Here is a 41,810-nt window from a genome sequence, read left to right as displayed (position 1 = left end):
GGAGGCGTCGCCTTAACCGGCTGGTGCGGATCGAGGCAATAGTCTATCGGCATGACTGACGATGCGTCCGCCCGATACAAACGCCACCGCTTTCCAGCCGAGATCATCGCGCATGCGGTATGGCTCTATTACCGGTTCCCGCTGAGCCTGCGCGATWTCGAAGACCTGCTTGCCGAGCGCGGCATTGCCGTCTCGTTTCAGACCGTCTCAGAATGGACGACTAAGTTTGGCCTGAAATTCGCCCACCAACTCAAGCGGCGGTCGATCGGCAACTTCGCAGACAAATGGCATCTCGATGAGATGGTCGTATCGATCAAGGGCAAGAAATACTGGCTGTGGCGCGCCGTCGATGCCAACGGCTACGTTCTCGATGCTCTGCTGCAAAGCCGCAGAAACAAGGGAGCCGCTCTTCGGCTGATGCGCAAATTGTTGAAGAGCCAAGGTGTTGCGCCGCGCGTGATGGTGACAGACAAGCTGCGTTCTTATTCCGCCGCAAAGCGAGAGATCATGCTGGGGATCGAACACCGTTCGCACAAAGGGCTCAACAACCTCGCAGAAAATTCTCACCTTCCCGTTCGACGACGAGAGCGACGCATGATGCGGTTCAAGTCGGCAGGTCAATGCCAACGTTTCGTCTCAACCCACGGCCAAATTGCCAATCTTTTCCAACTTCATCGAAAACACCTGAATGCCGCTGATCATCGCCCACTCCGCGCCCTCGCCAGCGCCACCTGGCGTGAGATCGCGTTGCCGATCCAAGCCTGAAATTCAGGACAAAGAAATGATTGCGTCCTACGTCAGGTTAAGGCGACGCCACCNGCCAGCGCCACCTGGCGTGAGATCGCGTTGCCGATCCAAGCCTGAAATTCAGGACAAAGAAATGATTGCGTCCTACGTCAGGTTAAGGCGACGCCACCAGGGCTACTGTTCATTTGCTTTGCGTCAATGTTCCGGGAGCCGAATTGGAAGAAAATGACATCAATCCGCGCACGGATCGAAGGAGGAACTGCCGATGATGATCCGCGAAATGACCCATAACGAATGCGCAGCGACGATTGCGGCTCAGCGGCTGGCGCGACTGGCTTGCGCCGAAAACGACAGTCCTTACGTCGTCCCGATTTGCTATGCCTATTCGGCAAGCCGGCTTTTTGCATTCTCGACGCCCGGCAAGAAGCTTGACATCCTGCGCGCCAATCCTCGCGCATGTCTGCTCGTCGACGCTTTGGAAACGCGGCATAAATGGAAGAGTGTCATCGTTGACGCACTGTTTCATGAGCTTGCCGATACCGAAGAACTGCACGAGGAGCGCCTAAAAGCCTGGGCTCTCCTCGCAAAGGATTTCGACTGGTGGGAGCCAGGCGCACTCAAGCCTCAGCCGCAACCCGTCGTGACCACCTCGCCCCACGTCTTCTTCGAACTCGAAATCCTCGCGATGAGCGGGCGGGACGCGGTGAGCGAAACAAGTGAAATGTCGCACTGAGAACTCCAGCGGGGTTTTCAGCCTCACATCATCGAAGAGCCCTGAGAGCATTGAGGATCACGGCCACGTCGATTGCCTCCTGGAGGATCGCACCTTCGACAGGCTGGAGATATCCGCATGCCGCGGCAACCATCGCCCCGACCGAAAGCGTCAGTCCCACCGACACACTCTGCAACGCGATCCGACGGCTTCGGCGTGCAATCGCAATTGCCTTGGCCAGCGGCGCAAGCTCGTCGACAAGGAGCACGACACCAGCGGCCTCCGACGATGAGGCCGTGCCACGCGCGCCCATGGCGACACCGATATCGGCCGCCGCGAGTGCGGGCGCATCGTTGACGCCATCGCCCACCATCATCACCGGGCCATTGCCGGTCTCCTTCCTGACGGCCGCGACCTTGGCTTCCGGCGTCAGGTCGCCGAGGACGCTGTCCATGCCAAGCACCCGACCCACGGACTCGGCGATCTCCTTGCGATCGCCGGAAGCCAGCACGAGCTTTCGAACACCGGCGGCGCGGAGTTCATCGAGAACCGGCAGCGCATCCATGCGGACCTGATCCTTCAGAACGATCATCCCCGCGAGCACTCCATCGATGGCGACGGCCACAGTCATCGAGGCGCGCATTTCGGGTGCGATCAATTCATGCGGATCGTCGCAGCCCGACGTGCGCTGCACGAAAGCGCTCCCGCCGACAACAATCCGGCTTCCATCGACATAGCCTTCGATGCCAGTGCCGGGCACTTCCCGCACAGCCTCTGGCCTCGAAAGAGACAGGCCCCTTTCGGCGGCCGCACGGACCAGCGCAGCGGCGACGACATGGCCGGAAGCCTGATCGAGGCTTGCTGCCGCCTTCAGCACGGCCTCCGACGTAAAGGGCGGCATCGTCCTGATATCGACCACCGCCGCCTGGCCATGGGTGAGCGTGCCGGTTTTGTCGAGAACCGCCGTCTGCACGCGCGCCAGCATTTCAAGCATGCCGCCGTTCTTCACGAGAACGCCGATACCCGCGGCCTTCGACATGCCGGAAATGATGGCGACGGGTACGGCAAGGATCAGGGGACAGGGCGTCGCGACAACAAGGACGGCGAGCGCGCGGATCGGATCCTGCGAAAAGTACCAGGCGGCGCCCGCAATGATAAGGGTCAGGACCAGGAAGCCCATCGCGAAACGGTCGGCCATGCGCACCATGGGCGCCTTGCTCGCCTGCGCGGCCTCGACCAGCCGGACGATCCCGGCATAAGTGCTTTCGGCCGCCGTCCGGTTGGCGACCAGATCGAAGGCCGCGCCCACGCAGGTCGAGCCGCTGAGCACCTCGGTTCCAGGTGGAGCGGGCTGCGGCAAAGGCTCTCCCGTCAAGGCCGCCATGTCCAGTGCGGCGCCGTCGCCGGAAACGATCCCGTCCACCGGCAGCACCTCGCCCTGTCGGATCAGCAGCCGGTCGCCTGACTGTACCTGAGAGATCGCGACCTCCTCGAGCCCGGAAGGACCGTATCGCATCGCAAAATGCGAGACACGCCCCATCAGGGCCGTCATCTCCCGACGCGCGCGCCCTTCCGCAAACGATTCCAGCAACTGGCCGCCCGCATACATCAAGCCGACGACGTTCCCGGCAAGCGGCTCGCCGAATACGATTGCCGCAGACATGGAAAGCGCCGCAACGATATCGAGCCCGACATCGCCCCGGCGCAATGCACTGAAAACCTGGAGGAGCAGACTCGTAAGGACGGCCAGCGTCGCGGCGCTCCAGACAAGATGCGCGTAGCGAGCGGCCTGCCACGACAAGACCAACCCGATCGCCAACCCACCGGCGGCGATGGCGACAAGGATCATGCTCGAATGTCGTTGCCAGAGGCCGTTGTCGGTTTGGGACACGTTCACTGCTCCTGTCCGCAGAATGCAAAGAGAGTAAGCCCAACCATGGGTGCTGTCGCCTTGCGCAAGATCAATTCCGGCAACGGCGATTTCTCTACAATGCAATAAGCGACCACCGCGACTTGGCCGGCTGGTTCATTCTCGGTGGCTCTGCAAATGGATGCGCTCATAGCCAGATTGGGTCTTGCGCTGTCGATCGGTCTTCTGGTCGGGCTCGAACGGGGCTGGCAGGAGCGGGAGGCTCCCGAGGGCAGCAGAACCGCCGGCATGCGCACGCTCGGGATATCGGGACTGCTTGGCGGCGTGCTGGCGGCCCTCGCCCAGACCCTGAACTCTCCGATGGTGTTTGCAATCGGCTTCCTGGGCCTCGCCGTGACGCTGGGCGTGTTCAAGCTGCGCGAGGCGCGTTCAGATTCGGATTATAGTGTTACCACCGTCATGGCGGGCCTGGGCGTTCTGTCGCTCGGCGGCCTGGCGGTTACCGGCGATGCGCAAGCAGCAGCAGCAGGCGGCGCCGCCCTTGCGGCCACGCTTGCAAGTCGGAACGTCCTGCATGGCTTCCTGAAGCGCCTGACCTGGATGGAACTGCGCTCTGCGTTGATGCTTGCCGTCATGACGGCGGTGATCCTGCCGATCCTGCCGGACGAGACCATCGACCCATGGGGAGGGCTTAATCCTTGGAAGGTGTGGTTCTTCACCGTTCTAACCGCAAGCCTTTCGTTCCTCGGCTACATTGCCGTCAGGATCTTCGGAGCGAGCAAGGGCGTCGTGCTAAGCGCGATTGCCGGCTCCCTCGTCTCGTCCACCGCCGTCACCATGGTTCTGGCGCGCACCGCGAAACGCTCCGCCGACCCGCTTCCGCTTGCCGGCGCTGCGGCGCTTGGCGCAGCGGTGTCCATCCTGCGCGTGATGGGCCTGATCCTGCTGATCGATCCGGCAGCGATTGTTGCCATCGGCCCGGCCGCAGCCACGGCGGCGAGCGTATTCGCCGGGTCTGCGCTCGCAATTTTCTATTGGCGGCAGGCCAAGCCCTTCGCGGACGTACCGGCCAGCAATCCCTTCGAGATCGGTCCGCTTCTGATCTTCGCGACGATTTTCGCGGCAGCTGCCATCGCAAGCGCTCTTCTCGTCTCGCGCTTCGGCAGTTCCGGGCTTTTGGCCACAAGCGCATTGACAGGCACGGTTGATGTCGATGTCGCCGTGCTGGCTGCTCTGCAAGTGGGCCGGAACATGCCGCTCAACGTAATTGGAGAGGCAATCCTTATCGCCATGGCAACGAATGCCCTATGCCGTGCAGGCATCGCAACCGTCCTCGGACCATCGACCTTCAGCAAACCGTTTGCCGCCCTCACGATCACCGCCGGCGCGGCAGCGTTCGCCGCTCACACCATCATCGCCGGCATGTAACAAACGCGCTTCACGCCGTCGCCGCCGAACACAGGAAAGGACGATCAGCCAATCGTCATCCGCCGAAGCACATTCGTTTTCCAATAGAACTGATGCGCCAGCGCGCCGAGGACATGAAGGCCGACAACAGCCCACAGAGCGGCCTTGAGAACATCGGCATGAAGGTCGCCCGCGCCCTCGAATCCGAGGTAGTAGGCAGCGGCGCCGGTAACCGGCATTGCGATCAGAAGAAGGTAAAGGGTCCATTCGGAAACCTTCGCAACCAACTTGAACATCTGTGGTTCCTCGGATGGCGCAATCGGTACGCCCTGGATCTGCCGGAGCAAAAGGCGAGCCGCCACGAGAACGAGCATCGCAATGCCGGCATAGGCATGGATGTTGGCGCTTGCCACCTGTTCGGCGCTCGCCGCACCGGTTTGTTTGATGCTCCGGTTCCACGCATTCATGCCGTCCGGGAATAGAAGGTTGAAGAAGACGAGCCCCGCTGTGAGCCAGTGCAAGACGCGCTGCGGAAGGGAAAACGAGAGCGATGCGGCCTTAGCCATGGACGTGGTTCGCCTTCTTTCGTGTGATGGAATCCAGGAGGATGCGGTTACTTCGTTACCGTCAGCATGGCGTGCATTCCCGCCTCGTAGTGACCCTTGATGTTGCAGAGCAGGAGATAGGAACCCGGGGCGAGTTTCGCCTTCAGCTGCCCGTCCGCGCCGGGCTTCAGGTCCGATACTTCGCCGAGACTTTTCAATTGCTTCTCATCCACCCGATGTTTGGAGGCAATCACATCGATCTTCTGATCGGCCGACTTCAGCTTGACCAGGACCATTTCGTGCTCCTCGGTCACCGCCTCGTTGTGCACCACGAACGTCGTTTCTCCAGCCGTTATCGTGGAGTGGTCGAGTGTGAGCGTCATCGGACCGCCGCCTTCGCCACCTTCTATGACCTTGACGGTGTTCGCGGCCCATGCAGGCGAGGTGATTGCGACGACAGCGAGCGCGGTGAGGATATTGCGACGGATATTCATGTCAGCTTCCTTTTGGCTGGAACTCCATCGGGGATTAGGAAGTCATGCTGACAGGCGCCTGAACGATAACGGGAGACGCTAGTGAACCGGGATGAGCGTCCCATTGCAAAATGATCATTGGGACGCTCAGTCTCTTACCGCACCATGAAGACCGGCACGTCGCACGTCTCCAGGATCGACGCGGTGACGCCCCCGAAAACGCGCTCGCGCAGCCGCGAATGGCCATAGGCCCCCATGACGATCATGTCGCAGCCGAGTTCGAGCGCATGCTGGCGAATGACGTCTTCCGTCGGCCGCTGGCCGCTCGCGATCTGCTCAACCACGACCTTTGCGCCATGGCGCGACAGGAAGGCCGCCATGTCGGCGCCCGGCTCTCCACCATTCTCGAAGTACGACGAATCCGGATCGACGACGACGAGGCGGACAGTATCGGCGCCTTTCAGCATCTCGATAGCCGCCTTTGCGGCGCTGGCCGCTTGGGGACGCGAATTCCAAGCCAGAAGGACATTTTTCGGCTTCAAGGTGGCACGACCTGTTTTCGGCACCAAGAGCAGAGGCGTGCCGGCATTGAACGCTGTCGCCGCGATCGCAGCCTTGCGAAGCTCGGTGTCTGAGCGGACACCTTCACCGGCGACGACCACGTCGGCATACATCGCGCGGGCGCCGATGTTGCTTTCGATGATGAAGCGGTCATCGTAGATATGGTCGACATCGAACGATACGCCACCTTTCCTGCACCGCTCGTCGGCGATGCGCCGGGCATCGACCACCTCGTCGATTTCCCGTTGGCGCTCATTCAGCCAGGCGGCCGCGGCCGGGTAGTCGGCCCCGAACGGCGATATCGCGGTTCTCAGCGCGATAACGGAAAGATGCGCGTCGATTTCTGCTGCCAGTGCTACGGCCTTGTCGATATCTGCCTCGGTGTTTGTCGTGCCGATGAGCGAGAGTATGGTCTTGAACGACATTTCTGAGCTCCTTCATGAGAGTGGTCATGCGTTGAAGGAAAGCTTGCTCCCGGCACCTGCATGCCGCGATGATCTGCGTCAAAAGAGGATCCTGAACTGGCCCGTTTGACTGGTGTCAACGCGCATTGCCCACCGGACATTAGTCTCATGGTATTCCAACCGTCCGCGGAGGTGAGAGCCGTGAGCTATCGTACCATTCTCCTGAACCTGGACATCGATCGACCAGTCAAGCCGATCACAAATGCTGCGGTCGACCTGGCATCGCAAGTAGGTGCGCGGGTGATTGGTCTGTGTGCCGCCCAGCCCCTCCTTTCTCCGTTCGCCATGCAAGCGACTAGCTCCGCGGCAACGATCGCCATGCAGCAAATGTACAGGGAGCTTGAAGACCGCCTGGAGCAGGTCCATCAAGAGTTACGTGCCACGGCGGCCGGTAGGGTCGAACTCGAATGGCGTGCGGAGATGAGCGCGCCCACCGAGGCAATTGTTGAAGCTGCCCGCGCCGCCGACCTGATTTTCATGACTGCAGCTGAAGGTGCGCATTCAGGGGATTCATATAGAACTGCTGACCCAGCCGGTGTCACATTGCGCGCTGGCCGTCCTGTACTCGTAGCGGGTAGCGCCGCAGAACCGATAGCGTCAGGCAAGATTGTGGTCTGCTGGAAGGACACACGCGAGGCGCGGCGTGCCGTTGCTGATGCCATTCCTTTGCTGTCCTTGGCCAAGGACGTGACCGTCGTTTCGGTCAGCTCCGAACCTGACACTTTGCTGCGAAAGAGCAATGCGGACGTTGTCTCGTACCTCACCTACCACAACGTGAGAGCCAGATCCCATATCTCCAAAAGCGCGGATGAGACGATTGGCCTGTTGCAGTTTATCGATCAGAGCAGTGCGGATCTCATAGTGTCGGGCGCATATGGACATAGTCGCCTGAGAGAGTTGGTATTTGGCGGGATCACCCGCTTTCTTCTCGATGAAAGCCGGCGGAATCGATTCATGTCGAGCTAGAAGGCTGTTCCGGATCAGCGCCTTTGAGACAGAAGTGGCTTAATCGAGAAGAGAGGATTTTCGGCTCATCGTAGCTCATTCAAAGGAAGCGAAGATGAGACAAAAATCCGGGCCGCAGAAGCCGGCGGCCGAACAGGTCATCAAGGACATCCGCCGCGCCACGCGCAAGCACCACTCGGCAGAGGATAAAATCCGCATCGTGCTGGACGGTCTGCGCGGTGAGGACAGCATTGCCGCGATCTGCCGCCGCGAGGGGATCGCCGAGAGCCTCTACTATAGCTGGTCGAAGGAATTTCTCGAAGCGGGCAAGAAGCGGCTCGCAGGGGACACCGCCCGCTCGGCGACCAGCGACGAGGTGAAGGCACTGCGCCGGGAGAGCCGCGACCTGAAGGAGGCGCTGGCCGATCTCACCCTGGAAAACCGCATGCTCAAAAAAAGCATGATCGGGGATGGGGGCGACGAAGAATGAGATATCCCGCCGCCGAGAAGCTTGAGATCATCCGGCTCGTCGAGCAGTCGCATCTGCCCGCCAGGCAGACCCTCGACAAGCTGTGCATTCCACGGCCGACCTTCTACCGTTGGTATGATCGTTTCGTGACCCACGGCGTCGAAGGCCTGGAGGACCGGACGTCCGCACCGTCACGGGTCTGGAATCGCATTCCCGATGACATCCGGGACCGCATCATCACCATGGCGCTGGACCATGCCGATCTGTCGCCGCGCGAGCTGGCGGTGAAGTTCACCGACACGGAAAGCTATTTCGTGTCAGAGGCTTCGGTCTATCGCCTGCTCAAGACGCATGACCTGATCACGTCGCCAGCCTACATCGTCATCAAGGCCAGCGACGAATTCAAGGACAAGACCACCCGCCCGAACGAGATGTGGCAGACCGACTTCACCTATCTGAAGGTCATCGGCTGGTGCAATCTCGCACCTTCCTTACACGCTCGTCGTCGTCATCTTCGTCCAGCAGAACGAGCTCCAGACCAGGAGGCAGCAAGTGCCGCATGAGGTGATAGATCGCTGACGTGCCCCGACTATTGTAAAAGACTTTGATTGCCGAGAGGGTCATATCGATCCGCTTCCGATGGAACTACGGCGGCCAGCGACCCCGCAATCGGTGTTGTCACCGCCCCCGTGAGCCTCCCTGCAGACGGCGAGAAAGTTCTTTGTGAACAGCATCTCGGAACCCATTTCCTCCAGGCTGCGCAGACCAAGCATGCCTAGATCCGCCCGAAGCTGGCCGCGGAGAAGATCAATGACGTGGTCAACTCCTGCCTCACCTGCCAGAGCCGAAGCATAGTTGAAGGGGCGGCCGATGAACGCGAACTGCGCCCCAAGGCCAAATGCCTTTAATATGTCGGTGCCCCTGCGAAAGCCACTGTCGATCATCACTGCCATTTCGCCAGCCTGTTCAACCGCCGCTTGAAGCGCTCGCATTGGGGAAACAGCGCCGTCCAACTGGCGGCCACCGTGATTAGACACGATCACTCCGTCCGCCCCTATCTCGCGGGCAATCCTTACATCGTCGGCCCGGAGCAGTCCCTTGATGACCAGCCGGCCCTTCCATCGGGAGCGCACGAAACGCACATTTTCCCAGCTTAGGAACTCTCGGCCGGAGAAATCGCGGACGGCGCGGCGCGACAGGAGGGGGGCACCGCGATCCGGCCCGGCATTCTCAAAATGAGGAATTCCGTGCCGTAGAAATGTGCGAAGGAAGGTTCCAAGTGACCATGATGGATGGGTGAGGCCGTCCCAAATCAATTTGAGATCCGGCCTTATTGGAGATCTGTAGCCGTTGCGAAGATTATTTTCGCGGCTCGGTACAACGGCGCTATCAACCGTGATTACAAATGTGTCGATACCTGCCTGCTTTACACGATCCATCATCGCGGCGGTCTCAGGTCGATCAGCAGAGAGATAGGCTTGGTACCAAACTCCGCGGCCAGCAGTCGCGATTTCCTCTAGCCTGATCAGGGACGCAGCGCTGATAATCATCGGGATTCCGGCTTTGGCGGCGCTTCGTGCGAGAACGAGATCTCCGCGATAACCGGTGAGACCGCACACCCCCATCGGGGCGATGCCGAACGGTAGCGAATGGCTGCTTCCCATCAAGTTGCAGTCCAGGGTACGCTCCGAAACATCGACCAAGGCACGCGGGAGAAACTGGATCTCGTCAAAAACACGTCGGTTGTCGGACAGTGACGCATTGGTCTCCGAGGCGCCGGCGACATATCCGAAGATCGGCCGCGGGAGCAGACGGCGAGCTTCCGGTTCCAGGTCCTCGAGGGCGAAGATCCTTCGCAGGCGCCTGGGGAGGCGTTGCTCTTCAGCTGCTGGACGGCTTGCGAGGGTTGCTCCCTTTTTTTGGTCCAGATTTTCACCCATTCTGCTTTTCCTGTGCACTCTCGGCAGCGGCCGCGTAGTCAAAAGACCCGGCGCAGTCTGCGTCCAACTGGTAGTCGGCCCTTCAGTAGCTTTCGCATCAACCGAAGGGCCGCCTTCTTGTTCCGGCGGCTCTGGATCAGGGCATCGAGAACATAACCATCGGCATCGACGGCGNGGCCCTTCAGTAGCTTTCGCATCAACCGAAGGGCCGCCTTCTTGTTCCGGCGGCTCTGGATCAGGGCATCGAGAACATAACCATCGGCATCGACGGCGCGCCACAGCCAGTATTTCTTGCCCTTGATAGCAACGATCATTTCGTCGAGATGCCATTTGTCGGCAAAACTTCCCCTGGAACGCACCCGGATGGAACGGGCATATTCTCGGCCGAATTTGGCAGCCCATTCCGCGACAGTCTGGAACGAAACTTCAATGCCGCGCTCGGCCAGCAAATCTTCTACATGACGCAGGCTCAGCGGAAAGCGGAAGTAGAGCCACACCGCATGCGCTATGATCTCAGCGGGAAAACGATGACGCTTATAGCGGGGCGTCGTAACATCGGGCGGCGGGTTCGGGCTCATGCCGCTAAATACCGCCGCACATGTTAAGGCGACGCTACCCTACAGAGTGCGGGCTGATCTGGCAATCCAAGNGGAAAACGATGACGCTTATAGCGGGGCGTCGTAACATCGGGCGGCGGGTTCGGGCTCATGCCGCTAAATACCGCCGCACATGTTAAGGCGACGCTACCCCCGGATCGCCCCGCAGCCGGAGATGGAAACCTATGCCGAAATCATCGCGGCCCTGAAGATCAGAACGGCGAACCGGAAGGGGCGGCATATCTCCACGGCGCGCGCCATCAAGCTGCTTGAGGAAGACGGCGTGGTGACGCCCGATGGCCTGGTCCGTGCACCGCCCGGCATCTTGAAACGCGCAACGGTCGATCGGCTGCTGCGTGTTTCCGGCCTGGATTATGCGCGCGTCACCCGCCCGGTGGCTGCCGTCCGATTCCAGGCGCGGCGTTCCAACGAACTCTGGCACTTCGACATGAGCCCGTCCGACCTGAAGCAGGTGGAAGCGCCGCTTTGGGTCGAGGAAGGGCGCGGCCGGCCGACGCTGATGCTGTTCTCCGTGGTCGATGATCGCTCCGGCGCGAGCTATCAGGAATACCGCTCCGTCTACGGCGAGGACGCGGAGTCCGCCTTGCGCTTTCTCTACAATGCCTTCGCCGCCAAGCCTGAACCGGAACTGCCGCTTCAGGGGATTCCAACGACCATCCATATGGATAACGGGCCGGTGAGCCGCTCGCGCGTTTTCCAGTCCGTCATGGGTAGCCTTGGTGTCCGGGTTCTCACGCATATGCCCCCGTCGGACAGCGAGCGGCGCACGCCGGCGCGAGCGAAAGGCAAGGTCGAGCGGCCGTTTCGCACGATCAAGGAAGTGCACGAGACCCTCTATCATTTCCACAAGCCGAAGGACGAAGAGGAAGCCAACCTTTGGCTCAGGCGCGCCTTGGTCACCTACAATAACGGCGACCATCGCACAGAGTCTCATGCACGCATCGAGGATTGGCTGCGGCATCTTCCTCCTGACGGGGTGCGGGCGATGTGCTCCTGGGAGCGGTTCTGCGCCTTTGCGCGCGAACCGGAACGACGGACGGTTGCTGGAGACGCGACCGTATCGGTCGAAGGCGCATCCTATGAGGTCGAGCCCGAACTTGCCGGCGAAACGGTGACCTTGCTCTGGGGCCTGTTCGATCAGGAACTGTTCGTCGAGCATGAGGGCAAGCGCTTCGGTCCATTCCAACCTTCGCGCGGGGCGGTTCCCCTCTTTCGCTATCGCAAATACCAGAAGAGCAAGCTCGAAGAGCGGCTCGACAAGGTGGTGCGCCTGGCAGACCAACTTGGGCTCCCCCGCGCCGCGGTCACCGGCGGGGATCGTCCATTGCCTTCGCTGCCCCCGACCACGGCTGGGCTGAGTGTACGGCGGACACCGTTTCCGGAACCCGCAATAGAGACCGCTTATCCAAATGGCCTCGCAGCCCGTGGGGCCATCGCCGACCAGCTCGGCCGGCCGATCGGCGCGATGAATGCCGGTGACCGCGCCTTCATCAATGAACTGCTTGGAGAAACACTCGACAAAAAGATGATCGCGGCCCGTATCCGCGAACGCTTCCAGGCGCGAAGAAAGGAAGAATGATGCTCGCTGACGTTCAATCCAGTTACGGCCTCGACCGGCCTTTCCAAGGGGCCGGCAACTTTGAGACCGAGCATCAGCGCACGATCATCCGCGAGGTGTGTGCGGCCGTCCAGACCGGTCGGCTTGTCGTGGTCTCCGGCCTGGTCGGTTCGGGGAAAACCCACCTTTTGCGCCGCATCGAGGCCGAACTCACCAAAGCCGGCAAGGTCGCACTCGCCAAATCGCTGGCGGTCGACAAGCGGCGCACTTCGCTGCCATCGCTCATTGAAGCCCTGTTCTACGACTTGTCTCCCGGCGATCGTGCGCAGGTCAAGATCCCCAAGCAGGCCGAGCGCCGGGAGCGCGACCTGCGCGACATCATGAAAAAAGGCAAACGGCCGATCGTCCTCGTGGTCGACGAGGCCCATGACCTGCACCACAAGACCTTAACCGGCCTGAAGCGACTGATGGAGGTGGTCGCCGACGCCGGCGTGCTCCTTTCCGTACTTCTTGTCGGGCATCCCCGGTTGCGCAATGATCTGCGCCGGCCGCAAATGGAGGAGATTGGCTACCGCACGACCATTTTTGACTACGAGGGGATCGGCTCCGCGCGCCGCGACTATGTTGCCTGGCTGCTTGGCGCCTGTGCGGCCGAAGGCGTAAAGGTTGGCGAACTCCTCGAGGAAGAAGCCATCGACCTCATCGCCGAACGTTTGCGCACGCCGCTTCAGATCGAGATGCATCTCACCCTCGCATTCGAGCAGGGCTTTCGCCTCGGCGCCAAGCCGGTTACCGCCGAAATCGTCGAGCAGGTCCTGTCCCGCGCCATCGACGATCTCGAACCGACGTTGACCCGAAATGGTTACGATGCGACGGCTCTGGTCACGCACCTCAATGCTCGGCCGTCGGATATCCGCGCCTTCCTGGCGGGCACCCTTGATCCCGAATATTCCCGTCAGCTGACCGAGCAACTACGACAGGCAGGCGTCCCGGTTTGACCATGCCGTNNAAAGAGCGTGAGCACGACGCCCGCTCCATTGTCAGATAATTCGAGCAGAAAATGCCGATGTTTGCGAGCAGAGGCGCTTATGTTGGCAAGCCGCTACAACTAGCTGTAAGCGCATTTGGTGGGCATGACGCACTGCCATGGCCGCTCCACTGACCTTAAGCCGCGCCAGCTACTCGATCACATAGCCGAGCGCCCGATAACCCACGCGTCGTTTCGCTGCCATCCGAGCCAGAACCGGAACGGTGTTATCGACATAGTCGACCACCAAAACGTCCCGCTTGCCATCATGCTGACGATGCAGACGGCCGACATACTGCGCCAGAGTTCCCTTCCAGGCGATCGGCATGGTCAGGAACAACGTGTCGAGCCGGGCGTCATCGAAGCCTTCCCCGATGTAGCGGCCTATCGCAAGTATCAGGCGCTCATCATCATCCGCGACATTCAAGGCCGTGTTGGCCTGCTTGCGATCCTTCGCCGACATGCCGCCGCGTAGCACCACCAGATTTTTCACGAACGGCGAGAACTTCTGCTGCAGATAGTCGAGGTGATCCTTACGCTCCGTCAGCAGGATGGGCGAACGTTTGGCCTCGAGGGATTTCAACACGTCATCGAATATCAGGTCATTTCGGCCTTGGTCCTGCGCAAGGGCCGCATAGATCGCTGGCATTGACGGGCGCTCTGCCGAGACGAGTGACGCTGGCAACTCAAACTTCGTCGAACGGTCGCGGGCACGGTGGCGAATACCACGCTCGGCAGCTTGAACTCTTGCATCGACCCGATGGCGAACGGGGCCGCATTGCATGAAGATGATCGGATGATGACCGTCCTTTCGGGCAACGGTGGCAGATAAGCCGACGACATATCGCGCCTTGGATCTGCGAGCGACAAGTTCAAAACTTGCAGCGGACAGATGGTGGCACTCGTCGACAATCAGATGACCGTAATTTCCCACGATGTCATCGACCTCGCCATTGCGAACCAGGCTTTGGATCAGCGCCACATCAACGATCCCTGTCGGCTTCCTTTTCCCGCCACCGATGATGCCGATCTGCTTTGGGTCGATGCTCAGGAAGGAACTCAGACGCTCTACCCATTGGGTGAGAAGCTCTCTGCGGTGAACAAGAACCAGCGTGTTGCGGCTCCGATGCGCTATGAGTGCAGCTGCGACAACTGTCTTACCGAAGGCAGTCGTGGCTGCGAGCACGCCGTTATCGTTGGCGACAAGGGCCTCAAAGGCTCGCGATTGTGGCCGTCGCAGTTCCCCTTGGAACGAGACGCCGGCGGGTAGAGCCTCTCCATCTTCGCGGAGATCCTCCAGAATGGCGCTCGCGCCATGGCTCCTGATCAGCTCTACAATTTCGTCGAAGCAGCCTCGTGGCAGCGCGACATGGCGTGGGTGAAGCTCGGCACAGGAGATGATCCGAGGCTTGCCGAATGTCGGCAATCGCATTGCTTGTGCACGATAGAATTCCGGGTTCTGGAATGCTGCCAGGCGCACGAACTGCGCAATCAGCGCGGACGGAAGCTCGGTCCTATCGATGTAAACCTGGTCGGCGATCACGACCTTGATGCTTTGCGGGATAGCAGCCTCAATTCGCCGCGGCTCGCTCCGACGTGACGGCAACATCTTCCACGGCTCATCGGCATGTTCGTCATCGACTGGCATCCGGACGCCCAAGACCCGCCCCGACAATTCGGCTTCGTCGGCGATCCTGAAGACTTCGTCCGCCGACAACCTGGGTAAAGACGACAGGTATGCCCACTGGTCATCGTAGGGTTGCAGGTCGCCATCGACAAAAACGCTGTTGCCATTTTCACGGGCTTTCCTTTGCAGGGGAAGCGCGATCAGATTACCGAAGCCGCCAATTGGCATCGTATCCTGATTGGGAAAGAAGCGATCATAAGATGTGAAGCCGATCTCAGGGCGGTTCTCCATCGTCTCTGTTATCAGCGCGGCCCCCAGTTGTCGGGCGATCTTCGCGGGAACGGGTTCTGAGAAGAATATCCAGACATGGCCGCCGTTTCCCGACCTCGACCGTTCGAGGGCTGCGGCAATTCCTTTTGCATGACAGGTTGCCAGCAACGCTCTGGTATCGTCCGCCCAGCTTTCCTTGTCGAAGTCAGCAGCAAGGAACCAGCATGTCTCATCTTGCAACAATGGATATACGCCAGCAACAAAGTCGCTTGAGCGGGCATCGCCGCCACGAAGGTGCTTTTCGATGATATCCTCGGAATACGGGATGAACGCCTGATGCGGGCAGTCCCCACATTTCACCTTCGGCTTGCCGCAGATTCCTTTCGCCCACTCGTTGGAACAGGATGGCGAATAGCCAGTGCGTCCATCCTTTCTATTTTCCCATCGTACCGGGAAGACGTCGGGGCGCCCGGCAAACAGCTGCCGGAATAACTCCACCTTCTCCCTCGACGGTGAGCTGTTGGTAACAGGGGCATCGACAGACGACGGCCGTTCAGGCGAGTAGCTATCGGATGTGACCTTTTTCTCCAGCGATTCTAACGTGCACACAAGCTCCAGACGCTCAGCATCGAGATCAGCCAAGCGTCGCCGAATCCGCGCAATCTCGTCAGAAGTGTCGTCCCAACCTGCCAACGCCGCAGTCCACTTCCCAAAGTCCTGTCATGCGTCAACATAGACCAAAGACAGCTCGCGCTTAAGTCCCACACCGCGCATCCGGACCACCACTAACCCCGCTTTCCGCCAGCTACTGGGTAATCGCCGGGCCGGTCGTGAGTTCGAGCCGACCGACGATGAGGACTTCTCCTGATACCCGCATAGGCACCCAATAATCCTGACATGTCTGCCGCCGGAGGAAGGCGTGCGATGGAAGGTTGCTGCCTACGGCGTTTGAGGGCATCCGCAAGCAGCGTGATCAAGGGAAGGTGACCACCCGCCGACAGGATGAGCCGTCGCCAATGGGTGATCACAACATCATCATCGACCGTCAACCAGTCACTGGGTCGCATTGCGAGCCGTTCGATGCAGCGAATTCGCGTCGACGTGGACAGGCTGGTCAGGGACGATGTCGCATAAATACCGGCAACACTTGGCATGCCAAGCAGGCGCCGAACGAGGGTAACGCTTGGCATCGAACCGGTTATCGCTTCCAGTCGGCAGATATCGTCGATGCAGCGGTCAAGCCGTTTTGCCTCTGGACCGACACCGACAATCGATGCCCGACGCAGGTCATAGCCGCAGCGGGCACAATGATGTTGCGGAACGAGTTCAGTCTGATCGAAACCCGCAACACGGCTGCGGCACGATGGGCATCGATCGCGCAACCCGCAACCATGTTTTGAACAGCAAGCTTTGGTTGCCAACCGCCATCGTCGCCGAAAATATGGCTGTGCATCCTCAGCCAGGCATCGAGAACAGAACTGCAGCCACCGCGAACTGTCGCGACGTCCGTTGTTTCGCAATGGCAGCAAGAGCGGCTTCAGCGGCGATCCAGTTAGCGACATCGCCGAGAGTTGGTCTTCCGAAATCCCGGTGTGGGCTTGGAGAAGGGTTGCAATGTCGGCCGGGAGCTTGAGGTCCAGGGCGGCCGACCACATCCCTGCATTAAGCCCGAGTACGCGGGCGAACGGTCGAGGCGCAATGCCGTTCGCAAATGCAAGTCGGTGCAGCCAGCTCGATAGCAATTCGTCGGCCTGCGGCGTGACGATGACGGGCCACTTTTCCGAAACGACATCGCGGTATCGCTCGCGGATGCCGATTGTCAGGCCGGGAGAATCGATGACCATCACAGAAGGCTCTGACGCAGAGGGGAGTTGCGCCGCTGTGAGATCGGCACATAGCGCAGCGCGTCGATGTTGGCTTTGCTGATGCGTTCGGTCCCGGATGTGATTGCCGCGATCGCCGCCTTCGCCACGATGGTGACGATTTCACCGATCAGGCCTTCCGACAGGCTGAATATTAGCCGGGCCAACGTTTCGGTCGACAGATCCGAGCTTTTGGCCAGCGGCAAAGCGGCTTCGAGACTGTCGAGCAGCATGAGATAGTTCTCGTCATATTGCCAACGTGGAACTGGGACAAGGTCAAAGCGGCTTGCCATCTCGCTGGTCGCATTGATGAAATCGCAGACGGCCACCTCACCGATTAGCACCGGTGAGATGTCGTATTGACGCCCGATCCGCCGCAGGAAGGCAAAGACAGCTTCGACGTCGCGCGCACGGCCCCGCAACGCATTGTGAAATTCGTCGAAAATCAGCACCCTCGGTTTGAGGCTGAACAGCAAGTGGTCGAGTTGTTCGGTCTTGCGGCCGAGGTTCCACATATCGCCACCTGGAGCCCGCAGTGCCTGCAGAATACTGGCATAGAAATGGCCAAGGCCAGCGCCTTCGCGTGTCTGGGCTATCCATACCCTTTGATTGGGCGAGGTTCTCAGGTGTTCGACGGCGAACCGCTCGGCAATCATCGTCTTACCGTTGGCGTAGGGGCCGACCAACATCAGCCCCTGGGTTCGCAAAGACGGCGGCCGTAACAGAAGCTCGGCAAGTCGCCGATGGCTATCCTGGGCGGCATGATGCCCGATCCACCGTGGGGCACGGATGTAGGCGATCCTTTCCTCCTGATCACGATCAAGATACGGCCGGACATGCTCGAGCAAATGATCCACTATTGCTACCAATCCTCCACCGGCAACCGGCTCTTCTGACGCGTGGGATGCTCGGCGGGAGGAAGTGCCGGCTGCTGCATAATGGCATAAGGCTTTTCCGCCGCGGCGGCATGGGCCTTGCGGACAGCATCACGCAACTGACGCCTGGAGGGTTTCGCCGATTGCACAATGGCTGCAATCTCGCGGCGGAGCGCCACCTTCTCAGTGCTTGAGCGGTGGTTTGCCGCACGCCGACGGGTGCGTTCCGCCGCATGCTCCCACATCGTCACTGACGTCAGTTGGCCGTCGCGTCGCTCGACCGGCCGAAACTGTCGGTTTTCCGGGTCACGGATGTAAACATGGCTGATGTCACGGGGGTCGTATCGCACCTCAAGCCTTCCGAGCCGGTCACGCTCGGGAACGACGGCGCTCAGCCACGGTGAATAATAGTGCATGGCGAACATGTTGATCCCTTGCGGTGACAATTGCCTTTCCGTCCCCGGCAAGAACGACAACAACACGCGCTGCGGGTCATCGTCGAAATGAGGCAGGGCGGTTGCGTTGTGCTGCCATTCCGTCATGGGAACCTTCAGGGTCTTGGAATTTTCCTGCAGGTTGTGATCGATCACGGCCAGCGCAACGCAGCGCTCCAGATCGGCGAAGCTCAGGCAGGCGCGCCGCTCGGATGGATATTCGTCGCGGTGGGCCACCGAACGGCCCGAAGAGCCCGGGTAGGTGGCGAGGACCACGTTGAGCTTTCCCAGCAGCCGTTCAACCACGCCGCCTTGATGGACCCGGCCGCGATCGCGATATCGGATCCTGATCCCATAATCGTCACATCCTCGCTGGAAGGCGTGTCCCTTGAACTCCATTGCCGAGTCCGTGACGAGCAGCTGCGGTCGACCGAACATCGGCCAGGCGTGATTGAGATTGCGCGCTGCAAGCCATGTATCTTTCGGACACATGGCTTGGGCGAGACAAAGCGCAACGGATAGAGCCGACGGCTTTTCCAAGGTGAGGCAGAAGCCGAGAATGGATCGCGTCGCCACGTCGGTGATGACAGTCAAATAGGGTCGGCCGACGAACACACCGGCGCCATCGACCACCTCCACGAAATGGATGTCGGTCGGCGTATGGTCGATTTGGCAGACGGCGAGCGGGTGCGGCGCATGGATATAGCCGGGACGCGGCTTCAGCCGCAGCAAGTGCTTTGGATTGGCCGATCGCTTCTTCGCGATCTCTTCAGGCGAAAACAACATCGGGATGCGCCGAGCGACCGTCACATATGAGGGAACGGCAAGACCGGCTTCCTCGCAGCGCGCGCGGATCTCGTCGACCACGGGAGCAAGTGGGGTCGGCTCGAGCGTCAGCCACTTCTCGCGAAGTGTGGCGGCGATGATCGCCTCCACGTGTTCCGGCAGCCGCTTGCGCCGACTGGTCGCAGTGCGAGGAAGCAAGCTGGTCACTGTCCGATCGGCGCGATAGCGGGCGAGGAGATTGTAGATTTGCCGGGTGGTGAGCCGCAGTTCAGCCGCAGCGCGTTTGATGGCAGCCCGCCTTGGATTGCCGCCATCCAGGATTTTGTCCAGCTCGCGGGCCATTCGACGCGCCATCAACCAGTGCTCGTCCGAGACCGGGCGCGCCGCCGGCGAACTTCGATCGTGAAATCGCTTTGGCAAAGGGCCTCGCTGAAATCATTAGCGGAAAATCGTCGCCAGTTTAGCGCCAGAACCCAACTGGCGTATGACATTCCCCGGATTGAAATCTGGAAGTAAAAGCCACAGCGTCGCCTCGTTCGTCCACAGGATCTCGGTGTAACGCCTCTCGTGAAACCCCTTGGCGCTCAAAAATCTCCGATTAATTTCAATTAGCGTTCCGTGCAACTTTGATTATAGAAGCTGAGATTGCCTCGCTCGAATCAACGTATCTGTCCGTATGACCCCACCCATTGTTCTTGGCGCCGACCTCCCGCCACTCCCTCCGGAATTGCTCGTTGCCAGAGATCGTGGCGAGGTCCTTTTCATCGTTGGTGCTGGTGCATCTTACCCCCCGCCATCGTCACTTCCCGACTTCGGGGGTCTGGTTGCAGACATCTATGCGGAGATCGACCCCGCAATGAAGGCGCCTTTGGCGGAGCTTCGGAAGAAGACGGATCCGCCGAAGTGGCACGAGATCACTGGAATGTTAACGGACCAGCAGCGGACGGAGCTAAAATTCTTCGCGCAGAATGAATATGACGTGGTCCTCGGCATGCTGGAACGTCGGATCGATGGCGACCCAAGCAAAATGAGCACCCTGCGCCGCGCCGCACGGAAGGTCCTGGAGCGGACAGTCGAACCCAACCCTTTACACACGGCGCTAGTGCGCCTCGGGCAGAGGTACGGAGAAACCCTGCTCGTCACCACGAACTTCGACCGCCTCCTTAGCATCGCGGCAAAGCGCGAGAAGTATTCTGCCGACGCCTATGCTCTCGGTGAAATCCCAAATCCCAGCCGCAGCACGGAGTTTTCGGGAATACTGCACATACACGGCATGCTGCCGCTCAAATCTCAGCGTGGATCGGCTCTCATATTGACCGATCAGGATTTCGGCGACGCGTATTTGCGGCGGCATATCATCACGTCGTTCCTTTACGATGCAGCCCGCATTTTCCACTTGGTGCTGGTCGGTTACAGCGCCAATGACTCGCCAGTCCGGTACCTGCTCAACGCAATCGCTGCGGACGAGCGGCACTTCGTCGACCTGAAACCACGCTATGCATTCGTCGGTTGCGATCCGACGGATCAGCGGACGCCCGTCGAATGGAAGTCACGTGGGATTACACCGATCCCCTATGACAAAGCGGACAACCACAAAGCTCTTGGGGCAGTCCTGACCCGCTGGTCCGAGATTATCCCGGACAAACGGAACGCGTCCCGGATCCAGAAGCAATTAGTGGCGATCGCCAAACTTGATCCCGACGGCCCGGGTGGCCAAGCTGCGCAGTCGTTTATTCGCTACTACATTGGACGATCAAATCCGAGCGAACAGGCCGAACTCAGCAGGCTCCTCGCATCTAAGGATGCCTCGCCGAAATGGCTTGGCATCCTCAACCAGTTGGTCCGCGATTTAGCGCGAGGGCGATAGATGAGAACCGCGAGACTTAACGATGTGGACGCGAAAATCGCTCAGAACACTCGAGCTTTCGCGATCGAGCGCCTGTCCGACCGGAGTATTCTTGAGTGGGCGCTAACACTGCGCCCAGACCAGATTGCGGAGCGAACGGCGCTGCGGGATTTGGTCGAATACAGGGTGAAAGAAATTGCCGAGCCTTATCTGCAAGCATGGCAATATCTCTTCGAGTTCTGGGACGGTCCTTCGGGAGACGCCTCTCAAGATCGGCTTCTGATAAAACACGAACTGAGAACCGGCGGTAGCCCCACCGAGATTATCAGTCTCATAGTCGCCGCGGTCAGGCCGTGGATTCGAGTTGAGAACGGCAAGAAATATGAAGCGTTCGGGCACAAGCTGCCCAAGAAGCCAAAGCGCGTCCGCGACATTTTCTGGGTGTCGATGGAAGGCGGACGGGGCATTGCGCCGGAGGAGATAGGTCTTGGCGAGTCGGAAGACAGGGACTTTCTGTTCGAGCTCGCTGTTGCGCTGAATGCTGCTCTTTTGAGCGGGCTGAACCAAGCCCGTCGGATTGGTTACATCGGCGACGCAGATCCGATGAGCTGGCTTGTCCAGCGCGTATATTACGTGCCGCCAGAGCAATTCGCTGACGGCGGGGGCGAGCCAGATCGCCACAAACAGGGCTTTGCACCCACCACCAAGCTTCTTTTCGCGGTCGTGAAACGCCTCGCGCTGCTCGACAAGAAGGCAGCTTCTCGCGTCGTGTCTTCGTGGGATACTGATCGCTCAAAGCTCTACAAGCGCCTATGGGCGGCTGTCGCACGCGACGAATCAATGATCGGAGCAACTGACGTCGCCGAGTTCCTCACAAAACTCGATGACCAAGAATTCTGGTGGCCACACGCGTTTCCGGAGATTGCCGAGTTGCGGGCAGTACGTTGGAACTCGCTTCCGGAAGAGGTTACCCAACAGCTGGAACGGCGAATACTAAAAGGAGAACCGGCGGGGCGTCTAAGAAAGCGCCTCGGGAAAGACGAAGCTAAAAATGCTCTGGTCCGGCTCAGCATGACGGAACTTCAGCGCATAAAGCTCGCCGGCGGGCACCTTTCCGCCAAGGCCGAAGACTGGCTGCAAAAAGCAGCTTCGGAGCAACCTCAGCAAATCGCTTTGGCATCCGTCACGCAAGACTTCGCGGCGGGCGTGAGGTCATTCAAAGATGATCGAGGCGGCGATCCCGCGTTCGCTGATGTTCCTCCGTCGCGTTTGATTGAAGAACTAGCGCGACAGCTGGGCGACGATGGATGGGACAACAACAGCCGAGCTGCATCCGACTATATAGGCCGCAATCCAGACCTGATCCTGGACCTGCTTGCAGGTAAACCATACTCGCCGGCTCGTGCGAAAGTTTGGCAAGCATTCGGCTACAGTTTCCGGCCGCAGGACATTAATGCGGGGAGAGATACCGCCACCGCGGAGGACCAAGCGCTAGTTCCTACAGCGCTGAGGGCGTGCGGTGAGATCGCCGGCACGGACGTGAAAACGCTGCAGGAGGCCCTATCGGGCCTTACCACGTGGATCTCGACCTGGGACCGCCTGTTGAATGGCGAAGGCGATTACATCCGCGCGTGGCTCGCGCTTTGGCCCGTGGCTGTTATTGAAACCAACAGAGCGCCGGGGTCCGATAGCCGGCTGGGCGATCGGTCGTACTCGACGCCCGTCGGCCAGCTAGTCCACGGGCTCATTAGAGCAATACCAGCCTTTAAACCCGGGACACTCGCGCAACCGCCTTGGTCAGAGGCACTTCTATCCCTAGAACAGGCAACGGGTGAAGCGAAGCTTCAAGCGCAATACCAGACGATGATGTTCTTCGAATATTTTTGGTCGGCCGATCAGGCCTGGACACGGAAAAACTTGCTGGCGCCATTGCTTGAGGCACGCGGCGAGAACGGCGACCTATGGCGGGCCTTCGCAGATACCCGATACATGCCCGCCCGCGATGTTTTGGTACAGGTCGGTCCGATGCTGGTTGAAGTGGCAGCGGGAAACGAGATGGCTGCGGAAGTTCGTGGCGCCCTTGCCAGAAGAGCAATTTACGCGACGATCCTGGACAAGCGCGAAAGTCGCGATCCTGCCATTCCGATCCGCCTTACGCAGCAGCTGTTGCGCATAGGGGGAGACGAAGTCCGCACAAATGCTCTCCGGGCCATGAAAAACTATCTCGAGAACCCAGGCGTCGAACCACCGCCGACCCCGTCGCAACGGTTCGCCTTAATCAAGGAGGTGTTTGAAGACGTCTGGCCGAAGGAGCTGACATTGTCATCCCCCGCATTGTCGGACGCACTCGCGGACTTCCCAGCAAAGGCCAGACCACATTTTGCGGAAGCGACAAACCTCATCCTCCCATACCTCACACCATTCGATACCTGGTCACTCTATGAGTATGGCGTGTTGGATCGGTCGGATAAGACAATCAGTGGCGTGGATTCCGCTGAAGATGCCGCCGCGTTCCTGTCGATACTGGATAAAACAGTGGGGACGGAGGAGGGGGCGATTGTTCCAAACGGGCTGGATCGTGCCTTGATGCATATTGCCGAGAAGAGCCCACGTCTTGAGAAGGACACCCGATACCAACGCCTGCTGACGCTATCTCGACGGTAGTCTTTCTCGATTCGGCGGCGCACTGCTCCACATAGATCGTCGGGCTTGGCATCATCGATCAACTAGGGCCTCGGGCGTTCCAAGCCGGGCCATGATTTCGAGAGGACGTGCCGATTTGTTTCCGGCAGCGCACGTCCGTCGGCCAGGGGCTGTCGGTTGGCACTTAATCGTCAGAATGCAGGTGGTCCGGCGAGTTGTGGCAATTAATCTGAGAATCTTTTGGACGGGTCTTGGCGCTTAACGGCTGCTGACACGGAGCAACCCTTTGTAAGATCTCCTAATGCTGATGCACTCAGCCAAAACCGCCATTATAGTCATCGCGGCGTTCTCGGATAAGTGCCAAATTCTCAGTGCGATTCTCAGTTTGTTGGGTCTTCCTCACTTTGCGTGTTCACTTGCCGTTAGACATGCTGCCGCTATGAGCGGGCATGCAAGCGAAAACGAAAACGAAATGGTCGCCCGGCCCAGGGGTCAAAGTTTTGGGTATCTCGCTCCCTGACGATGACAGCTGGGTTGTTTCCACCGCCGGACCAGCTTTCGGCATTTGCCCTAACCGGGCCGCGATGCTGTCCCGATATGCGATCCGGAGACCGGCCATGTGATCTCGCCGGTAGGCGCAGCTGCCCTCTTGCATGAAGCCGCGAAGCATGCTGACGATCAGCCAGGCGAGAAGGGTCGATGCTTTGAATCAGGGCTCGCCTGAGTTCGTTTTGATGCGCAGCCTTGGCATGCGCTTCTGCGGAATCTTTGCAGCCGCGATCCGGACAGGCTCGACAGCTGGATTGACGATGCCGTTAACTCGCGTTTGGTCGCAATTGAGCGGTTCGCACGCGTCTTGCACCGCGATCTTGACGCCGTCTACAACGCCATTGAGCTGCCCTGGAGCAACGGCCAAGCGGAAGGCCAAATCATCCGCCTGAAGGCAATCAAGCGTGCAATGTATGGCTGAGCTGGCCTGGAGCTGCTCAGGGCACGCGTGCTGCCGCCTGACCAAAATCGCCACCCACAAAGTGGGGAAGAACCCTTTCAATTGCTAAGTGACACTAGGTTCGTTGCGTTCCAAGCTGGCCTTTCCATGACCCCCGACATAGACTCGGAATCGGAGTTACCAATTTGGTAGACCGATTTGGGTTTCACTGGTACTTTGGCCTTGAGCTGCCAAGTGATCCGCGTGTATCGAGATGGACCTGATTGGAATGAACGAACGGCTGGAAAAAGACCAAAATATGCTTGAAAAGATTGAAGGCGATAGAATTGCCGGTGTCCCGAACGTTGTAGGGAGAATACTCTCGTTCATCGATGAGCGTCGCTATCAGCCGAGCGAACGGTTGCCTTCGGAACGTGACTTTGCCGACAGGTTTAATGTCAGTCGCGGGGCCGTTCGCGAGGCTTTGGCTGCTCTAGAGTCGATGCGCGTGATTGAGCGGAGGCCTAACTCCGGAATTTATCTTAGAAATTCTGATGAAAGCAGCATTGAGGCCCTCGTTCTTCGTGCTTCTTCTGGCCTACCGTTCCAGCCTGAAGAGACCGCGGACGTGTTTGAAGTGCGAAGTATTCTGGAATTGCAGAGCGTCCGTATTTCCTGCGACCGAAGGCGAGATCAGGACATCGATCATCTGAAGAAAATACTTCGCAAAACTAAGCTTGCAATTGATAGTAAAAAAACAATTGAAGATGAGGATACAGCGTTTCATCTTGGTATCATATCCGCAACTCACAATACAATACTGCTTCGCACGGTGAAGTTATTTTACGAATTTTCAAAACAGCGCCGTATAATATACTTTTCAGACTACGCGCGTGGCAAGAAGGCTTATGAAGACCATTGCGAGATACTTGAAGCCATCGAGGGCCGTCACACCGACTTGGCGGTGGGATTGATGGACCGACACTTGTCCCGAGCTCTGGCCACATGGCAGACTCTCCTCGCGACGCCGGAACCAGCTGCTAAATAGTGCGATTTCGAATGGCCTACCTCTGGATCGGGCGGGAATTGCGAAAGGACGAAAACGAGTAACCGAGGGCCGCCGTTGGGTCGGCCCGGTCTGTTCGTCCTTTCGGCCTTGTTGCGTGACAGATTCCGAATCAGGACATAGGTTATGTCAGCCCATTGAACGCGTAGCGCAAGAGCGAAGACGTAGTTGAGCAAGGTCGTGCTCGTGCTGGTCTGCGGTTGGCTTCTCTTTCAGGTCTTCAATCTCGGCACGCCGTCTATTCGCGGTTCAACCCGACATGCGCCCGCGGGTGAACAGATCGCCACGGCCGACTGGCTGCCGAGCAGCTCGGGCGCCTACAGGTAGTGCCGGTATCGGACCAGAGCTGGAACTACCGACCGGATTAAAGCAGCCCGATTTTGGTCGGTCTCAGCGAGCACTTGCCTGTTCGCCAAGATTAGCGCCTTCTTACTTCTGCCATCACTTCGCCTCCCTTACTGCGCGGATCGTCTAATGATTGACGGGGTCAGCGCCTCCTTTGCCGCCGGAAGCGTGCAAAGCCTGCATCATAAACTCCAGCCACGATCAAGGCTTCGGCCGCACGGATGCCCGCCGGGCCAGCGCGGCGCCGATCACGCCGCCATCAGATGTTTGTCGATGTCGATGACACGCCGGCGGTGTCGATTGGGAGGATGGTCATGCGTCTTTCTCGTCACCCCGCGAAGCAAGGAGCACAAGGCGCGGTCAGCCCGCCGGCCATGACGACTTGAGGCCAGTCGGCTGGAAAAGTTCATCGGCAGAACCGCTTTTAGCCACATTTCCGGACGCAAAGCCGTTTCACGCTTTTGCTGGAAATGCTTTAGCCCTTGTCCGCGACCAGGCCCACCTGCTCGACAGCGTGCGCAGCACAGATTTCGTCGTTGGCCGATGCATCACCGGAGATGCCAACAGCTCCGAGGGTCTCACCCGCCTCCCCGCGTATCAGGACACCACCGGGAACCGGCACGATCTTACCGCCGGAAACGCCGGACAGGGCCTGTACGAAATGAATGCGCTCGGCAGCGGCCGAGTTCAGCCAGCGGGAGCCCGAGCCGACCGCCAGGGCGCCATAGGCTTTGCCAAAGGCGATCTCGAAGCGCAGCATGGAAGAACCATCCTGCTTCTGGAACGCGATGAGGTGACCGCCTGCATCGAGCACCGCGACCGAAAGCGGCTTCAGATTGAGCTCCCGCCCTCGATCCAACGCGGATTCGATAATGCGGTTGGCGACATGCAGCGTGATGGCTTTCATTGTTTTATCCTGTTCCGAGATCGCCTGCCCCTTTGGCCTTCAGCTCCAGCCGGCGCGCATGCAGAACCGGCTCGGTATGCCGCTCCGCTGAGCGCGGCCCTTGATGACCAGATCGACTGCCGCGAGGAGGGCGATGGACTGGTCGAAATCCGGTGCCATCGGGCGGCGGTTCAGTCGCAGTCGTTCTGGCGATCCACGACGCCGGCCGTGCGCTTCGGCATCTCCGTCACCTGCGCTTCGCTGACGATGCCGTCGCAGCCAGTTCGCCATATGCTGCGCGAGATGCACAGCGTCGCGCGGTCCTCCATCAGGCCGAATTTGTTGATGTCGGGCACCTTGGAGCAGCCGACGCCCTGGTCGACCCAGCGCACGACATAGCCGAGAATGCCCTGCGCGTTGTTGTCGAGTTCGCGCTGGATGTCCTCCGGCGACCAGTTGCGCCGGGTGGCAACCGGGATCGACAGGATGTCGTCCAGCTTCGCCTTCTAGCGCGACTTCAGCACTTTCGGCGCTTTCACGTCGACCTTGTGATAGTGCGTGGCGTGCAGCGTGGCGGCGGTGGGCGACGGAACCCAGGCGGTGTTCGCGCCAGCCTTCGGATGACCGATCTTCTGCTCCAGCATGGCGGCCGTCAGGTCCGGCATGGCCCATATGCCCTTGCGCATGGCCCCGCAGGCCGCATTCCGGCCCGGTATCGGCGTTCCACGCCTCATAGGCTTCGGCGCGAGATCGTGGACGAGCTTGCCGAAGCCGGCCCAGAAATCCGCGGGTTTGACGCCGGTGCCGCATTGCGCGCTTGTTGACGAAATGGTAGAGCCTGCGATCGACCTGCAACGCGCCGTTTGAGTAGAGCCTGCGACCGACCTGCAGCCCGCCGACTTCGATCCGATCCGTCATGTCAAAGCTCCGTTATTGCGCCCCGACAGGCGCGTATCTCTTCGCGGGGGTTATGGCATCCCAGCCCTATAAGGGCTTGGGCCCGCCGGTCGCCCAATCTAGAAGCTCGGCGATATGAACGACTGGAATGTCCGTTCCCGATCCGATCTGCATCATGCAACCGATGTTTCCGGCGCCAATAACCTGCGGCGCGGTCGCCTCCAATGTCGTGATCTTGCGCGACTTGAGTTGGGACGAAATCTCGGGCTGCATCAGATTATAGATGCCGGCGGAGCCGCAACAGATGTGACCATCGCGCGGCTCCACCACTTGGAAACCTGCTGCTTTCAACAGATCCTTGGGCGCGGCTCGGATCTGTTGCCCATGCTGAAGCGAGCATGCGGCGTGATAGGCTACCCGGAGGGGCTCGGCATGGGCCGGTTCCCTGAGGCCGATAGAGTTCATTACTTCGCTGATGTCCTTTGCCAGAGCCGAAACGCGCGCGGCGTCTGCCGCCAGCGGATCGTCGCGGAACATGTGGCCATAGTCCTTCACGGTCGTTCCGCAGCCGGACGTGTTGATGACGACGGCGTCGAGGCCGTCGCCATCCAGTTCGGCGACGAGCGCCCGGATGTTTGCGGCCGCCATGCGGTGGCTCTCATCGGTCTTGCCCATATGGTGCGTGAGCGCACCGCAGCAACCCAGCCCTTTGGGAATGACGACCTCGCAACCGTGTCGTTGCAACAGCCTGATCGTGGCGTCGTTGATGTCGGTGTTCAGGACGCGCTGTGCGCAGCCGGTCAACAGGGCGACGCGCTTCTGCCTGCCGGTCTCGGCGGCGAAGGTCTGGGGGCGGTTGTTGAAACTGGGTGAGGGGATTTGGGCCGGCACCATGTCAAGCATCGCCCTTAGGCGGGCGTCCGGCAGCAGCCTTCGAAACGGCTTCGCAAGCTTCCCGCCGATCAATGCGAGACGGAACCGACCGGGATAAGGTAGGATTTTCCCCAGAATCCAACGTAGCGCGCGGTCGTCCCACCGGCGCTTGTAGTTTTTCTCGATGTATTCCCGTGCGTGATCGACGAGATGCATATAGTGCACACCAGAAGGGCAAGTGGTCATGCAACTCAGGCAACTAAGGCAGCGGTCGATATGCTTCACCGTTTGCCTGTCCGGGACCTTGCCGTTTTCCATCATATCCTTGATCAGGTAAATGCGTCCGCGCGGGCTGTCGAGTTCATCGCCAAGAACCTTGTAGGTAGGGCATGTGGCCGTGCAAAAACCGCAGTGAACGCACGATCTGAGAATTTCGTTCGAGCGCCTGGTCGTCGCGTCGGTCAACTGTTCTGCCGTGAAGTTCGTCTGCATCTCAGCGTCCCATCCGGCCCGGGTTGAAAATCCCGGCGGGATCAAAAACGTTGCGAAGCGACGCTGCCAGGGCCGCCGCGCCCGGGGCTTCGTTTATGAACGCGGGACCCGTACCGCCGGGGCCGGGACGCGCGAGCGTCACCACCCCTTCCGGAACTGCGGCGCGCACGGCGGCGCAATCCGCGTTCCCGCAATACCAGATCAGCGCCGCGCCCCAATCGAGCGAGCTCTCGCCTCCCAGACGTTCGAGGGCTTCCATCGTGGCGGGTGCTTCGGTAGGCTTGACTAGGATGCGCCAGACGGCATCGGAGCGGTCGGCAAAGTGGCGAACGTCCCTCAGGTTTCGCCACAAATGGCGGCTTTTCCCATCCTCAAGCGTGTCGATATCCCGGCCGCGGAACAGGGCTTGCAGCCGCTCGCACCGGTACTCGACCTGACGAGACAGTCCTTCGATGCGCAGCCATGCCGTTCTGTCGAAGAATGCGGCGCCGGAAACTTCGAAAGGCGTCGCCAGCGCCGTCGAGAATATGGCGACGGCCTCGCGTGATGACAGCCCGCCGAAGACCAGAGTCTTCTGGGCCTCGGCCGAAGGAAGCGTTTTCAGGGCCACCTCCGTTAGGACGCCAAGCGTCCCATGCGAGCCACAGAGCAATTTCCCGAGGTCCATCCCGGTAACGTTCTTCATCACCCGTCCGCCATTCCTGATGATCCGGCCTTGCCCGTCGACGAACCGGACGCCGAGCAGGTGATCGCGGCATGCGCCGGCTTGAATGCGTCTTGGCCCGGAGAGGTTGGCGCCGACCATGCCGCCGATGGTCGGCGTGCCGTCTGTCGCAAGCAGCACGCGATAATCCATCGGCTCGAAGGCTAGCGACTGGCCCTCGGTCGCCAGCAGCCGCTCGATCTCACCGACCGACGCGCCCGTACGTACGATCAGGGTCAGTGCGCCCGGCTCGTAGGCGACGATCCCGCCAATCTCGCGTGTCGTCAGAACCGAATCTGCCGCAACGGAGGCGCGGCTCTGGGTGCCACCTCCGCAAATATGGAGTTTCCGCTTCTGCCGGAAGCTGTCCGCGACGAGTGCCGCCAGCTCGGCTTCGCTCCCTGGAACCGCCGCATCGGCGCCCCGGCTTTCCGTCCCCTCCGTCATACCCTTTTCGCCGCCTCCCGATGAGGCTGGCTGATCTCGAGAGGGAAGACCTTCGCCGGATTCAGCAGCCAATGAGGATCCAGCGCCCCCTTGATCTCCATCTGGATCGCCATGTCGTCCGGCGCATATTGCTTCGTCATAAGGTCGCGTTTTTCGATCCCCACGCCGTGTTCGCCAGTGAGGCAGCCGCCCATGTCCACGCACAAGCGAAGAATGTCGCTTCCGAAGGATTCGGCTCGCTCGAGGTCGCCGGGCTTGTTGGCGTCGAACAAGATCAGGGGGTGCATGTTTCCGTCGCCGGCATGAAAGACATTGGCGACCTCAAGCCCGTGTTCCTTTGAGAGCTCGCCGATCCGTTTCAGGGTGTGGGGCAGCTTCGAAACCGGCACCGTGCCGTCGAGGCACAGATAGTCGCCTAAGCGGCCCATCGCCCCGAAGGCCGATTTGCGGCCCTTCCATATCGCCAGCGACTCGTCGGCGTTGCGGCTGCTGCGGAATTCGGCGGGGTTCAGTTCCGATGAGATTGCCTTGATGCGCTCGATCTGATCGGCGATTTCGTCTTCCGAGCCCTCGACCTCGACGATCAGGACGGCGGCGCAATCGGGATAGCCCACTTTTGCAAAGGCCTCGACCGCACGCAGGCAGACATCGTCCATGTACTCGATCGCCACCGGCAGGAGGCCGGAGCGAATGATGCGGGCCACGCATTCGCCCGCCGTTTCGGCGCTGTCAAAGCCAATCAGCATCGGCCGTGCGCCCTCGGGGCGCGGCAGGATGCGCAACGTCGCTTCGGTCACGATCGCGAGTTGCCCTTCGGAGCCGCAGATAAGCCCCAGGATGTCCAGACCCGCCATGCCGAGATGGGGACCGCCAAGCTGGACGATCTCTCCGGTGGCAAGCACCATGCGGACGCCGAGAAGGTTGTTCGTGGTGACGCCGTATTTCAGGCAGTGGGCGCCGCCGGAATTCATCCCGATATTCCCGGCGATCGTGCACGCAAGCTGCGACGACGGGTCCGGTGCGTAGAAAAACCCTTCCGCCTCCAGCTCCGCGCTGACGGAAAGGTTGGTGACGCCCGTCTGAACCCTGATGAAACGGTTTGCGGTATCTATCTCGAGAACGGCCCGCAGCCGCATGGTGCCGATGACCACGCTATCGGCAGTCGGAAGCGCTCCGCCTGCCAGCGACGTGCCGGCACCGCGCGGGATAACCGGAACACGCAGATCGTGGCAAATCTTCATCGCCGCCGCCACCTGCTCGGTAGTGCACGGTAGAACCACGGCGAGCGGCGGACATCGGTAGGCGGTCAGCGCGTCGCACTCATATGCGCGGGTTTCCTCGGGGTCCGAGACGATCGCATCCGCGGGAAGGACGGCCCTCAACGCCGCGACGATTTCGGGCTTGCGGGCGATGATCGCAGCGTCGGGAGCGGGCATGGCAATTCTGGACATTGGCTCAAACCTGTCTGATCGAAAGCATCGAAGAACGAGACGCTCCTTCGCACCCGCCTTCATCGAGGCACAAAAGATGCGCAGGCTCGCGATGAGGCGACCTATGAGCATCGCAGCTGTTTACCGGGCTCCACGCGGGAGATCCGCTGGGCGAAGGAGAAGCGCGATATCTCGCTGCGGCGGCTCGCCAGCGATAGTCTTGGCACGTCGAACGCCTGACAACCGCAACCGAGGGCGCGCGCAGCCCGCCCTGTGTCATCCGCAATAGATAATCTTGTCCTTCTCAAGCCGCGATATTTCATCATCGCCGATGTCGAGGATTGAATTGAGGATGTGCTTCGTATGCTCCCCAAGCATCGGGGGACTGATGGAATACTCGATTTCCGTTTGCGAGAATTTGATCGGATTGGCCACGAGCGGCACCGTCTTGCCCGTGGTGTGGGGAAGGTTGATCTGCAATTGGCGATGGATGACCTGCGGATGCGCGAATGCCTGGTCGAGCCGGTTGATCGACGCGCATGGTACGCCGATGGGTTCGAGAAGGGCGATCCAGTACTCCGTCGTTTCCTGGGTAAGATGCTCGGTCAGGATCGAGACCAGAGCGTCGCGGTTCGCCAGGCGATCCGTGTTGGTGGTGAAACGGGGGTCATCGCAGAGGACTTGCAGCCCGGACGCCATGCAGAATTTCCTGAACTGCTGGTCGTTCCCCACCGCGAGGACGAATGACCCGTTGCTCGACCTGAACACCTGATAGGGCACGATGTTCGGATGAGCATTTCCATATCGCCGCGGCGGTTTCCCGGTGGTCAGGTAGTTCAGATTCTGGTTCGCCAGAGCGGCAAGCTGGACATCGAGAAGCGCCATGTCGATATGCTGGCCCTCGCCCGTCCGCTCGCGATGCAGTAAGGCCGACAGCACGCCCGTTGCGCTGTACATTCCGGTGAGGAGATCGGAAATTGGGACGCCGACCTTCTGGGGCCCGCCGCCGGGTTTGTCGTCGGCCTCGCCCGTGATGCTCATCAGCCCGGATATGGCTTGGATGGCCATGTCGTATCCGGCCACGGTCTTCATCGGGCCGGTCTGGCCGTATCCCGTGATGGAGCAGTACACTATGTCCGGCTTGATGAGGCGGAGCGTTTCAAAATCCAGCCCATACCGCTTCATGTCGCCGACCTTGTAGTTCTCGATAAGAACGTCGGCCTTCTTGACCAGAGATCGAACGATGTCAGCGCCGGCTTGCGTGGCGATGTCTACGCAAATCGAATGCTTACCGCGATTAGCGCTGAGGAAATAGGCGCTCTCGGTCGTTCCATCCAGATGCGGTGGGCCCCAGTGGCGGGTGTCGTCGCCGGTAAAGGGGCGTTCGATCTTCCAGACCGTCGCCCCTAGATCGGCTAAAAGCTGCCCGAGCCACGGGCCCGCTAGAATCCTCGATAGATCAAGAACTTGGTATCCACTCAACGGTCCGGCCATCTCAACCACTCACATTGCGATTAACGTGCCTCTCTATGGAAGCTATGGCGAAACGTAACTGGACATACCAGATTGGTCAATCCAATAATTTTGCCCCGCGTCCTGTGGGTGCTATAAAAAATCTATCAAGGGGGACATTGACGAAGCAGCGGGATTGGTCTATCCAATTTGGTCTACAAGTAGGTCATCGGGAGGGATGGCCTGCGAAGCCCACAACAGGGCATCACGTTTAGGGAGGTTACGCTGCATGGCGCGAATATCGCTCCAAAATGTCTCCAAGTCGTTTGGTGGCGACCAGGGCCCATGGGCCGTCAAGGATTTCTGCCTGGAGATAGAGGATGGCGAGCTCATTGTTTTTGTCGGACCTTCCGGATGCGGAAAATCGACGACACTGCGGATGATCGCCGGCCTCGACGACACCACTTCAGGCGCTATCATAATCGGCGGGAGGGATGTCACCGGACTGCCTCCGAAAGATCGCAACGTCGCGATGGTCTTTCAGAACTATGCGCTATATCCCCAGAAGTCGGTCTACGACAACATGGCATTCGGCCTACGGGTGCGCGGTGAAGCGAAGCAGGAGATTGACCGGCGGGTGAGGGCCGCGGCGGCCAGCCTAGATCTCGAAGCCCTGCTCGACCGCAAGCCGCGACAGCTCTCGGGCGGTCAGATGCAGCGTGTCGCCCTTGGGCGTGCGCTCGTGCGGGACCCCGATGTTTTCCTTCTGGACGAACCGCTGTCCAATCTCGACGCGAAACTGCGCGTGAAGATGCGCGAAGAAATCACGACGCTCCATGCCCGGCTCCGGGCGACGATGATCTTCGTGACACATGACCAAGTCGAAGCAATGACGCTCGGGGACCGCATCGTGATCATGCGCGATGGCGTGATCCAGCAGGCTGGGAGACCTCTCGAACTCTATGACCGTCCCGCAAACACGTTCGTCGCTGGGTTTATTGGTTCGCCCGAAATGAACCTGATCGACGGGCATTTGGTCGACGCTAGCGGACGGCTCGAAGTGCGATCCGGAGACCTATCGGTAGGCATACCAGATAAAACCTTCGCCAAGTACGGACAAAGCGTGACGCTTGGAATCCGGCCCGAGCACCTCGTCATCTCCAACGATTCCCCGCTTGAGATGAGCGTAAGCTTGGTCGAGCAGATCGGAGCGCAGACTTATCTCATGGGCACGCTGGCCGGCCATAAGATGCGTGCCGTCGTCGAGCGCCGCGACGAAATCCGCGCCGGTGACAGAATCCCGATCGCCCTCCCGAGTGAGCGGCTTCACCTGTTCGAGTCCGCGAGCGGTGCGTCGCTCCGGATAGCGGAAACGGGTGGCAAAATCAGAGCGAAGGAAAGTGCGTGATCCACCCCTGCGAGATCGCCGGGTCAGATTGAGATACTGCGCCCCTGGACCGTGGGTCGCGGAATTCGACTTCAACGGATGCTCTGTATCGCGTGCTGACGAAAGCATCTCTGGATGCGCCATAAAGGAAGAAATTCACCACTATACTCGATACGGGCGAATTAATTCTTGTCAATTTGGCTTGAACTGACGTCTTAACATGGGAGGAGCATGAAATGAGCATCTACATTCCAGGTCACAAAAGAATGGCGGCGGGCCTGTCGGGCATGACCCGCCGTAACTTTCTAGGAACAGCGGCCGTCGTCGGAGCGAGCGTGGCGGCGCCCGCCGTGCGAGCCCAGTCCGGCGTCACGCTTCGTTTTCTCAACCAAGAAACTTCGGTCGCCAGTCAGGCTGCCCTTAAAAAGGCGTGCGACGAATACGAAAGCAAATTCGGCGTCAGAATAATTGTAGATTCGACTCCCATCAGCGGTACGACGCAAAAAGCGATGGCGGCGATCAATGCTGGCCAGTCATACGATATTATGACTGCCGGCTTCATTGCGGGTATTTTGCAGTTCGTTCAGGCGGGCGTTCTTCTGCCGGTCACCGACCTGGTAAAAAAGTACGACTGGGGCAAAGGCGCTGCCTGGGAGTATGAGGGTGAGAACTGGTACTATCCGTTCGATTACAATCTGGTCGTAAATTACTACAGGAAAGACCTCTACGCCCAGAAGGGTCTGAAGGTCCCGGAGACGTCGGGCGATTTCTTGAAGAACTGCGAGGCGCTTACCGTCAATAATAGTGGAAATGTTGATGTTGGCGGCTGCGTCATACCGCTGGCAAGCGACTCCGCGACGAATTGGGCGAGCTTTGGAAATATGTTCGCGGAAGGCACACAGCTTTTTGACAAAGACTGGAATGTCGTTCTCGACCAAGGCGAGAATCTCGATCGTGCCACGCGCTTTTTGGATCTTTATGGCGAGCTGTATAAGACCATGCCGCCCGGCATGAACGCCGTCGGCTACGCTCAACTAATGAGTCTCTTCACCACCGGAAAGGCTGCTCACACGCTCTATTCAGGCCGCCTGGTCGAATCCCTCGAGGCAACAAATCCTGCGCTGGCAGATCAGTACGGCATCTTTGCCTCGCCCAGCAGCAGCGGTCAGAAGGCGCTTTCCTATGCCTTTGACGGCTTCTGCGTCTTCAAGACGAAGCAGAGCGAGGAGGCAGTCAAATTCCTACAGTGGTTCGCTGACGAGCACTACGTGGATTGGTTGCTTTCCGCATGGATGAACAACCATCCGTCTCGCTTGGATATCTACGAAAATGAGCGGTGGAAGAGCCATCCCATGATCAAGAAGCATTGGGAAACGATGATGCAGATGAAGTCCTTCATCGCGGGGGACGGCGTTACCATCACGGCGATTGACACCAGCGGCCCTTCCATCGACATGCGTGCTTGTAACGTGTTCAACGCAAATGTCATGCCGGAGATGCTCCAGCAGAAAGTCCTCGGCAACACCTCGTCTGCTGATTGCGTCGCCGCGGCCGCGCAACGCATTCGCTCCCTCATCTAATTGCAGATCGGGGTGGTCTCTGCCGCCCCGATCGTTCGTCCAAAGGATGATTCTTATGGTTCAGGACCGGCGAATTGTTACGTTGTTTATAGGCAGTATATCACTGCTTGCAATTATTATTGGCGCCCCGTTAATTTACGCGGTTATGCTATCATTCTATTCGGCAAGTTCGTTTATCGGCGAACCTCAGTGGGCCGGCCTGAGCAACTACAGCAAGGTATTGCGAGATCCTCTTTTCTGGAATTCGTTGACGAACGGCCTCACAATCGCGATTACGTCAATTGTCCTGCAGGTTGTTCTGGGCGTCGGCATAGCGATGGTGCTTAACAAGCGCTTTCTTGGCCAGACGGTTGTACGCGCGATCGCCATTCTTCCGTACTTCCTGCCGACCGTTGTCGCCTGCCTGGTAGCCCAATGGATTCTCGAGCCAAATTACGGATTGCTCAAGAGCGCTCTCGCATCCATCGGTGTCGGAATGCTCGATTGGAGTTCTCATGCGTTCACGGCCAAAGGCACAATCGTCCTCGTTAGCGTGTGGTTGTGGACACCTTTTGTCGTAACCTGTGTTCTTGCCGGTTTGCAGACGATCCCAACGCAACTTTATGAAGCCGCGCGCGTCGATGGCGCGGGAGCCTGGCGGCAATTCTGGCACATCACGATACCGGGCTTACGCTCGGTTCTGATCGTGGTCATCCTTCTGCGCGGCATCTGGATGTTCAACAAGTTCGATGTGATATGGCTTTTGACGAAAGGCGGGCCGCTGAACCAGACAGAGACCTTGCCTACCTTGGCCTATAGGAAGTCGTTTCTGGAGTACAATCTGGGCGGGGGCGCCGCTGTGGCAACGATCTCCTTCCTTATTCTCTCAGGCGTCATTCTCATCTATCTGCGCCTATTCCCCATCGACGATGCAAAGCAAGGGAGATAACAATGAATAGCCATGTAGAGCGATTGCCCATTGATTCCCGCCCGCAGATACCAGAGCGCGAGCCGATTCGTCCGAAATCGTCGCTGCAACACGGGAGCAGGGTTCAGGACAGCACCTTCTGGAGACTATTTAAAAGGCTGTCAGGAAAAGTTGCACTCTATGTAACAGTACTCGTTATCTGCCTGTATTCGTTCTTTCCGATATACTGGATGATAATTTCAAGCCTGAGGCCTTCGGAACGACTTTTCCTCGACACATCTCTGGTATTCTGGCCACCGGACCTGACGTCATACATTTCCCTATTCCGGCAGACGAACTATGTCGTCAATTTTCTGAATAGCGCTCTAATGGCGGTTGCGACGATTACCGTCTCCCTCATGCTGTCGGCATTTGTCGCTTATGGCGCCACCCGGCTGCGTTTTCGGGGCAAGACTATGCTCGTGGCATCGATGCTTTTTGCCTACATGTTCCCACCCCTCATGCTGGCGATCCCGATGGCGGCAACTTTCCGCACAATCGGCCTCACCGACACACTGTGGGGGCTGTTGATCGCACATCTTGCAATTTCACTGCCGCTAGCGGTCTGGTTGCTCTGGGGGTTCTTTAAGTCAATGCCGTTCGACCTTGAGGAGGCCGCGATGGTTGACGGCTGCTCTCAATTCGAAGCGTTCATCAAGGTCGTCTTGCCGCTGTCCGCTCCCGGGCTCATCACTGTCGCCATCTTCTCCTTCCTCCTTTCTTGGGCCGACTATGTGTTCGCGCTGATACTTATTATGAGCGACCAGAGAAAGACGCTTCCCGTCGCTCTGGAATCGTTGCTCGGCGCCCATGATTTGCGGTGGGGTGAAGTCTTGGCTGGCGCCTCGCTGATAGCTCTACCTTTGTTCTTAATATTCATCTTCTGCTATCGGTATTTCGTCGCCGGGTTGTCGGCGGGTGCGGTGAAGGGATGATCCCGTCAAGTAAAGGCGAAAGATCGGCCGCCTTTTTGACTTGCGTTTGAAAAACATCACCGACCGGAGAAGGTCCATGTCGAGTTACGACTATATTATCATTGGTGCAGGTTCCGCCGGGTGTGTTTTAGCCACCCGCCTGAGTGAAGACGCCAATGTGAGCGTTTTGCTGATCGAGGCGGGCGGAGGGAAGTCGCTGTTTGTCGATATGCCCGCCGGAATCAGGATCCTCTATACGAGCGATCGGTACAACTGGCGCTTTTGGACTGAGCCGCAGCGACATCTTGACAATCGCCGGATCTATATTCCCAGGGGGAGGGTTATTGGAGGGTCGTCATCAATCAATTCGATGATCGCGATCCGCTGCAACCCTTGGGACTACGATTCGTGGGCGTCTCGGGGCATGCCTAAGTGGAGCTTTTCCGCAATGCTCCCCTATTTGCGCAGGATTGAGGATGCTAGCCTGGTTGTTCAGCCTGATAATGGAACGCGCGGGCACAGCGGACCCATCAAGCTTTCCTTCGGGCCACGGCGCTCGACCACGCAGGCGTTTGTCGACAGTCTCGTCGCTGCAGGTTTGCCTGAGAACAATGGATTCAACGGGTCGTCGCAGATAGGCGCGGGCTTCTACGAACTTACGATAGCACATGGAAAGCGGTCCGGCGCATTCAAGTACTTAGAACGCGCCAAGGGACGCCCAAACCTCACCATTCTGCCAAATTGTCATGTTCGTCGCATCAACGTTGAAGGAGGTTCTGCCAGTGGCGTGATCGTGGTTCAGAATGGCCGCGAGAGGACAATCAACTGTGATCGAGAAGTTCTGCTGACGGCAGGCGCAATCGGTTCGCCGCAGCTTTTGATGTTGTCGGGTATCGGGCCTGCTGATCATATGCGGTCTCTCGGCATTAAACCGGTTCACCACCTCCCGGGTGTGGGAGAGAATCTTCAGGACCATCTCGACTGCGCGGTTCGCTTCGAGGCATCGCAGCCGACGACGTTGACCCCCTATATGGGCCTCCTGAAAGGCGGGATGGCCGGTGCTCGATACATTCTCAAAGGCGATGGGCCGGCCGCTTCACAGGCCGTGGAGGCGGGGGCGTTTTGGGGCCCCGACCGATCGTCGCCGTTGCCGGAGTGGCAGGCGCACTTTGCTAACGTTCTCCGCAATCCGCCGCCCGGCGAGCGTATCGCTCACGGCTTCGCTGTTCGCGTATGTCAGCTCAGGCCACAAAGTCGCGGTACGGTGAGATTGCGAAGCGGGGACCCCGCCATTCCACCAGCAATCGACCCGCGTCTTGGGTCCGAGCATGCGGACCTCGCGAGTCTGAGAGATGGCGTGCGCGATATGTGCGATATGATGATGTGCGGACCACTCAAGAACTTCGTAAAACGCCCGATCGATGCGGAAGCCTTTGGCAATCTCTCCTCGCTGGAGACTTTCGTGCGAGCGCGGGCCGAGACGGTATATCATCCCGTTGGGACCTGTCGCATGGGTGCTGATGATGCATCGGTCGTGGACCCGAGCATGAAAGTCCGCGGTCTTGATGGTCTGCGGGTCGTCGACGGTTCGGTGATGCCAACGCTTCTAAGCGGCAATACAAACCTGCCCATTATGGCGATGGCCGAGAAAATCGCTGACGAACTTATTCACGGTGAAAGCTTTTCGCCTGAGTACCCGATCGCTGGGCAGATGCTTGCGCATGACGCGCATGGGCGCCGCCCGCCCTCCTCCTGAAAGCCTCCGTTTACCGTCCGCGGAACGCTGTAACGGTGCGAAAGCGCCCAAACCGTTTTCGTAGCTTTTGAACTCGCAGGGTACGATGGCTGATTTTGATGTTGATCTGGCAGTAATTGGTGGTGGTTCAGGCGGGGTCCGCGCGGCGCGGGTTGCTGCTAGCTATGGGGCCAAGGTCATTGTTGCTGAAGGAGATCGGGTTGGCGGGACCTGCGTCATCCGTGGCTGCGTGCCCAAAAAGCTTATGGTTTATGCTTCAGATTTCCAGAAAGAGATCGGGAACGCGGCGGGCTTCGGATGGTCGATTCCCCCAGCGAAATTCGATTGGGGAGTATTGACGGGAAATAGAGACAGGGAAGTCTCCCGTCTCGAAGCCGCATATACGTCGGCGATTGAAAAGTCGGGAGCGCGCCTGGTAAAAGAGCGCGCGACGTTTCAGGATGCGCGCACCTTGCGTCTTTCCAATGGGGAAACTGTGCGCGCTCGTAATATATTGATTGCCACAGGCAGCACGCCCAACCATGGGGAAGTTTTACCAGGCCTCGAGCATGTCATCTCCTCAGATAAGGTCTTTGAGCTTCGTGAATTGCCGAGACGGATCATAATTCAAGGAGGAGGCTACATCGCGGTTGAGTTCGCATGCATATTTGCCGGTCTCGGTTCGAAAGTGACTTTGGTTTGTCGGAGCGACAACATCCTGCGCGGTTTCGATCAAGACATAAGGACACATGTTCGGGATGCTCTGGAGCAGCAGGAGATTAGGATTGTCACTGACTGCCGGATCAAAAGAGTCGACAGGATGGACGAAAGCAGTGGCGTATTGAAAGCTAGTCTTTCAAACGCTGAACAGCTCGTCGCCGACCAAGTCATGTTTGCGATCGGACGAAAGCCCAACACTCAAGGCCTAAATCTCCAGAAATCTGGCGTTGCGCTAAGTGCTGACAGCGGCGGCGTCGCGGTCAACGAGAACTCGCAGACCAATGTGCCCCATATCTATGCGGTCGGCGACGTGACAAATCGCGTCAACCTTACCCCTGTAGCCGTGCGCGAAGCGCAGGCCTTTGCAGATTCGGTATTTGGCAAGCGTCCCACGCAGGTCGACTATACGGATATCCCGACTGCGGTTTTCTCGCGTCCGGAAGTCGGATCAGTTGGACTATCGGAGGCACAAGCCTGTGCCCGGTTTGAAAGGGTGGACATCTACAAAACGGATTTCCGGCCGATGAAGGTTGCCCTCTCCCACAGCTCCGAACGAATGATGATGAAACTCGTCGTGGATGCCGATTCCGGGAGGGTCGTCGGCTGCCATATTGTCGGATCTGGCGCTGCGGAGATCATCCAGGCAGTTGCGATTGCGATAAGAATGAAAGCCGTAAAGGAGGACTTCGATGCAACGATGGCTCTTCATCCAACTGCGGCGGAAGAACTTGTCACGATGCGGACGGCCACCAGGCGCTGCGTTCGTTAACGCATTTTGTAGCAAATCGGATTCCTCTGGCGTTACCTAAATGCGGCTGAGCAGACACGATCTCCATCAGGGCAACGACTATGTAACGATCGCATGAATAGGCCGAATACATGAACGCACCCGCCGAACGCGATATGTCTTAAAACGCTTGCGCCTGCGGGGCCATCTATACATGAAGCTCTCGATGAAGCCGTTCTGCATCGGCTTGCCCCGAGCGATGTAGTGCCATTCGACGATTCGACGCGGTTCTGATCCGCCCAGGCGAGGATGGCGTTCAAGGTGAGCTCGCTGCCATCGCTGACGATCATCCTCGGCCGGCCGCGTTCGGCGACGAGCCTGTCCAACTCGCGGGCAACCCGCATGCCGGACAACCACGTATCGACCGGTAGCGCCAGGCATTCCCTCGTGCAGTCTGCAGTCGTCGACGACGGCGAGGATACGGAAGCGGCGGCGGTAGTGTCCAGAACCTTTCGCACTTTTTCTTAAGCGACGGCTCCGTGGGTTGAGGTCTGCTCCGCGTAGAGCGGATCCATGTTCATATATTTGCGCGTCGACCACTGAC

General features: G+C 59.2%; 31 protein-coding genes and 5 pseudogenes (1 of these 36 running past the window's edge). 18 read left to right on the top strand and 18 right to left on the bottom strand.

The features are described 5' to 3' along the window. Window positions 1-51: 51 nt before the first annotated feature. Together ASC75_RS06690 and ASC75_RS06685 are read left to right on the top strand one after the other, a co-directional pair. Complete coding sequence (locus ASC75_RS06690; RefSeq protein WP_055971970.1) at window positions 52-765, top strand: IS6-like element ISRsp9 family transposase; 714 nt, start codon at window positions 52-54, stop codon at window positions 763-765. Window positions 766-1,012: 247 nt separating this feature from the next. Continuing rightward, window positions 1,013-1,480, top strand: a complete 468-nt coding sequence (locus ASC75_RS06685) for a pyridoxamine 5'-phosphate oxidase family protein (RefSeq protein ID WP_055971967.1) — start codon at window positions 1,013-1,015, stop codon at window positions 1,478-1,480. Window positions 1,481-1,508: 28 nt separating this feature from the next. On the opposite strand, the gene ASC75_RS06680 is transcribed toward ASC75_RS06685, so the two are convergent. Continuing rightward, entirely contained in the window at window positions 1,509-3,350 is a 1,842-nt protein-coding gene (locus tag ASC75_RS06680) for a heavy metal translocating P-type ATPase (RefSeq protein ID WP_328595304.1), read from the bottom strand. A gap of 156 nt (window positions 3,351-3,506) precedes the next feature. Between ASC75_RS06680 and ASC75_RS06675 the strand changes: the two genes are divergently transcribed. Continuing rightward, complete coding sequence (locus ASC75_RS06675; RefSeq protein ID WP_055971961.1) at window positions 3,507-4,757, top strand: DUF4010 domain-containing protein; 1,251 nt, start codon at window positions 3,507-3,509, stop codon at window positions 4,755-4,757. 44 nt (window positions 4,758-4,801) lie between these two features. Here ASC75_RS06675 and ASC75_RS06670 read toward each other — a convergent pair whose 3' ends face one another. The 3 genes from ASC75_RS06670 to ASC75_RS06660 form a co-directional block, all read right to left on the bottom strand. Continuing rightward, window positions 4,802-5,302, bottom strand: a complete 501-nt coding sequence (locus tag ASC75_RS06670; RefSeq protein ID WP_055971958.1) for a cytochrome b/b6 domain-containing protein — start codon at window positions 5,300-5,302, stop codon at window positions 4,802-4,804. 47 nt (window positions 5,303-5,349) lie between these two features. Then, the gene (locus tag ASC75_RS06665; RefSeq protein WP_055971955.1) at window positions 5,350-5,775 is read right to left on the bottom strand and encodes a sulfocyanin-like copper-binding protein; all 426 of its coding nucleotides are present in this window, start codon (window positions 5,773-5,775) and stop codon (window positions 5,350-5,352) included. Between the two features lie 134 nt (window positions 5,776-5,909). Beyond that, a complete protein-coding gene (locus ASC75_RS06660; protein WP_055971951.1) occupies window positions 5,910-6,740 on the bottom strand; it encodes a universal stress protein in 831 nt (276 codons plus the stop codon). 180 nt (window positions 6,741-6,920) lie between these two features. Here ASC75_RS06660 and ASC75_RS06655 point away from each other — a divergent pair, with 180 nt between their 5' ends. Together ASC75_RS06655 and ASC75_RS25230 are read left to right on the top strand one after the other, a co-directional pair. Further along, the gene (locus ASC75_RS06655) at window positions 6,921-7,745 is read left to right on the top strand and encodes a universal stress protein (protein ID WP_055972031.1); all 825 of its coding nucleotides are present in this window, start codon (window positions 6,921-6,923) and stop codon (window positions 7,743-7,745) included. A 94-nt stretch (window positions 7,746-7,839) separates the two neighbouring features. Continuing rightward, window positions 7,840-8,678, top strand: a pseudogene (locus ASC75_RS25230) (helix-turn-helix domain-containing protein); the annotation flags it as partial. Between the two features lie 135 nt (window positions 8,679-8,813). Here the strand turns inward: ASC75_RS25230 and ASC75_RS06640 are convergent. Together ASC75_RS06640 and ASC75_RS25225 are read right to left on the bottom strand one after the other, a co-directional pair. Then, a complete protein-coding gene (locus tag ASC75_RS06640) occupies window positions 8,814-10,133 on the bottom strand; it encodes an alpha-hydroxy acid oxidase (protein WP_082496422.1) in 1,320 nt (439 codons plus the stop codon). A gap of 175 nt (window positions 10,134-10,308) precedes the next feature. Next, window positions 10,309-10,711 (bottom strand): IS6 family transposase (locus ASC75_RS25225; protein ID WP_210168383.1); only part of this gene is annotated, 403 nt, incomplete at its 3' end. Window positions 10,712-10,901: 190 nt separating this feature from the next. Here ASC75_RS25225 and ASC75_RS06630 point away from each other — a divergent pair. Beyond that, window positions 10,902-12,329 (top strand): annotated as a pseudogene (locus ASC75_RS06630) (IS481 family transposase); the annotation flags it as partial. After that, a complete protein-coding gene (locus ASC75_RS06625; RefSeq protein WP_003501092.1) occupies window positions 12,326-13,306 on the top strand; it encodes an AAA family ATPase in 981 nt (326 codons plus the stop codon). The pseudogene ASC75_RS06630 and the gene ASC75_RS06625, both read left to right, overlap by 4 nt. Window positions 13,307-13,486: 180 nt before the next feature. On the opposite strand, the gene ASC75_RS06620 is transcribed toward ASC75_RS06625, so the two are convergent. From ASC75_RS06620 to ASC75_RS06610, 4 genes are all read right to left on the bottom strand, one after another. Continuing rightward, a complete protein-coding gene (locus tag ASC75_RS06620; protein WP_200943438.1) occupies window positions 13,487-15,874 on the bottom strand; it encodes a DEAD/DEAH box helicase in 2,388 nt (795 codons plus the stop codon). A 143-nt stretch (window positions 15,875-16,017) separates the two neighbouring features. Continuing rightward, window positions 16,018-17,076, bottom strand: coding sequence for a TniQ family protein (locus ASC75_RS25220; RefSeq protein ID WP_080692107.1), 1,059 nt, complete (start codon window positions 17,074-17,076; stop codon window positions 16,018-16,020). Continuing rightward, window positions 17,076-17,954: a TniB family NTP-binding protein gene (locus ASC75_RS06615; protein ID WP_036588738.1), complete on the bottom strand. Its 879-nt coding sequence runs from the start codon at window positions 17,952-17,954 to the stop codon at window positions 17,076-17,078. Before ASC75_RS06615 ends, ASC75_RS25220 begins: the two co-directional genes overlap by 1 nt. A 2-nt stretch (window positions 17,955-17,956) precedes the next feature. Continuing rightward, window positions 17,957-19,531 carry a transposase family protein gene (locus tag ASC75_RS06610; protein WP_244487771.1) on the bottom strand — a complete coding sequence of 525 codons (1,575 nt, stop codon included), beginning with the start codon at window positions 19,529-19,531 and terminating at the stop codon, window positions 17,957-17,959. Between the two features lie 334 nt (window positions 19,532-19,865). Here ASC75_RS06610 and ASC75_RS06605 point away from each other — a divergent pair, with 334 nt between their 5' ends. The 5 genes and pseudogenes from ASC75_RS06605 (at window position 19,866) to ASC75_RS25915 (ending at window position 25,999) form a co-directional block, all read left to right on the top strand. Beyond that, window positions 19,866-21,056, top strand: coding sequence for an SIR2 family protein (locus tag ASC75_RS06605; RefSeq protein ID WP_036588642.1), 1,191 nt, complete (start codon window positions 19,866-19,868; stop codon window positions 21,054-21,056). 24 nt (window positions 21,057-21,080) lie between these two features. Next, window positions 21,081-23,699, top strand: a complete 2,619-nt coding sequence (locus ASC75_RS06600) for a hypothetical protein (protein WP_156381132.1) — start codon at window positions 21,081-21,083, stop codon at window positions 23,697-23,699. A 565-nt stretch (window positions 23,700-24,264) separates the two neighbouring features. Continuing rightward, a pseudogene (locus tag ASC75_RS25215) lies at window positions 24,265-24,648 on the top strand (transposase); the annotation flags it as partial. Window positions 24,649-24,895: 247 nt separating this feature from the next. Continuing rightward, on the top strand, window positions 24,896-25,654 hold the full coding sequence (locus ASC75_RS06595; RefSeq protein ID WP_328589415.1) for a FadR/GntR family transcriptional regulator: 759 nt from the start codon (window positions 24,896-24,898) through the stop codon (window positions 25,652-25,654). Between the two features lie 186 nt (window positions 25,655-25,840). Beyond that, complete coding sequence (locus tag ASC75_RS25915) at window positions 25,841-25,999, top strand: hypothetical protein (protein ID WP_155269259.1); 159 nt, start codon at window positions 25,841-25,843, stop codon at window positions 25,997-25,999. A 493-nt stretch (window positions 26,000-26,492) separates the two neighbouring features. Here ASC75_RS25915 and ASC75_RS06590 read toward each other — a convergent pair whose 3' ends face one another. From ASC75_RS06590 to ASC75_RS06565, 6 genes and pseudogenes are all read right to left on the bottom strand, one after another. Next, on the bottom strand, window positions 26,493-26,924 hold the full coding sequence (locus tag ASC75_RS06590) for a heme-binding protein (protein ID WP_036588654.1): 432 nt from the start codon (window positions 26,922-26,924) through the stop codon (window positions 26,493-26,495). Window positions 26,925-26,928: 4 nt separating this feature from the next. After that, a pseudogene (locus tag ASC75_RS06585) lies at window positions 26,929-27,641 on the bottom strand (malate synthase G); the annotation flags it as partial. 246 nt (window positions 27,642-27,887) lie between these two features. After that, window positions 27,888-29,165: a glycolate oxidase subunit GlcF gene (glcF, locus tag ASC75_RS06580; protein WP_036588657.1), complete on the bottom strand. Its 1,278-nt coding sequence runs from the start codon at window positions 29,163-29,165 to the stop codon at window positions 27,888-27,890. 1 nt (window position 29,166) lies between these two features. Further along, window positions 29,167-30,315, bottom strand: a complete 1,149-nt coding sequence (locus ASC75_RS06575; RefSeq protein ID WP_036588659.1) for an FAD-binding protein — start codon at window positions 30,313-30,315, stop codon at window positions 29,167-29,169. Then, window positions 30,312-31,766, bottom strand: a complete 1,455-nt coding sequence (locus ASC75_RS06570) for an FAD-linked oxidase C-terminal domain-containing protein (RefSeq protein WP_036588744.1) — start codon at window positions 31,764-31,766, stop codon at window positions 30,312-30,314. Before ASC75_RS06570 ends, ASC75_RS06575 begins: the two co-directional genes overlap by 4 nt. Window positions 31,767-32,021: 255 nt before the next feature. After that, window positions 32,022-33,239 (bottom strand): CaiB/BaiF CoA-transferase family protein, encoded by a 1,218-nt coding sequence (locus ASC75_RS06565; protein ID WP_036588661.1) that lies wholly within the window; start codon window positions 33,237-33,239, stop codon window positions 32,022-32,024. 247 nt (window positions 33,240-33,486) lie between these two features. Between ASC75_RS06565 and ugpC the strand changes: the two genes are divergently transcribed. The 6 genes from ugpC (at window position 33,487) to gorA (ending at window position 41,248) form a co-directional block, all read left to right on the top strand. Then, complete coding sequence (gene ugpC, locus ASC75_RS06560) at window positions 33,487-34,605, top strand: sn-glycerol-3-phosphate ABC transporter ATP-binding protein UgpC (RefSeq protein WP_051517875.1); 1,119 nt, start codon at window positions 33,487-33,489, stop codon at window positions 34,603-34,605. Window positions 34,606-34,820: 215 nt separating this feature from the next. After that, a complete protein-coding gene (locus tag ASC75_RS06555; protein WP_055971945.1) occupies window positions 34,821-36,164 on the top strand; it encodes an extracellular solute-binding protein in 1,344 nt (447 codons plus the stop codon). 55 nt (window positions 36,165-36,219) lie between these two features. Then, window positions 36,220-37,092 (top strand): sugar ABC transporter permease, encoded by an 873-nt coding sequence (locus ASC75_RS06550; RefSeq protein WP_036588662.1) that lies wholly within the window; start codon window positions 36,220-36,222, stop codon window positions 37,090-37,092. Window positions 37,093-37,094: 2 nt separating this feature from the next. Next, window positions 37,095-38,045: a carbohydrate ABC transporter permease gene (locus ASC75_RS06545; protein WP_077548352.1), complete on the top strand. Its 951-nt coding sequence runs from the start codon at window positions 37,095-37,097 to the stop codon at window positions 38,043-38,045. Between the two features lie 76 nt (window positions 38,046-38,121). Then, window positions 38,122-39,780 (top strand): GMC family oxidoreductase N-terminal domain-containing protein, encoded by a 1,659-nt coding sequence (locus tag ASC75_RS06540; RefSeq protein ID WP_077548353.1) that lies wholly within the window; start codon window positions 38,122-38,124, stop codon window positions 39,778-39,780. An 85-nt stretch (window positions 39,781-39,865) separates the two neighbouring features. Continuing rightward, window positions 39,866-41,248, top strand: a complete 1,383-nt coding sequence (gene gorA, locus ASC75_RS06535) for a glutathione-disulfide reductase (protein ID WP_036588664.1) — start codon at window positions 39,866-39,868, stop codon at window positions 41,246-41,248. A gap of 78 nt (window positions 41,249-41,326) precedes the next feature. Here gorA and ASC75_RS25210 read toward each other — a convergent pair. Both ASC75_RS25210 and ASC75_RS26855 read right to left on the bottom strand, forming a co-directional pair. Further along, window positions 41,327-41,698, bottom strand: a pseudogene (locus ASC75_RS25210) (integrase core domain-containing protein); the annotation flags it as partial. A 32-nt stretch (window positions 41,699-41,730) separates the two neighbouring features. After that, window positions 41,731-41,810, bottom strand: partial view of a hypothetical protein gene (locus ASC75_RS26855; protein WP_235864289.1) — the final stretch only. 100 nt of this gene lie beyond the right edge of the window; the window shows 80 of its 180 coding nt (coding positions 101-180); the start codon falls outside the window, past its right edge; it ends in the stop codon at window positions 41,731-41,733.

The organism is Aminobacter sp. DSM 101952 (genome assembly GCF_001424795.1).
Taxonomy (GTDB): domain Bacteria; phylum Pseudomonadota; class Alphaproteobacteria; order Rhizobiales; family Rhizobiaceae; genus Aminobacter; species Aminobacter aganoensis.
The sequence above is the reverse complement of the archived record's forward strand: the minus strand, read 5'-3'. Positions and strand labels throughout refer to the sequence as shown.

What these genes read in the sequence shown, in the direction of transcription:
- ASC75_RS06685 (WP_055971967.1), top strand. Translation starts at nt 1,013, where the DNA reads ATGATGATCCGCGAAATGACCCATAACGAATGCGCAGCGACGATTGCG.
- ASC75_RS06675 (WP_055971961.1), top strand. Translation starts at nt 3,507, where the DNA reads ATGGATGCGCTCATAGCCAGATTGGGTCTTGCGCTGTCGATCGGTCTT.
- ASC75_RS06670 (WP_055971958.1), bottom strand. Translation starts at nt 5,302, where the DNA reads ATGGCTAAGGCCGCATCGCTCTCGTTTTCCCTTCCGCAGCGCGTCTTG.
- ASC75_RS06665 (WP_055971955.1), bottom strand. Translation starts at nt 5,775, where the DNA reads ATGAATATCCGTCGCAATATCCTCACCGCGCTCGCTGTCGTCGCAATC.
- ASC75_RS06660 (WP_055971951.1), bottom strand. Translation starts at nt 6,740, where the DNA reads ATGTCGTTCAAGACCATACTCTCGCTCATCGGCACGACAAACACCGAG.
- ASC75_RS06640 (WP_082496422.1), bottom strand. Translation starts at nt 10,133, where the DNA reads ATGGGTGAAAATCTGGACCAAAAAAAGGGAGCAACCCTCGCAAGCCGT.
- ASC75_RS06625 (WP_003501092.1), top strand. Translation starts at nt 12,326, where the DNA reads ATGATGCTCGCTGACGTTCAATCCAGTTACGGCCTCGACCGGCCTTTC.
- ASC75_RS25220 (WP_080692107.1), bottom strand. Translation starts at nt 17,076, where the DNA reads ATGGTCATCGATTCTCCCGGCCTGACAATCGGCATCCGCGAGCGATAC.
- ASC75_RS06610 (WP_244487771.1), bottom strand. Translation starts at nt 19,531, where the DNA reads ATGGCCCGCGAGCTGGACAAAATCCTGGATGGCGGCAATCCAAGGCGG.
- ASC75_RS06605 (WP_036588642.1), top strand. Translation starts at nt 19,866, where the DNA reads ATGACCCCACCCATTGTTCTTGGCGCCGACCTCCCGCCACTCCCTCCG.
- ASC75_RS06595 (WP_328589415.1), top strand. Translation starts at nt 24,896, where the DNA reads ATGAACGAACGGCTGGAAAAAGACCAAAATATGCTTGAAAAGATTGAA.
- ASC75_RS06590 (WP_036588654.1), bottom strand. Translation starts at nt 26,924, where the DNA reads ATGAAAGCCATCACGCTGCATGTCGCCAACCGCATTATCGAATCCGCG.
- glcF (WP_036588657.1), bottom strand. Translation starts at nt 29,165, where the DNA reads ATGCAGACGAACTTCACGGCAGAACAGTTGACCGACGCGACGACCAGG.
- ASC75_RS06575 (WP_036588659.1), bottom strand. Translation starts at nt 30,315, where the DNA reads ATGACGGAGGGGACGGAAAGCCGGGGCGCCGATGCGGCGGTTCCAGGG.
- ASC75_RS06570 (WP_036588744.1), bottom strand. Translation starts at nt 31,766, where the DNA reads ATGTCCAGAATTGCCATGCCCGCTCCCGACGCTGCGATCATCGCCCGC.
- ASC75_RS06565 (WP_036588661.1), bottom strand. Translation starts at nt 33,239, where the DNA reads ATGGCCGGACCGTTGAGTGGATACCAAGTTCTTGATCTATCGAGGATT.
- ugpC (WP_051517875.1), top strand. Translation starts at nt 33,487, where the DNA reads ATGGCGCGAATATCGCTCCAAAATGTCTCCAAGTCGTTTGGTGGCGAC.
- ASC75_RS06555 (WP_055971945.1), top strand. Translation starts at nt 34,821, where the DNA reads ATGAGCATCTACATTCCAGGTCACAAAAGAATGGCGGCGGGCCTGTCG.
- ASC75_RS06550 (WP_036588662.1), top strand. Translation starts at nt 36,220, where the DNA reads ATGGTTCAGGACCGGCGAATTGTTACGTTGTTTATAGGCAGTATATCA.
- ASC75_RS06545 (WP_077548352.1), top strand. Translation starts at nt 37,095, where the DNA reads ATGAATAGCCATGTAGAGCGATTGCCCATTGATTCCCGCCCGCAGATA.
- ASC75_RS06540 (WP_077548353.1), top strand. Translation starts at nt 38,122, where the DNA reads ATGTCGAGTTACGACTATATTATCATTGGTGCAGGTTCCGCCGGGTGT.
- gorA (WP_036588664.1), top strand. Translation starts at nt 39,866, where the DNA reads ATGGCTGATTTTGATGTTGATCTGGCAGTAATTGGTGGTGGTTCAGGC.